Below are 57,671 nucleotides of genomic sequence, written 5' to 3' on the forward strand. Positions count from 1 at the left end.
CTCAATCAGTTGCTCGCTGAGTTTGTCCATGTCGCCCTGCGCAACCTGTCGTCCGCGGTCCAAAATACAAAATCGATCGCCCACTTTTCGTGCAAACGGCAGCTTTTGTTCAACCAACAATACGGTCAATCCCATTTTTTGGTTAAGCATTCGAATGATGTCGCCAATCTCCTGCACAATATTGGGCTGGATGCCCTCCGTGGGTTCATCAAGGATCAATAGCGACGGATTAACCACCAACGCCCGGCCGATCGCCAGTTGCTGCTGTTGGCCTCCGGACAAGTCTCCGCCCCGGCGATGAAGCATTTCTTGCAACACGGGAAACAGCTCGAAGATGAATGCCGGGATCTGGCGGTCTCCTTTAGCTCGTATCGGTAAGCCCACCTCCAGGTTTTCCTGAACCGTCAACATGGGAAAAATCTGCCGTCCCTGAGGCACATAACCAATCCCTAACCTGGGCCGGGTTTCAGCTTGTTGATTTATCAAGGACTGGCCGTTGAGCGTTATTTCGCCGCTGTGCACGTTGAGTAACCCCATAATGCATTGCAACAGCGTGGTTTTACCGACACCGTTTCGCCCCATCAATACCGTGCACTGGCCTTGTGGTATGTGCATATCAAGATCCCATAAGGTGTGGCTCTCACCATAAAACTGATTAAGCCCGTTTATCTGCAACATCCTTATTCCCCTAAATAGACTTGTTTGACTTGCGGATGAGCCTGAACCTGATCCATGCTGCCCTCTGCCAGCACATGTCCCTGGTGGAGCACAGTGACATGGCTGGCAATAGAGCGCACGAAATCCATGTCGTGTTCGACCACCACAACGGAATGCTTGCCTGCCAGCGAATTCAGCAGCTCGGAGGTTCGATCCATTTCCTGATGTGTCATGCCAGCCACGGGCTCATCAATGAGTAGCAGTTTGGGGCTTTGCATCAGCAACATGCCAATTTCTAGCCACTGTTTCTGGCCGTGTGATAGATTGCCCGATGACAAGCCAGAACAGTCCTGCAGATGGATCAGTTCGAGCACCGATTCCAGTTTGTCTTGTTGTTCTGCGCTCATACGCGCGCGGTATGTTCCCCACACACCACGTACTCCTGACATCGCAAGCTCGAGGTTTTGCCACACCGTCAGGCACTCAATGACCGTCGGTTTTTGAAACTTACGGCCGATCCCTGCGTTGGCAATCTGCGACTCGTTCATCTTCAGCAAATTGATATTTGAACCCAGCCACACCTGACCCGAATCAGGTTTGGTTTTACCGGTAATGATGTCCATCATGGTCGTTTTTCCGGCCCCGTTAGGGCCGATAATGCAGCGTAACTCACCTTCACGAATATAGAGATTGAGATCATTTATCGCCTTGAATCCATCAAAGCTTTTGTTTACACCCTCAACGTACAAAACGATGTTGTGCCGGGTATCGACTAACGGATGCTGATCGGATTTGAGGAATGAAAATACTTCGTCACGACGGGTAAACTCGGCCGCAGACTCCTTGAACAATATGGCTCGTTCGAATGTTGTCATACCGCGGCCTCCTTGGTTGAGTCAGCTTGCCGAGCGGGGGGACTCGGAGGTCGCCGCGCGGACACTGTATCAGCAACAAACCCCATTAACCCTTTCGGGAAGTACATGGTCGCCAGCACAAACATACCTCCCAGTGCGAACAGCCATACTTCAGGGAACTCCACCGTAAACCAGCTTTTGGCGTAGTTGATCACCAGTGCTCCGACAATGGCACCAAACAAGGTCGCCCGTCCGCCAAGCGCAACCCAGACCACAATTTCAATTGAGTTTAAAGGTGCAAATTCACCCGGATTAATAATGCCGACCTGAGGCACGTACAGCGCACCAGCAACTCCGGCGATCACCGCAGACAAGGCAAAAATCCACAATTTGATGCCGTCGACGTTATACCCCATAAAACGAGTCCGAGACTCGGTGTCACGAATCGCCAGTGCCACTCGTCCCAAACGACTGCTGACCACACTACGGCACAGCACATAACTGAACATCAACGCGATTGCCGTGACAATGAACAGCGCCAAACGAGTGCCGTCTGCCTGCAAACTGAACCCCAGAATATCTTTAAAATCCGTGAGGCCATTGTTGCCGCCAAATCCCATTTCATTGCGGAAAAATGCCAGCATCAGCGCATAAGTCAGCGCCTGAGTGATGATCGACAGGTAAACCCCTGAGACTCTGGAACGAAACGCCAGGTAGCCAAAGATGAACGCCAACACTCCCGGCACCAATACAATCATCAGACAGGCAAACCAGAACTGATCGACCCCCTGCCAGAACCAAGGCAACTCCTGCCAGTTAAGAAACACCATAAAATCGGGTAACACCGGATTTCCGTAGACGCCTCGGTCACCGATTTGGCGCATCAGGTACATCCCCATCACATAGCCGCCAAGCGCGAAAAACGCGCCATGTCCGAGACTCAAAATGCCCAGATATCCCCATACCAAATCGACAGCCAGCGCGAGCATGGCATAACTGAGGTACTTACCCAGTAGAGACACCGTAAATGTCTCCACATGCAAAGGGTGCCCGGCAGGTAGCAAAATATTTCCCAATGGCACCAGAATCACCGCCAGCAACAGAGCTAGCATGGTCAACTGCCCTCCTCTGTCACCTCGCATGGCCGACAGCACAAAAGATTTCGACTGCATTCGCTCTCCTTAGCTTTCTGCCGCACGCCCACGCTGTGGAAACAGGCCGCGCGGACGTTTTTGAATGAACAAGATGATGAAAACCAGCACCATAATTTTTGCCAGCACTGCACCAGCCCAAGGCTCAAGCACTTTATTGAACATGCCGAGGCTCAAACCAGCCACCAGCGTACCCCACAAATTACCGACGCCGCCGAAGACCACCACCATGAACGAGTCGATGATGTATGCCTGACCCATGTTGGGTCCGACATTGGTCAACTGTGATAACGCAACGCCCGCGATGCCCGCCACTCCGGAACCAAGGCCGAACGTTAACGCGTCCACACGCTGGGAACGAATGCCCATGGCGCGAGCCATCGAGCGGTTTTGTGAGACAGCGCGGACCTGTAATCCCAGCGGTGTTTTCTTCAGCACCATCACCAAACCGGCAAAGACCAATGCACAGAACAACACGATGTACAAACGGTTGTATGTCAGTGACAGCATCGGGTTGATTTCAAGCGCACCAGTCATCCAGTCTGGTGTGCTCACAGAGCGATTCAGCGGAGAGAAAATCGATCGTACCGCCTGTTGCAGGATCAGGCTGATGCCGAACGTCGCCAACAAGGTTTCCAGTGGACGACCATACAGGTGTCGAATCACACTGCGCTCAATCACGATACCGACAGCGCCAGACACAACAAACGCAACAGGAACAGAAAGGACCACGGCCAGGCCAATATGGCTCGGCAGTAATTCTTGCATCACGTACGTGGTGTAAGCGCCAATCATGATCAGCTCACCATGAGCCATGTTAATCACTCCCATCACTCCAAATGTGATAGCCAGACCAATGCCCGCCAACACCAAGACTGAACCGAGGCTGAGTCCGAAAAAGACCGTCTCAACGCCCGAGTAAAAACGTTGACTCTGCTTGTAATCGGCCAGGCCGCGCTCTGCTGCCGTCAACACATCAGCATCGGCATCAGAGGCAATAATCTGATTGAGCGTTTTCAGCACGACGGCGTGCTTGTACTCAGACAAACGTTGAATCGCTTCGATGCGTTGTGTGCCCTGCACATCCAAAGCCTGTGGGATAGTCAGTGCCAGTGTCAGCAGCGATTGAACCTGCGCATCACGTTCTTTGCTCTGACGCGCTTCCAGTTGCGTCAGTACTTGTGGCTCGCTCGTGCCAAGCAGTTCCGTGACGGCCGACGTGCGTACTTCCGCCAGAGGGCTGTTGAGCCTGAGTGTGGCCAATTCTGAGCGAATCGCACCACGCAGCTTATTATTGACCCTGAGCTTTGTTATCGTGTCCTGGCTGGGTAACGAAGCGCTCTCGCCACTCCAGGCAAGCATGGCTTGCTGCGCTGTCGTCGCACCATCCAAAATATACAAGGCGTCTGGCTTCGTCTTATCAACATACAAGTTGCCATTCAACCAAGCGGTCAAAATCGATTTGGCTGCCCGTTCAGGCTGGTGCTGTGCTAACCAAGCCATGGCACTCAGCTTAAGGCTGGTATCTCTGCCTTGCAGCGCTTGTGAAAACTGCACGCGGTTAAATTCAATCTCATCGTTCGTGTCAGCCAATGCAACGTTCAATCCCCACAAAAGAAGTAGCACCGTACTGAACGCTCTGGTTATCATTGTCATAAATGCGTCCTTTCGGTGGGCACCGGCTAATGCTAACTGGCGCCCGGCAATGAAAATACAGCACTTTGGGAACCCTTAATCCCAAGGTGCCAAAGTGTTTCTCAGTTAATGCCTGAGCACTTTTTGGTATCGACATTAAAGGCGCCGCATGAAAACGGTTTTGCCCAGCTGGAAAACAGCTTCGCAGATTCCGGAAGATAGTCAGACCAGGCATCGCCCGCGACTAACCCTTTGGTTTCCCAAACCACTTCAAACTGGCCATCGTCCTGAATTTCGCCGATCAAAACCGGTTTGGTAATATGGTGGTTGGGCATCATCGTGGAGTAGCCACCGGACAAATTCGGCACCGAAATACCAATCAAGGCATCCTGAACGGCTTCTGGTTCAGTGGTGCCGGCATTCGTGACCGCCTGAGCCCACATATTGAAACCGATATAGTGCGCTTCCATAGGATCATTGGTGACGCGTTTCTGGCTCTTGATAAACTTATGCCAGGCGTTAACAAACTCGGCGTTGTCGCTTGTATCCAGACTCATAAAGTAGTTCCAGGCCGCGAGATGACCCACCAATGCCGAGGTGTCCATCCCGGACAGTTCCTCTTCACCCACGGAGAACGCAACAACCGGGATATCTTCAGAGCTGACGCCCTGAGCACCAAGCTCTTTGTAGAAAGGCACATTGGCATCGCCATTGATGGTTGACACAACCGCGGTTTTCTTACCTTGCGAACCAAACTTTTTAATCTCTGACACGATCGATTGCCAATCTGAATGCCCAAATGGGGTGTAGTTGATCATGATGTCAGATTCACTCACGCCACGGTCTTTCAGGTAAGCGTCCAGAATCTTATTGGTGGTGCGCGGATACACGTAGTCGGTGCCAGCCAGAACCCAACGCTCAACGCCCAGTTCGTTCATCAGATAGTCAACCGCTGGAATCGCTTGTTGATTAGGCGCAGCTCCGGTGTAAAACACATTCTTCGACGACTCTTCGCCTTCATACTGAACCGGATAAAACAAAATCCCGTTAAGTTCTTCAAAAACGGGCAACATGGATTTACGCGACACAGATGTCCACCCACCAAACACCACATCAACCTTATCTTTTTCCAGAAGTTCTCGTGCTTTTTCTGCGAATAATGGCCAGTTAGATGCAGGATCGACCACTACAGCTTCCAGCTTTTTCCCCAGTAACCCGCCCTTTTTGTTCTGTTCGTCGACCAGCATTAAAATTGTATCTTTCAAGGTGGTTTCGCTGATCGCCATTGTCCCGGACAGGGAATGCAGAACGCCAACCTTAATCGTCTCGTCTGCCTGAACCTGAGTAGTGCTCACCATCAGTGATGCCCCGATCGCCGCAAGTTTTAATTTGAACATCATGTTCATGTTGGATATCTCCTTATTGTGAATAGTTATTCAAACTATCATCATCAAGAAAAATGCCAGAGCAGAACATTGGGAAGAAATTAAAATTACTTTATTAATTACATGAAGTTAGAAGTATCTCGTGAGCGCACAGAAAATCCAATGCATTGGGACACGCTGCATATTGGTGCAATTTTCTATGGGTTTTCACTATTTTAGAGAAGTGTGGCTAAGAACATGCCACAGCGCCCTCTTTTGGGTAACCATATGCATATAAAAGATTCACCACTCACCAAACTAGGGCAACGAGGCGATAGAAACAGGAAAGGTTGCCTGGAAGCGAGTCGCGTTAAGAAAATCGACAGACATAACCAGATGAGAGACGGGAGAAAAGACAGCGAAAACCTTTTTTCACTGCCTAAGGGAGATCAGCGTTTTTCCCATACCGTGCGGATCGTATCGGTCGAAAACCCGGCTTTGAAACAATTGTCAGCACTGACGGAGCCCGCAAGTACATCAGTCAATACCAGTTTAACGCCCAGTTGCTGCGCATCTTGGATTCTGGCACGCAGCAATGCCGTTTGACAGCCGCAAGCACGAAACGCTTCCTGCGTAAAAGCGTTGGCCAGAATGGCACACTCTTCCGCAATGAATGATGTGCCCCACGCACAAGGCGTCTCATCAATGAACGCGACGAAGCAACGGAACTGGTCTGAACAATACAGGTGCCGTTTTTGGGCCCAGACTTCCGGTTCACAACGTGCGCCAGAGGTTGTGAGCAAATCGAGAAATGCGTCGGCCTTTTCTGAACCCCAACGTTCAACTCGCAAGGATGGATTGTATGAAGGCGTCGGTTGCTCCAGAGACAAAGACAGGAACTGATGTGAAAAACTTGGTAAATAACCCCGCTCAAACAATGCGTTAGATAGTGTCATTGACACAGCTTGAGGCTCAACGATCACTTCTGGCGGGGTATCGGGCCCGTAACGTTCCAGAGCTTGCTGCAACTCAATCTCAGCCAGTGACGAGGATACAAAAACTTGGTTATCATAACGCCGGGTCGGGTCAATATAGGCGACATAGCCGGCTTCGCGAACCAAGCGCAATTCGCTGGCCACGGCTGTGGATAGGGTTCGAGCATTATTGAAGGAAAAGTAGGTGTCGTACGCACGCTGCGTGACATCCGTGTTTCGAGTTTGCGCCATCAGAACTCCATTGAGGCATTAATATGAAGCCGGAAGCGTATCCACTTTACATCATCTGGTCGAACTGCAACGCGGTTATTGTGACGGCACCAGTGTTATTTCAACCCGCTCTTTGCCTTTTCCGATGTTTTTACGCTTCAGCCGGATTCGTCCAACTTCAGAAGTCCGTTTAAGATGGGTGCCTCCACAAGGGACTTGAGCAAAGCCTTCAACACGCCAGTAGCGGCGTTGCTGTGCTTCATCTGAGAATGCACTCTGTATGGGCAAATCAGCATCAACCAGCCGCTGTGCTGCGGCCGTCATTTCGTCTAATAAGCTATTAATACTGGTAGGCCAGACAAAATCAATTCGGCTTTTATCCTGACCAATATGTGCACCTATTTTTTCTATGTGGGGAAACTTCTGACTGAACAACTCCAACACCAGCTCCGCGGCAAAGTGAAGCTTCATCAGCGCATAACGTCGAGTCCAGTTTACACAGATAGTGACACTGTCACCCAACACAAACGGTGGCGTATCTGACAGCGTGTAGATGATCGCCGTTCCGACCTTTTCCGCCCGTAATACGTCCAGCCCGCCAATCGTCCCCTGATCACTTTCCTGACCGCCCGATTCAGCGTAAAAAATGGTTTCAGCCAGTTGAATGGTATTGCCGTCGACGTTTGTCACGGTCGAGGTCAACTCTGTTTGGTAGGGATCATCCCAAAATACTTTTTTTGTCATCCTGACTTCCTAAGTCATTCCCTTTTCATCAGCCTACCCTGAAGTCAGAATATTCGGCAAGTGACTATTTAATCAATTTTAAAATCGTCTTGAATACTGGGTCCCGACAATCACCAACCAGTTCGTATAAGCACATTTCCAGGCTGCTGATCCCGATGCCAAGCGACAACATTTTATTCACACCGACCTGTTTATTGGCCGCCGTTCTGGACGAAACACAATCGCTGATTAACTCGACCCCAAAGCCCAGTGTTCGAAGGCTTTTCGCCGTCTGATAAACACAGATGTGCGTTTCAATTCCGCATACCAGCCAATAACGGATACCCGATTTTTTGACTTGTTTGAGAAAACGTTGTTCGCCGCAGCCATCGAAGGTAAATTTGCTGACTGGCTTGAGCCCGCCAAGCTCGTCACTGATGGGCTTGACCGTCGCTCCCAACTTCTCCGGATTCTGTTCCAACCAGACAATCGGCAGCTTGAGCGTTTTTGCACCTTTGACGAGCGTGGTGATATTCGCTACCACAGCGTCGCTGTCTTCCACCAACGTCGCCAGTTTACCCTGCACGTCCACCACAACAAGCCCAGTGTTCTCTCTGGTTAGCATGCGAGTCTCCCTTGTGTTTTTTGTTTGTTTTACTAAGCGTAGGACACGCTCAGAAAGTTAAACGTATCTGTCTGAAATTTGGTGACTTAACCGAGCGACCACAACACATCAAAGTGAAAACCACGGCAAGAATAAAAAAGCCAGCAAATTATGCTGGCTCATTGAGTCAAGGCTTGAGATACAAGTAGAAACCGAATCCCATCGTCTCCCTGCCATACAGGCGGTAATGTCGGTTCCATTCGCGCACGGAGGCAAGCTTTTGCTTTCTTTCACTGTTGCCTGGCTCTGCCAGAGCTTCTTGCTCGGCTTTGTAGCGGAAGCCCCACTCAAAACTGTCCCATTCATCCTGATGACTGCAACGAACGTACACAGGTATCAAACCCAGTGCTTCCGCAACCTGAATGTTCTGTTCATGTGAACGATAAACACCCACCGGCTCGCCAATGAAATCCAGATACTCTTTGGCCGGCGCCTGTTTCCAGTAGGGCTCACCGACAAGTATCAAACCATTTTCACCCACTAGGTCGGCCATGTTCGTCAGAGCATCCGGGTACGCCATTTCACCCTCACCAAACGCATGAGTCGATCCCAGACAAACCGCCAGCTTGTATGCTCCACTCTCAAGCTCGGCATACTTAACGTCCGTCGCCAGAAAACGAATCGCCGCATCTGGATGTTGGGCCACTTTATTATTGGCCACTGCAATTTCGTTTGGCTGTATATCTAACCCAAGGCAGTTGGCCTGGGTCTTCTGATGGATTTGAAAAAGAAACTCACCCTGGCCACAACCAATATCCACGACTCGATGCTGATATTCCAGTCCGAGATGGGCAATCAGCTCTTGGGCTTTTTCCGCGCTTAACGGGCAATTAAACATCATGTATTGCTGATTCCTTTTGTTATGACATCTGCATCATTACAGATGTTGCTCTACGTATTCCTTAAAACCATTCAATATATTCTGCCAACCGGTCTGCTGCTGCTCTGGAGTAAACGTCTGTTCAGCTTCAAATTCTTCGGTCACCTGAGTCTGTCCATTGAGTGATTCAAAACGCACCACCACCTTTCGTTTATCGTCCATTTCAAATTCAATTAAACGATTAAGTTCAACGACTTGATACGTTCCTGTAAAATCGAACCCCATACTGCCGTCTTTCGCTTCCATTCGGTGACGAAAACGGCCGCCAACTCGCAGGTCCACATCACTTTCCGTGGTGTGCCAGTCACTGGATGCCGCATTCCACTTCAAGATGCTTTCCGGCGTGTTCCAGGCTTTCCAGACCGTATCGACATCTTTCTCTATTAACGCACTGACAGTAATGATCATATCGCCTCCAAGAGTTGTTCAACCCGGTTTGGACATAGCAGAAATGTCCATACCATATACCGACTGGCTATTTTGAGCTGAACTATAATTAACAGCGCCAATTTCCTGATAACTCCAAAAAAGGATATCAGTATGAAACGCTACACTTATATCGCAACAGCGTTATTAATCCTAGCGGGTTCTTCTACGAACGCCAACGCCGCTGACGATACCGATATGCTCTTAAAAGATGCACTCAGTGCAGCTCCCCCTACGTTAAGAGATAAAGTGACGGTCGTCGACTGGAACAACAACGTATTGCAACAAGGCACCAGCAACTACACCTGTTTCCCAACGCCGCCTCAACTGTCCGGCACAGCACCCATGTGTATGGATGCAGCCTGGATGGACTGGGCTGACGCCTGGATGAACAAAAAGCCGTTTGAAGCCAAAACGATTGGGATTTCTTACATGCTTGCCGGTGATGGTGGTGCCAGCAATGTTGATCCGTATGCAGAGGGTATGACCGATGACAATCAATGGGTGGTCGAAGGCCCACATTTGATGATCATTACGCCGGATAAAGCGATGCTCGACGCTCTGCCAACCGATCCAAACAACGGTGGTCCTTACGTCATGTGGAAAGGTACACCTTACGCTCATATCATGGTGCCGGTGGGTGCCCGCCCTTAAAATAAAGGCATTCGGTGGTACCGAATGCCTTATCTTCAACTTAACTATTGCCTGACTTCCGGGCATTTAAGCGGCAACACTGCGACGGATACATGCCGAAATCAGCTCAAGGCGTTTCGCTTACAGCCCGCGCTCAAACGGATACAGCTGAGAGGGGCCGCCAGCCCTATCGCCCCAAGACTTCTTGCGAGATTAAATTAAAATGAACGTGTTATGTTGGAACAATTGATCAACGATCTCATGTGACGTTGCAGATGCACTTAATTCAAGGCCAGATACATCAAATTGTTCCAATTCAACCGATGTCGAGTTACCTCCCTCACCCGTAATAGTGAGATTTAGGTTACCGTGTGCGTCATCAAAGCTGGCGCTAACATGCGCTAGCAGAGCTTCCATGTCTGCCATATCATCCCCCGTCGGTGAAATAATATCGCTCAGGTCTAGTTTATCTTCATCTAACTGGAAATCTGTGATGACATCCTTCGCTGAAGTAGCGCTTAGAGACTCATTGTTAAAAGTAAAGGTGTCCATGCCCTCACCTCCCGTGAGGATATCGTCACCAAATCCACCAGTTAGGATGTCATTACCAAGGCCACCAACAAGAATATCGTCACCTGCAGCGCCATTTAAGGTATCTGCTCCGGCTTGCCCTAAGATAATATCTATGCCTTCACTTCCAACAAGCACATTAGACAGATCGTCACCGACTACAGCATGTCGTTCCGTTTCAGCAATATCTGTACTTAGTTCACTGAGGGTTAAAGTAAAGACATTATCGCTAACACCGCCCCTTCCATCTGACACTTTGAAGAGGAAGTTTAGGTCTGCCTGCTGATCGCCCTCAAGGGTAATGCTATCACTCTGTGTAAAACTGTAGCTTCCATTTGAAGCGACTTCCAGCGTACCAAACGCAGTCTCAACGTGCAGGCGACCATCCACTTGATGCGTAGAAGCGATCAGATCTTGCCCAACGGTGACGTTATGTAAATCAGCACTGAGTAGCGAGAAGTCCCCATCCGCTAAAGATACGGTCATGATATCACCATCCACATCGGCGCTTCCCGAAAGCAGCTCGCCCACAATGGGCTCCGGTGAAAAGTGATTCAAGAATTGGCCTAACTCTTCACCAGAGTCAATAAACACCACTCGATCACTCAACTGCTCTAGCGCCTGTGCGGCGCTTACATCGTCCGACGTTGCGATACCAATACCATAGACTTTTGCGTTATGTGTTTGCTTATAGTGTTCCCAACGCTCATCCAAATCGGGCGCTGCCACTTCCCCCTCTTTAGGATTCGGTGCGCCATCAGACAGGAAGAAGACCGTATTTTTGCTCTCTGTCGGTTGTTCCGGACCGAAGTAATCCCAACCATCTTGCCATGGATAAACAGCGTTGTTTGTATCACCAGATTCCATCACTGCTTCCAGTGCTTTGCTATAATCCGTATTCGTTCCATTAACCACATCACACCAGTTACGAACGTACTCTGCAACATCGTTTTGGTAGCTCAAATCATCAACCGCACGCCCATTCAACTCTGGCGGACGTGTCATCAGTTCTACTTCGTCAAGTGTCAGCCAACTATTTGTTGAAGTATCACCATCAAAACGAACTAAACGAATATAAGTGTTGGATTGGCCACCGTCTTCAATCATGTTTTCAATCATGGCGTGAAATGCTGCAGTCGCCTTGTACGCTCTCGATTCAGTCTTTGGCGCAGTGGCCTCGCTGCCAAAGGTATTTTGACCATCGAAAGTACGGGTCATACTGTTTGATTCGTCAAAGACCACCGTCACTTTGTTTATTGGCAAATCTTCCATCTCAGCAAATCCATGCACTGGTGCCGAAATCGGAGCATGATTCTCAGTGACATTCAGAGTCACCTGAGTCGTATCTTTATCAGTACCATCCGTAGCCGAAACTTCCAATTGATAGCTCTGCTGCAGCGAATGATCTAACTTTGCTTCTTCTTTAAGCCAAATTTCACCGCTATTTGAATCGACGCGGAACAGATCAGCATCCCCACCACTCAACTCATATTTGATGGTTGCATTTCCGTCAGGATCAAAAGCGCTTACCTGACCAATCAGTACCCCCGCCTCCTGTTCAGCAACATTGAAAGTGACGGTATCTTCTGTGGGCATACCATTCGAATCAGTACCATGAACTTGATCAGCGTCGCTGTTACTAATGAATTCAGGCGCTCGATCCAGGATGTCGATAGTCACTTCACTGGTTGTAGTATCACCATCCGCATCAACCACCGTTATTTCGAATTTTTCTTGCTGATGACCAGCAACATTCTTCGCCTTATAGTCATAACGGCCGTTATCAAAGTTAAGGGTAAGCGTGCCATGAGCAGTATCGATCTCTGCCAGTGAGTGAAGTGAAATCACAGAACCATCACTTGTACTTACTGTGCCTTCCGTCTTGTTGTAGTGGTAACTTTCACCATCAACGTTAATCTGGTCAATCCATTGAACATCCCCGCCAATATCTTCCAGAAGTTTACTTTGCAGCTGTCCTGATACCGTTTTGCTTAGCAGATTCTCTACTTGTAAGTCATCCGTCACGACTAGTGCTGAGCCTTTATCGGTTGCTACTGGCTCCAGGTATTTCATGTCCGCCCCGGCACCAATACCAATTGACCAGATATTTTCTAAAGTAACGCCACTCGTAGTAATGCTACGCGCCATAGCATTTTCAAGAATGATGCTCTGTTCAGCTTCTGTCGGATTATCCCAACCTTTGACCAGGTACTCATAACGCTGCTCGCTTTCGAAATCCTCAGCCGTCGACCACTTCATTAAACTCTCGCGTAAGCTCGAGTAAACAGGATCCGAAGTATTTGTCCATGAACCAAAGTCGCTCGGTACTCCATCCGAAATGAAATAGAGTTGATGACTACTGTTATCATCCGTTTCTTGGCTAAGCTCAGTCAAAGCCGCGTTCACCTGATCGATAGCTTGGCCGTATGGCGTCCAACCACCACGCCCGATAGAGTCCAAGTAAGCATCAATATCATCCACAGACTCCAACCATTCAGACGTTTTACCTTCCGGATAACCTGAATGTGTCGCAATCTTAAATCGGACGTCACCAAGATCGTCATACTTTTCAAACATGGTTTTAATGGCGCTACGAGCCAGATCCCAGCGCGTTACGTCTACACCATGTTCATTTTTAACCTTATCGGACCACATAGAATCAGATGCATCCAACGCAATGACTACGCTATTATTCTGTGGATTGATATCCATGATTTCATGGTGTTCTGAGTTAGCCGATGGTAAAGAATCGATGACACTAAGATGAAGTGTTGCATTATCGGTTCGGCCTCCAGCATCCACCTGGATATTAACAGGAATATCTAATGTATCCGCACCTTGTTCAGGGTGGTCAAGAGGTTCATATTGTTCAACACTGTAATGGCCAGTTCGACTATCAATACTCGCTTCAATTACTTTAACCTTATCCTCGCCAGTACCAACATAACCAGTTAGAGCACTTCGATCGTCACTCACTTCAAACACAACCGGCTTATTATCACTAGTAAAGTTATTGAGGAGCTGAGCTGAATCGAAATAGAAGGCAGCGCCTGAAGTCGAGCCCAGGTTTGCCACTAGGTCACCCTCAGCACGTGCACCTAACTCTGTACCAACCTGAGACTCATTGAGTGATGAATACTCATCACTCAATGACATAGGTTCACCCAACACGTGCACCGTTACTTCAGCTTCATCAGTCAAGCCATCTTCATCACGAATCGTGTATTTAAATGAATATTCTCTGCTCTCGCCCGTTTTTATCGAGCGCTGATCAGCAGGTAAAGATTCAAGATATTTAGCTGCATCAAAAACTAACTTGCCATCTAAAAGAGTCAAAAAGTCGGTGTCCGGATAATCGACAATTGTCAGGCTATCGCCATCTGGGTCGCTATCATTCGCCAATACATCTAGATCAAGCGTGCCTGAATCTGTGGTTTGATATTCTTCATCAAAGCGAGTCAAATCTGCCGAGACTTGTGTGATAAAGTACTCTGAACCTTGAGGATCAACGATTCCATCCTTGTAACCGATAGCCGACATTTCAATGCTATCAAAGTAGCGACCATCAGCGTCGATGTTAACAATCTGACTTCCACCACTAGTACCTTCAAACACACCACTCGCGATAACTTCGCCCTTGTAATAAGCTTTCCAGACACCACGCTCTACCCCTGGTTCCCAAGAGCTCCAAAGGTTTTTTATCTCAACTTCAGCATGATTCGCTACTTGCCCATTCGTAAATGAAAAACACATTGCCTCACTTTGTGATGTTGCGTCATCGAATCCAATTTGACCGTCTTTTACCTGATCCGAGTCACCATCCAGCGAAGAACTAACGCCAAACTTATGCTCACCACCATCACCTGTGTAATCTGACTTATCAGCAATCCCGGTTTTCTCTCCGGTGTTGGTATCAACGATGTAGTATTCCACACTGATGTCTGTACTATCGTCCCAATTGGTATCGTCTAGAGTCTTAGTGGCTATCTCTATGCTCTTGTCATCGACAGCGATCGGTGCCTCATTAATATCGTTTATCGTCACGTTGACGTGTGCAATGTCCTTATCACCTGACTGGTCTTCAACTTCGACTAACAGTTGATAGCGATCCAACGTTTCATAATCAAACGTCACTCCGTTTTTAACATTGATCTCGCCTGTAGTACTGTTGATTTCAAAGAGTTCAGTATGATTAGTGAGTAAGTAAGTGACTTTACTCCCCCCATCGACATCGAAAGCCTCCACTTTGCCGACGAATCCGGCTTGGCTATTTTCATCTATATTAAACTGATAACTATCTGCATCAGCCTGACCTTGTGCATCCAAACCATGGCTGTCATTTTGGCCACTGATAAACTCGGGAGCATCATTATTCCCAAATATACTGACTGAAATATTATGCTCTGTGCCATCGGCAGACGTGACCGTCAGAGTACGCACCACCGGATCGCTGTTTGCGTCCAGCGCCTGCACATCGGGGTGGCTATTGTTCAGTTGGTAAGTCCAGTGGCCATCTTCATCAATAGAGAACGTCCCCCAGTCGCCGTCCTGAACGTTCGTTTGAGGTTGGAAGACCGCTTCACCGGCATCAGGATCGTCAACGTTCAAGTGACCACTTGTGGTAAGCGTGACGTCTTCTTGAACCGCACCGACGTCGTCTCCCGGCAGCTCTGGGGTAATGATCGCTTTATCGTCTGAGCCAGAGATGGTAATGATGACGTTATGGGTTGTGCCATCGGCAGACGTGACCGTCAGGGTACGCACCACCGGATCGCTGTTTGCGTCCAGCGCCTGCACGTCAGGGTGGCTATTGTTCAGTTGGTAAGTCCAGTGGCCATCTTCATCAATAGAGAACGTCCCCCAGCCACCGTCCTGAACGTTCGTTTGAGCTTGGAAGACCGCTTCACCGGCATCAGGATCGTCAACGTTCAAGTAGCCACTTGTGGCGAGCGTAACGTCTTCTTGAACCGCGCCAGCGTCGTCACCAAGAATTAACGCTTGGGTACTATCCGATTGCAAGTATGGTAAGCGAGACAACTCAAGCAATGCTTCTTTCTGTTCGTTAGCTAACCCTAATGTTTCAAAAAAAGTACTTGCTAGAAGTTCAGCTCCTGAGCGCTCAATGGTTTCCGAAGTCGTTAGACTTGAGCCTAACAGCCCACCAACGGCGGTTGCGTATTCTTCACCCAACTTTAAGGGATCGTCACCTTGAGCTATAGCTTGAACAATTTCCTTAATTTCGTCGGAAACATCCGACGCTGTATTACTATCTACTGTTGATATGTATTGAGGCAGGGAGTCGCTTGTCAGCGTTTCCACGATAACCTCCCCTGGAAGCAAATCCTCCTTTGGTTCAACTACTCTAATATGACCATCCTTACCGATTACAACATACTTTTCCGTAGCTGAGCTTGATTTTCCAACCAAAGTTATTACCCCATTTAGCAGACGAAATAACCCCTAGCCCATAATGTCAATGCGCAATGAGAATTACTTCAGATAGTGATACATTCATTTGACAATGATATCATTAACCATTCAGCATAAAACATGAACTCTTCCCGAAATATTTTTCATGTTTTAAATTTGTTTTATTTCCCTTCAGAAAATCATATGTTACCGGCCTGTTTTAATATCTTCACCCTGACAATAAGCAGACTTTTAAACCACATAACTTAAATTTAATAATCCGAACTTTATACATATATTCTCTTTAGTTCATGCCTCACCTGGCTCCGTGAGATATGCATTTAAGATAATAACCGTTGTAATTTATTTGAGGAGACCTCCTTTGAAGATTAGTAGTATTATTACGTGTTGTTGTTTATTAATACCACTTCACTCTAGTGCACAAACGTTAGAACAAGCCGTAGCGCTCACATTTGCAACCAACCCCGAGATTAACGGTGCTTTCAATGAGTATATGAGTAAACGCTATATCATTGACCAGGCCCGTGGTGCTTATAAACCGAGTATCAATATAGATGCTGGCATCGGTTATGAAGGCATTGAACCAGCGAATTCTTCCGATAAAACTAATATGACTCGTAAAGACGCTGAAATTAATTTCACTCAGCTTATTTGGGATGGTTCTAAAACTTTATACGATATTGACCGAACATCAGCAGATGCTGAATCAGTACGCTATCAACTTCTGGCCGATGCACAAAATGTAGCTCTGAAAGTTATCAAAGCGTATTTAGATGTCATTGAAGCTCAGAAGGTTATTGAACTTTCTGAAAGCAATTTAAATACACATGAGCGTATTTACGCTGATATTAAAAAACGGACTACGTCAGGGATTGGTTCAGTTGCCGACCTAAATCAAGTTGAAGCCCGCCTAGCTAAAGCTCATAGCAATTTACTAGCAGCGCAAAATAACTATAAAGATGCGCAAACGTCATTCATTCGACTCGTGGGTAAAGCCCCCAAAGATCTAATCTTTCCACGTGCAGATCAAAACTTCATCTCTAAAACTTTAGCCGACGCTCAAACTCAAGCCTTTAAAAATCATCCAGTCATTAAGATAGCGCTGGCAGACGTTGACTCAGCAAAGTTCCAATACCAGCAAGCACATGCCAACCTCTACCCTGTTATTTCGATTGAAGCGGCACAAGCTTGGCACGATAACGCCGGCGGTATCAAAGGCAGCGGCTCTGAAACGACAGCGATGCTTCGTGTCCGCTATAACCTATACGACGGTGGCCGAGATTCAGCAAACGGTGACAGCATGGCCTACCAGCTTAACAAAGCTAAAGACTTACGTGAGCGTGCTTACCGAAGTGTTGAACAAGAGCTTGGACTGTCGTGGAATGCGCTCGAAATGACGGGAAAACAAAAGGCCTTCTTAGCTAAGCATGTTGACTCAATGTCAAGGACCGTCATTGCTTACCAAAAACAATACCGTATAGGTAAGCGCACTCTGCTTGATCTGTTAAACACCGAAAATGAGCTGTTCGAGTCACGTAAGGATTACCTTAAAACGAATTTTGCTCAGCAATATGCAAAATACCGAACCTTAACTTCCACCGGCACATTACTTGATGCCTTGCGCGTCAATATTCCACAAGAATGGACTCAATCCGTAGAGTACTAATTACCATGATAAACAATACTTTTATAGTTCTGGCTCTGACGACATTGAGCCTCAGCAGCGCATGGGCAACGGATAATATCGACTACATCCCTACCCCTAAGGCCATCCAAGTCGCTGACCTCCATGACTTAGATAGCGATGGCGTAATCAATGCTCGAGACCTATGTATGAGTACGCCAATCGGGGCAGAAGTCGATAATGATGGCTGCGAAACTTACCTGAATGAAGAAGAGCGGTATCAGCTTAAGATCTTGTTTGCCAATGACTCCGCTAACATTAATCAAGCGTTTAAACTAGCAATTAATGAGTTAGTAACGTTCCTTAAGAAGTACCCTACGACGTCCATCGAAATACAGGGGTATGCAAGTAAAGTGGGACGCGCAGACTATAACCTTGACTTGTCACGTCGACGCGCCAATAACGTACGCAACCAGTTAATAACCAAAGGCATTTCACGCGATCGACTCACCATCGTAGGCTTTGGTGACACCCATTTGGCCGAAATGGGCCTGGATGATGTCAGCCACGCCTTAAACCGTCGCGTAACAGCCACTATTGTGGGGTATAAAGGGATGGTTAAAGATGAGTGGACAATATTTACTGCCTTCCCAAAGGTAGAGTAACACCTACATAAACAGGTGCATTGAGTAAGGCCTGCAATCACTGAGTAATTGTATATCAGTGAGTAAGAGAGTTACCTCTTAGTTTCTTTGATTAAGATTCAGCACCTTAATCAAAGTGGGTAACTCTCACTTTTCAAGTTGAATTATCAAATCCAGTCCGGGCTAATACAATTTAATCAGACAAAACCAAGGTCTTTTTCAACAGCTCAGAATAGTTAATAGTATCATCGATACACTCTATCAGATAACGTGTTTCACTCTTTGATTCATCAAAAATACCGATGTATTTCTGCTTTGTATTGACCCACAGTCGGCCTAAGGGTTTTCGGATGCTCGACACTCTGCCAACCGCTCCAAACTACGGTGGTCCTTACGTCATGTGGAAAGGCAAACCTTACGCTCATATCATGGTGCCGGTGGGTACCCTTAAAGATAAGGCATTCGGTGGTAACCGAATGCCTTATCTTTAACTTAACTATTCGGGCATTTAAGCGGCAACACTGCGACGGATACATGCTGCAACCTGATCAAGGCATCTCACAGCCGATGGACTGACAGCCGCCAATTGATGAAAGCCATGTATAACGCCTAAATATCGTTCGCAACTCGCGCTCACGCCACTTTCCAGCAAACGCTTGTAGAGAGTTTCCCCTTCATCACGCAGTGGATCAAACTCAGCCGTCACAATATGCGTTGGCGGCAAACCTGCATAATCATTACGCTCAAGCGGATACAGTTCAGAGTAACCATCAACAGCCTCACAACCTTGAATGTATTGTTGAAAGCCTGACAACAGCATTTGAGCAGTAATAATATAGTCCTGACCATTGTCCGTATAACTTTGACTCTGTCCTTTAGGATCAAGCATGGGATACAACAGTACCTGCATCAAAGGGAGACTGGCGTGACTGTTTTTTAGCCTCAGGGAGGTCACCAAAGCCAGGTGCCCACCAGCACTGTCACCTACAAAGACCATTTTAGTCGTGTCAGCACCCAATCGACGTCCTTGAGATTGAATGGCCAGTACGCCACGGTAAACATCATCATGTGCCGCAGGATACGGATGCTCTGGTGCCAAACGATAACGGATACATATCACCAGCGTATTGGTTTGTCTGGCCAAATAACGAAGTTGCTGAGCATGGGTATCGGAACCGCCACTCACAAAACAGCCTCCATGAAAATAAACAGTTACTGGCAGTGAGGCATCAGCACTCGGCCGAAAGACTTTAACCGTAATGCCATCCAGCGTTTCTTCAAACTCCTCAAGCATTACTGGCCCTGCTCCTGCCAAGTTCACTGTCGACAAATAACCGACTCTGCGCTCTTCAACCGTCAACTTGGAAGCACATGGCCGCCCCGCTTGAATAAAACCATCCACCAACTCACGGATACCCGGCTCTAAATGCTTTAACACGTTACTTTTCCCAACTGTTTTCAAATCTCATAGTATAAAAACAAAAAATAAACCTGTATATAAATACAGGTTTATTTTTTTGAGAAACACTAACCACTTGAGTATTCTATTAAATCATTCTCCGTTCTGCCTAGTCACCAGTTGTCGATAAGAACGAAACTCACGCTCCTCATCGGTTAAACCAAACTGAGCAGCCAGAGACTGCAGTTCTGTTTTGTAATGCTCCAATGCACCTTCATCGTCGGTCATAATGGCAAACTCAGCAAAATCACCGATACCTTGCAGATGATCCAGAGTAAGGTGGTATTCACCGACAAAGTACACACTTCGGATTTTGCTCATGGTCATTACCGCTTGATAGCCAAGGTTTTTCAACATGCTTCTGGCACTGACCGCATCGGTAATATTTGTGGCTTCGCAGCGGTCCGGGCCTGGTCCTTTGACAATCCATAGTTTGATCCCTGAAGGCGCCAACTCCCGAATACACAAACTCTTATCTTGCTTAAATAAGTGTTTATCTGGCGTGTCAAAGTACACATCCGACTCGGTATTGTTCTCAAACATAACTTGATGCTCCAAAGCATGCAAAACATCCAGAAATGCGTGCTTAGAGGCTACCCGGTACTTAAATTCGACTTCAAAACGTCCTTTAAAGTGGTCATTGCTCACACTGTTCTCCTGCTTACAACGTCATTCTGTACTGAGCTTACCGAGCACTTTCTCGCATAGCTGCTTGAGTGTGTTCAGTTCATCGAGATCGAGATCAAAACGGCACAACATCGCTCCCGGTACTGCCTTGGCGGCTTGTTGCAGCGACATCCCTTGCTGAGTCAGTGTCAGCACTCTCACCCGCTCGTCTTGCTCACTGCGCTTGCGCTCAACCAGTCCTTTTGTTTCAAGGCGTTTCAATAATGGTGTCAACGTCCCGGAATCCAGATACAGCTTCGAACCCAACTCTTTGACACTGATACCATCGCTTTGCCATAGCACCATCATGACCAGATATTGTGAGTACGTCAGATCCAGTTTGTCCAATAGCGGCCGATAGGCACGAATAACAGCATTCGCCGCGCTGTAAAGTGGAAAGCAAACCTGATTTTCCAACAGTAGCATTTCTTCTTCCGACACAGCGGTTGTCGTTTTGCAGTGAACCATTGACGCCCCTCCCAAAATAAATTGTGCACAATATACTTGCATTCCAATCATTTTTCGATTTAATATTGCAAGAAATTAGATTGCGCGCAATCAAAAACCAAGGAGAATATGATGACAACACTTTACACAACAAAAGCAACAGCTCTGGCCGGACGCAATGGCCAAGTCGCGACTGATGATGGTCTACTGGATGTCGCACTGGCTTATCCAAAAGAAATGGGTGGCAATGGTACAGCAACAAACCCGGAACAACTCTTTGCAGCTGGCTACGCAGCGTGTTTTTCCAACGCGGTCCTGCATGTCGCACGTGAAGCAAAAGTGACTATAAAAGAAGCACCGGTAACCGCTGAAGTGGGTATCGGGCCGAATAACACTGGCGGTTTTGCTCTGACGGTCAGCTTAGCGGCCACTTTGGATCTACCTCAAGAACAAGCACTGACACTGGTTCGCACAGCTCACCAGGTTTGCCCATACTCTAACGCGACACGCGGTAATATTGATGTGGCCGTCACCGTAAACGGTGAAAGTATTTAAAGTTTAAAGGGCGTCGTTGGTACTGCTTGTGACGGTGACCGAGCTCAACAAACACCGGACAGCATAACCACGTCTCGCCTGTCATTGAAAAGCGGCTGGTGCAAAACACCAGCCGATTTTTTACTCAGGTTATGCCGTGGTCAACGGCTCTGGCTTGGAGGATTTTTCCAACTTAATGGCAATAAATTTTGAGGTCGGCGTGTACGTTTTGTCGCCATAGCTGTCGAGTGGAACCAGAGGGTTGGTTTCAGGATAATACGCGGCAGCCTGGCCTTGCGGAATATCGTAGGCGACCAGCGTGAACCCGGCCACACGACGCTCTTTTCCATCTTCCCACAATGACACCATGTCCACTTTGTCGCCCGGCTCAAAACCCAGCTTGCGAATATCCGCTTCATTGATGAATACCACTTCACGCATCCCAAACACACCGCGATAGCGGTCATTTAAGCCGTAAAGCGTGGTGTTGTACTGATCATGGGAACGCATGGTTTGCAAGATTAAATCCGGCGTATGCCCTTGATCCAATACCGCTTGATTCACCAACCGCTCAGGTAATTCGCTCGACGAAAATTGCGCCAGACCGGTTTCTGTATTCCAGCTACGCTCTGCCGCCGCATTCCCCAAATGGAAACCGCCAGGCTGAGTGAGCTTTTGGTTGAAATCACTGAACCCAGGGATGGTTTCTTCAATCAGATCGCGAATCCGCCCATAGTCGGCGATTACCCAGTCCCAGTCGATCGGATGATGACCTAAAGTCGCTTTTGCGATCCCGGCAATGATCGCCGGTTCCGAGCGAAGTGTCTGAGCTCGCGGCTTCAACTGACCATAGGAGATGTGCACCATACTAAAAGTATCTTCGACTGTGACACCCTGAGGCCCGCTCGCTTGCATATCGATTTCAGTACGCCCCAAACAAGGTAAAATCAGTGCGTCCCGGCCTGTCACCAGGTGGGAACGGTTTAGTTTGGTGGCAATATGCACGGTCAGATCACAATTGCGCATCGCAGCGTGCGTTCTAGGGGTATCCGGTGTCGCCTGAGCAAAGTTCCCCCCCAGACCAATAAACACTTTCGCACGCTGTTCTTCCATCGCTTTGATGGCCTGAACAGTGTTGTGTCCGTGTTCACGTGGCACCTGAAATTTAAAGCGGCGCTCAATGTTATCAAGCAATGCCTGAGGCGGCTTTTCATCAATTCCCATTGTCCGGTCACCTTGCACGTTGCTGTGCCCGCGAACCGGAGACAATCCTGCCCCGGGTTTACCAACATTACCTCGCAGCAGTTGCAGGTTGACCACCTCTTTGATGGTGGGAACCGAATGGCGATGTTGTGTCAGCCCCATTGCCCAGCACATCACAACGCGCTCTGCACGACGATACATGCTGGCCGCCAGCTCAATCTCGGCCAGACTGAGTCCGGACTGTTCGGTAATGTGCGTCCAACTGGTGGCGTCCACTTGCGCCAGATAGTCATCCAGCCCCGTAGTGTGCTCGCGAATAAATTCATGATCGAAAACGGGTTTGGTGCCGTTCGCCTGCGCTTCGCGCTCCCACTGCAACAGGAACTTCGCCATACCGCGCAAGACAGCCATGTCCCCGCCCAGCGCCGGGCGGAAATAAGCGGTGTTGGTCGGCTCAGAGCCGTTACTCAACATCTCTATTGGATGTTGAGGGTTTTGAAACCGCTCTAGACCACGTTCTTTCAGCGGGTTGAAACAGATCACCTGAGCACCACGTTTTACAGCTTCGCGCAAAGGCTCCAGCATGCGTGGGTGGTTGGTTCCGGGGTTTTGGCCGATAACAAATATAGCATCCGCTTGCTTTAAGTCTTCAAACACAACGGTGCCTTTGCCGACCCCTACGGTATCTTTCATACCAATACCACTGGCTTCGTGACACATGTTGGAACAATCAGGAAAGTTATTAGTGCCAAACGCGCGCACAAACAGTTGGTATAGAAATGCTGCTTCATTACTTGCACGACCCGAGGTATAAAATTCTGCCTGATCCGGCGACTCCAGTGCATTGAGGTGTTGGGCGATCAGTGCAAAAGCATCATCCCAGGAAACGGGGTCGTAGTGATCGGTTTGCGCGTTATAACGCATTGGATGGGTCAATCGTCCCTGGTATTCCAGCCAGTAATCGGTTTGAGTCGACAGTGACGATACACTGTGACTGGCAAAGAAATCCGGGTCAACGAGACGGTTAGTCGCTTCCCAGTTGACGGCTTTAGCGCCATTTTCACAGAAAGTGACTTTACCACCATGGGGATCTTCTCCCCAGGCACAACCAGGGCAGTCAAACCCGCCATTCTGGTTGGTCTTTAGCATAGTGCGGATATTTTTTACCGCATTTTCACTGCCCAGCCAGCTCTTGGTGACCGCTTTCAGCGCCCCCCAGCCCCCTGCCGGACCATTGTATTGTTTGATTTGTTCTTTTTGACTCACGACTTTACTCCTCTGCCAGGAACAACAGCAAACAGGAGTAACCGTGATAACCCACGCGTTATTCAGGAATATAACGTCAGCGAAAACGGAGGTGCTTTATAGTGTCAGAACTGAGTCCTGCTTACTGTCGGAGATGTTTTGCAACAAACGGAATGGGAAAGGATGCATATTGCTTTGATCTCAATCAAAGATTATTCATTTAAGCACACAACGTCCAATTGATAATACTGAACATGTGATTGACCTTGTCTATCAACAGAGGGTAACGCACGAAATAATGGACGCGCCCAGCCATGTTACTGCTGGCGATACTGTTAGACAAGCCCCCGTGTGAAGCGGGTTTTGCGCCAAACCACTCCTTCATAGATATCGCTTATTACCTTCAAAGGAAAATCGTCGGATTTTTCCTCTCGCTCTCCATCAGCCCTCTTCAGCAAAGGTTTAACTTGATAGATGTTATCTATTACCACATAGACAGTTTGTATTTGACCTCCTCAGAGAACAGGCGCAGTATTGATTCAGATCAAGTTTATATGCATTTTTCCTCTTGACTGACTCGCAGTGTGACGGACATCAACAAGGCCCTGCAACTAGCAAGAACAGAACTCAATAGCAAGACCAGGCAAGTAACACCATGATTGTTCATCCTAAGCCCGACATTTTCGATATTTTGTTGTCATTGAAGGGCTCTATCGCCAGAAGAATTGCTCTGCGCAGCGTAATGGTGACGGCACTGGCTTCACTGATCGTGATGGTGGAAAGTCTTTACCCTCACTGGTTTACCAAAGTGAACGCCACTCCATTTACCTTGTTGGGTATTTCGCTATCGATTTTTATGAGCTTTCGTAACAACGCCTGCTACTCACGTTGGTGGGAAGGCCGCAAAGCATGGGGACAAGTCATCACGGAATGTCGCACGTTCGCGCGCAACAGTGTCGCCATTCCGGAAAAATGTCTGCGAGCGAAATTGCTGTATGAGTTATGTGGTTACACCCATGCCGTAAACGCCAGATTGCGTGACGAAAATGAATGGCAAGCTGCGCAGCCCTGGTTAGTCAAACCGGCTGCGGTTTATGGGGTGCACGTAAGTGAAGGCATTTTGCGCAGTATCAGCAAAGACTGCTCCGAGCTGGCCTTATCCGGCTCATTGAATGAATGGCGCCATACGTTGCTGGCACAGCAGCTACAGAAATTGTCGGAAGCTCAGGCTACTTGCGAGCGCATCAAAAGCACACCATTGCCATTTCCGTACACCTTACTGTTGCACCGTACCATCTATATTTTCTGCGCTTTATTGCCTTTCGCAATGGCCGGCTCGCTTGGATGGTTGGCACCGCTTTTCACCACGATTGTTGCATATACCTTTTTTGGACTGGATGCAATTGGTGATGAACTGGAAGACCCGTTCGGCCGGGATGAAAACGACCTGCCGACCGACGCCATGGTCCGAATTATTGAGCGCGACATTTTGGATGCGTTAGGCGAAACCACATTGCCGCCAACACTGGAACCGGTGGATTACGTACTCAACTGAGTACCCCGGCTCCCTGAACTGAACACTACAAAACAGGCCAAGTATGGACATTAAACAGCTTAAGTATCTTATCGCACTGGATAAAACCCGGCATTTTGGCCAGGCTGCAGCGCTGTGTCACATCACTCAACCAACGCTTTCAATGCGGATTCGCAATCTGGAAGACGAGTTGGATCTTGAACTGGTCTCTCGAGGGCAAAGGTTTGAGGGTTTCACCGAAGCTGGTGAGCGTATTCTGGCCTGGGCAAAAACGGTGTTAGCCGCACACGACGGCTTGCAAGCCGAGGCCGCGAATTGCAGAGGTCAATTGGTCGGGAGTCTGCGCCTGGGTATGGTACCTCTTGCCAGCCAGAATCCTATGCAGTTGCTCAAACCGCTTGCACAAACTTATCCAGAGCTTCGCTTTCAGGTGACCTCCATGACGTCTGAGCAAATTATCGATCAACTCAACCGCAATCAACTCGACTTGGGCATCTGTTATCTTGATCAGATTGATACGGCTTATTTTGACGTTATTGAGTTAAGCTCCACCAGCATGGGGGTGTTGTATGATACCCGTCACTTCGCATTCGATGATGCTGCCATGAGTTGGGGACACCTTGATAGCATCCCTCTGGGGCTGCTTACCAAAGGAATGCATTACCGTCAGTCTATTGATCTCAATTTGGGCAGCCAGGGGATCACACCACAAACGGTGATTGAGAGTAACTCTACTTTTCATCTGATACAGGCCGTTAATGCGGGTGTCTGTTGTGCGATTATGCCTCTGAACTGCGGCCTGGAAGCCCTTAACGACAATCTGCGTATCATTCCGATTGAACAGGCGGTTGTCCATGCGCCGATAGGGTTGTTGAAGCGCAAAAAAGAGCCGCATTCGGCTCTGACGGATCAATGTTTTGACGAAGCGAAAACCATTTTCGCACCGGCTCTTTAATCATCCCCGGTTGTATCAATAAACCGGTCCTGCTGTAACAAGGTGATATCATGAGATGTACTGCTCCTAGCCCACTCACTGGCAATGATATGAATGCTGCGCCAGCGCAACCGGAAAGCTTTAGCTATCGTGAGTTGACCGGAGATCGCCCGGTGATTGAAAATCGCCTGCCGAGCGAATCTGCTTTGTCAATCAGCTACAATGGCATCAATCAGGCGGTCATGATGGTCACCCCCGGCAATCTGGAAGACTTTATCCGTGGATTCACACTCAGCACGGGCATCATTGAACATTTTCGTGAAGTGCATGATATTCGCATCCGCGCGCAGGGCGAGGCCTATTTTGCGGATGTCGATATCACCAACCGCGCCTTCTGGAATCTGAAAACCCAGCGTCGTCATCTGGCCGGAACCACAGGATGTGGTATCTGTGGTGTTGAAGCACTCGAACAAGCGTTGCCGGATCTCGAACCACTTCAACCATCACTACCACCGAGCGAAAACCTCTTTGCTGGATTGAGAATGCGTATTCAGGAAGCTCAACTGGCTGCAAAACAGAGCGGCGCGCTGCACGCTGCTTTGTATGTCGACCCCATCGGTGAAATCGCGTTATGTCGTGAGGACATTGGCCGTCACAATGCTCTGGATAAGCTGATCGGCGCCATGGCCGACCAACACTATGACCCACAACAGGGTTTTGTGGTGGTGACCAGTCGTTGCAGCCTGGAATTGATACACAAAGCTGTCCGGGCCAAAGTGGCGACTCTGGTCAGCCTCTCAGCGCCTACGGCATTAACCGTTCAGTGGGCCCGCCGTAACCACCTTAATCTGATCCACCTGCCGCAAAGCAATGTGCCTCGCCTATACAGCCCGGCACCCTAAACCCGTGACGCGTATTTTTGTGGCGGTATCGATGGTTCATCTGTCGGGGCTTTGGTAGTATCAAAGCTTCATTTGCCAACGGTAATCTATCCCACATGACCCTCGAAAAGTTTGCCTCAATATACCAACGAGCCGCTGAACGTAAAGGCGGCGAAGACAGCCTCGAAAAACTGGTTCGCAAACCACTGACACCAGAAGAAGTAGCGAATATTCCTGAAGATCGCTGGTTATCAGAATTTTCGATGAAAGTATTCCAGAGCGGAATCTCATGGGATGTCGTACGTAAAAAGTGGCCAAACTTTGAAGAGTTGTTTTTGGGCTTCAAGGTTGAACCTTTGCTGATGTGGTCAGATGAACTCTGGGAAGAAAAAGCCAAAGATCCACGCATTATCCGCCATTTGACGAAAGTGATGTCAATCCCGGCCAATGCTCGCATGATTTACGAAGCGCGAATTGAGCACGGCTCCTTCAGCAATATGGTGGCAAACTGGCCTCAGGAACAGATCACTGAGCTTTGGGAGTACCTGAAAAAGCACGGTAATCGTCTGGGTGGCAACACCGGGCCATATTCTCTGCGCACCATTGGAGCCGATACGTTTATTCTCTCTTCCGATGTCGAGTCTCATTTGCGGCATTGCGGCGTTATCGACAGCGGACGTACGACCAAACGTGCGCAAAAAGCAGCAAATGAAGCCTTCTGCCAGTGGCGGGATGAATCCGGCCGGACGTTCACAGAGATCAGCCAGATCATCGCCTTCAGTTGTGGCGATAACCGAATCTAACCTTAGCGAAACCAGCCCGGTACGCACACCGGGTTGCCCTGCCCTCAAGCGGTATCCCGGTGTACATATTTTCCTGGTGTAACCCCAAAATAGTGTTTGAAGGCCGTGATGTAACTGCTGGTATTCTCAAACCCACACGCCAGTGCCGTTTGTGTAACGCTCTCGTGTCGCGCCAGCCAGCGCAATGAACTCAGCACGCGAGCCAATTGACGCCATCGGGCAAAAGTCATCCCGGTTTGCTGCACAAACAAACGGCTCATATGCCTCGGGCTCAAACCAAAATGACACGCCAATTGCGGCTGATCGCGCCTGTCGTCTGGGCGGTTTAATAACGCATCAGCGATAAGTCGTAATCGTTTATCAGTGGGCATCGGCAATCGCATCACAGAATCATCGGCTGCATTGATCTCATCCATCAATACCCCAAGTAAACGTTGCTGAGGCTCCGTCACCTTCGTTGACCCCACGCTCTCCAGACGTCGAATGATTGCGTCACTCAAAGGGTTAAGTGCCACCAGCCTAGGGAAAGCCGAAGCATGAGGCAATTGCGCCGCCGGCAGCATCAAAATCATACCATCACATTCACTAACGACTTCGGTGCGATGCCTGACATCTGGCGGTACCCACCCCAAAGCTCCAGACGTAATCATCCACTGCTCCGAGCCCGCTTCAATACTAAGCACACCACGCGATATCCAAAACAACTGTCCTTGCGGGTGTTGATGCCAATCCGTGCTGCTGTTGTCCTTATGAATCAGATGATGACGCTGACATTTCATCATTTGGCTGTTTATCTATAAAAGTGGTCTGAATATACAAATTACGCCATTCGAATAATAAATACACTTGTTATCTCGTTGTTTAAGTTACCTTTGGAGATGACGCGATGTCACAATTATGTCCCAACGTGCAGTGGGTGCTCAACGCACTGACCGAGATTATTGAAGCCCCTGATTACGACGCGCACCTTATTACTCACTACTTTTCGCCCCAGTATCAACAAACGGTCGATGGGGTGCATCTCGATTTCAGCCAATTTTGTACACACATTGCAGCCTTGAAAAGTCAGACTCATAAGATGACAGTGACATTACTGGCAGCAGCCAGCCACAACAATCTGGTGTTTACCCGCCATCAGGTTGCGGTCACCAAACTCGACGGAAGCAAAAGTACGGTTATGGTGCTCGCCTGTTTCGAGTTGAGCGGAAATAAGATCACACGTTGTTATGAGTGCTCGATGGTGATGAGTGGGCCAAAGGAGGACAAAACACTGGCCTCAATTCGCTAGGATACGTAGAAGATGAAAAATCCGGATGCATTGCATCCGGATTCACGGCTTCAACTCAATCAGTTGAAGCTGAGTGTCGCGCTGTTAAGAATACCAGTATCGCGAGAATAGTTGTCGGCCACGACCAAGCGCCACTGACCTGTCACTTCTGCCGGATCAACCCCTTGCAGAGTGAAACGCACTTTGTATTGCGTGCCACGGTCATTCGAGTTGGCCTGCTTCAATACCCAACGGCTGTTGCCTGGTGAGTACAATTCAACCGAGATGTCACCAATGTATTGATGGTCGATATCCAGCTCAATCGTGGTCTGATTGATGTCACCATTGTAGGACACATCAAACGGTACCACGATCTGGTTCGCATCAGGGATCGCCAGCGGTGAACTCATGGTGTATACGTTCTGACCCGTTGCACCATCAGGTGTGGTGGTTCCGGTGTCACCATTGGCATTGCCGTTGTAGATGTTGGCAATTTTCGGTGCCGTCAGATTAATCGCACGCACCGCATTGGCATAGTCTTTCTTACCACACGCCTGACCTTGACAGGTTTTGTCCGGGTTTGAAAAAGTGTAAGAGCGACCGTTGACACCAAATAGGAAGCCATACGCCATCGTGGTCGCAAAAGAGTTCTGCACTCCATACCCGTAAGCGTCTTTTTCGGTTCCGTTATTGGTGTGTGGATACCCGTAATCTGGTGCACCCTGATATTGTTCATGCGCGTGGTTTAGACCAAAGTTATGGCCCAACTCATGAATGAAGGTGTCGGCACCACATTCGTTGATATACGAGTGGCTGTACATCAGGCGTTTCGCGTTCGACGGCGAGTATTGCCAGTCGTTTGCCGCGACCACCCAGGCCAGACCACAGCTGATTAACCCTTGTTGTGCGTCGTAGTCTGGCGTGTTGTTCAGATCCAGATTACGGAACATCGCAACCATGTCTGCGCCTACATCTTTGCGCACGGTCTCGATATCACTGAAAATACGATCCTGTTTTTGCCCGGGAGTAATTGCGTCTAACGCTTGTCCCTGAGATTTCTTATAACCAGGCGCTGAGTCAAAGTCATACTCACGCGCAGCAATGAGGTTAACTTTGATATCCAGACCACTCTCTTTCAGGATCTGGTTACCGACGTTAAAACGGTGCTGAATCTGGGCCATATGATCCTGATTGAACCACTCAGATGTTGCTTTGGTATACACCCCCAAAACATCGATATTCGTGGTTGCGTTTGCAGCAGGCATAGCGAATCCTGACGTTATCATCAACGCTAATAACGTTTTTTTCATTTTAATATCCTATTTTAATATTTTATGTTTTATTGTTATAAGCACAGACTTAATATTAATCAAAGCCGTGATTTGGTGGCACTTCATATATCCAAGCTGTGCTCCCTTTGCCTTCAACTTTAATTGCGCCTTTAGGATGACCAATAAAGCCTAAAATTGAAGACTTACCAAAGGTAAACGTTACCGGGTATTTTTCTCCTTCTAGTTCAAAATACCCTGACCAGGTACGTATACCTTCATTCTGAAATTCATTGGAGTCGATATTAATTGCAATATCTGTATTATCAGGAAGATTAATGGTAATCTTGTCACCTTGATTCAGTGCCTTAAATTGCGGCACATCTGCAAACTCAATCGCTTTGATGTTTTCCACGTAAGGGCTTTCTGGGCGTAGGGTTTCTATTTCATCCGTCGGGTTTATGTCAACCCATACTTCTTTGATTTCTCTTGGCGTACGCACTTTATTCTCGGCAGCGACCTTCTGCTTATCGACCACTCGAGTGGCTTCTTTCTCAACTGGAACAACAGAAGAAGATACGGTTTTATCCGGTTGGGACGGCGATTTTTCAACCATAACAGTGCGGTCTTCCTGCGTATTTTCTTTAGCACTTTCATCAGAATTCTGAATTAACGGTTGTGGTGTTTGCAACAACCACCAACCAATTCCTAGTGCGACTATCAGGCCAGCAACCAGTATTTTAATTTTCACTTATATACCTCACCAATAAACATTGAGGAATCCAATATAAGATTTTTTTAGATAAAGAAATAAAATCTGAGTGACATTGCTCCCAAAATAAAATCGATGATAATTTTGTAAACTTTATTTTAGGAACCAAGAGCACATTTTAATTATTATTAAAATATATATTTCATTCAACTGACATATAACATGAATTTTACATACAAATATATACGCCGTACGCTATAAATACATTTCTCTATCCTGTTCATTTCTTTCACTCAGCCCCTATATCGTACTAAGTTCCCTCACTTTGCCTAAACTGAAATAAACCGGGTGTGCTTCCGGTCTACTCTCTGCAGTTATCAAAACAGGAGGCCATATGCTCAACTGGCAAAATGTCGTTACCTACGCCAATCAAGGTAACCCGGCACCCGATCGAACTTTGCACCTGAGCGATGCGGAGTGGCAAACGCGCCTCAGCGATAAGCAATATTATGTGATGCGCCAACACGGGACTGAGCGTCCGTTTTCAGACCAGATGTGTGAATTGTTTGAACCCGGGCAATACCGTTGCGTTGGTTGTCAGACGATGTTGTTTGACTCGGGCAGTAAGTTTGATTCGCAAACCGGCTGGCCATCGTTTTCACAACCGTTTAAAACCAATGCGGTGTCTTATCATCTGGACCAAACGCTGGCTCAGATCCGCGTCGAAGTGCGCTGTAACTGTTGTGAAGCCCACTTAGGCCACGTGTTTCCTGACGGACCAAGACCCAGCGGGCTCAGATACTGCATCAACGCCGTCGCGATCGAGAAAGTAGAACAGGAGGCAGAATGAACCGACAAACAGCAACATTTGGTGGCGGTTGCTTCTGGTGTACAGAAGCCTTATTCAGTCAGGTTAAAGGTGTGTTGTCCGTCAGAAGCGGCTACAGTGGTGGCCATGTGAAAAATCCATGCTACCGTGAAGTGTGTAACGGCACGACGGGTCATGCTGAGGTGGTACAAATCGAGTATGACGCTGATGAGATCAACTATGCGCAGTTATTGTTGATTCACCTGACCACGCACAATCCGACCACACTTAATCAACAGGGGGCGGACCGGGGAACGCAATACCGCAGTATCATTCTGGCGCACGATGATGAGCAAGTGGAGGTTGCCAACGGGATCATTCAGGAGCTTACGCCCCATTTTGATGACCCGATCGTCACGGAAATCGTAATGTACAAGGCGTTCTACGAAGCGGAATCACATCATCAGAACTATTACGCAGATAACCCGGACAAACGCTACTGTGCAGTGGTCATCGAACCGAAGCTGATCAAGTTGCGTGAACGTTATCAGGATTTGCTCACTGGTTAATTCCAAGGCGCCCGAAAAGGCGCCTTTTCATTGCCTCATCAACAGACGAAATATACTCTGGCAGTCTTTAGGTGACATCAGTTTCGGCACCGGATAATTCCAATATGCCTCTTTTAAAGCTTGCGCTACCATCGCCGCGATGTCTTCTTCTTGGATCTCTTCAAGGTAGTGCGGTAAACCAATGGCAGCACATAACTGATGTATATAATCGATCAGGGCTTGTGCGGCTGATTCCGGGGTCGACTGCTCACTTGCCACTCCCCCAGCGACAGCCAGCGCTTTCATTTTTGCTGCGGCGTGGCTTTTACTGAACTGCATGACATGTGGCAATGCCAGCGCATTCGCTAACCCGTGCGGGATTTGATACTGGCTGCCCAACGTGTGAGCAATTGCGTGCACATACCCCAGGCTGGCTTTGGTGAACGCCAGACCGGCATAATACGCCGCGAGCGACATGTTCAGCCTGACAGCGCGATTGCTTCCTACTTTGACGGCGCTTTCGAGGTTGTCCGTTATCAGCCGGAAGGCCGCCAGTGCATGGCGATCCGTCTCCGGTGTGGCATTTCGGGACAGGTACGCTTCAATGGCGTGCGTCAATGCGTCTATGCCCGTTTGCGCTGTGATATGTGCAGGTAAACCCATCATCAGATCAGGGTCCAGCGCTGCTACCAATGGCATCAGTTTCGGATCCATTAATGGTGTTTTTTGATGAGACTGTGGATTGGACACCACCGCCGCGACCGTCACCTCGGAGCCTGTTCCGGCAGTGGTTGGAATGACAAATAAAGGGGCTGGCGGCTGACGTACCTTAAGTAAGCCAGATAATTGCTTCACAGAACGTTTGTTGGTGGCCAGCGCGGCAATCACCTTAGCACAATCCATTGGCGAGCCGCCCCCTAAAGCAACCACGGCGTCACACTGTTGTTGCTGGTACCGCATATGGCCACGTTGTGCCTCGGTATAAGTGGGATCAGGAACCACATCCGCAAACAGCGTACTGTCGACGCCGTAGCTTTCGAGCTTTGTTTGCAATTGCGCAGCAAAACCCAGCTCAACCATGCCGGAATCAGTAACCACCAGAACCCGGCGACATCCCATCAGACCGACCGAATGGCAGAGTTGACTGACAGCACCGTGGCCGATAAACATGGTCGGTTTAGTGATCGGTAAATACCTGGCCGCCAGTTTCAGACCAGCCATATAAAGGTGATGAAACCAAACTGGATACGTCATTCTCTTCCCTGTTTTGAGCATTTACTCAGATTTTTAGATTAGGAAAAAGTGTAGCTCTTGACCAGAGGGGCGAATAAAAAGTGTGGGGCTGAAATCCCCTCAAACAACAAGGTAACGGCACAGCCGGTTTCGTCCCTGTTCTTTTGCTTTGTACAGCGCAATATCAGCTTCTTTGATCGCCGTGCTGATGTCACCACCTGGCTCGATAATGCTGGTACCGATACTCATTGAAACCTTAACCCGGCCATGTTCCACCGGAATTGAGGTCGCTTCAACGACCAAACGCAGTGCGTCGAGTTTATGATAAGCCATCGCTTGCGTATTGATTGGCAACATCACCACAAACTCTTCTCCGCCATATCGCGCCACCAAATCTTCGTCTGCAAAATGCTTCTGAAATATTTGACTTAAATACTGCAAGACTTTGTCACCACTTTCGTGGCCAAACGAGTCATTGATGTCCTTAAAATGGTCGAGGTCAAGCATCGCCAGTAAGTGCGGTTTGGACTGTTTAGCCACCTTCTGGCTGGCTTTATCGATGAAATAACGCCGGTTAAACATCCCGGTCAAACTGTCTTTGATCGCACGTTGATAGTGCCAGTCAATTTCATCATAGAAAAACAGTGACAATACCGCCCCCAATGAAGAGATCACCAAAATGCTCTGAACAAACGCAGACAAACTGTGGTAAACAATAGTGGCATCATACTGGGTCATCGCGATATAAGGCAGATATAAAAGCGCTGTACTGAACGCGATGCTGAACGTCAGAATTTTTTCACCCAGACGCCCGCTTTGCGTAAATTTAGCCGCTGCCAACGCCGCCACACCAAAGACAGCGGAGTGATTCAGCGCAGCCAGCATCACTCGTAACTCCAATGAATCCGGAATCGTCATCGTCAGGCAAATCTGTAAGCTGGTATAGGCGATGATATGCGCTAAGCCAAGCAGAGAAAGCCAGCGAGGTACCGCACGCCCATACCAGTTCAGCACGCCGAACAACAAAGCATAGCTGGCAGCTTGGTAAAAGGCATTATTGGTGGCAACTGAGTAGATCAGCTCCACCCAGGCTCGGGCAATACTGGTCAGATAACCCAGCCCCAGCAGGATAAAAAACAGCGTGAACCAGCTGGCGGCCACTGATTTACTGTGGGTCAGTTTGTTGCGCACCAGAATAACGAACAACCCTGCAATACCACTACTGGCAATGTTATTCAGGATGGTGGCAGATTTAAGTACATCCAAATCGGTCAACGTCATCAGCTACAACAATCAGCTTACTTATAGTTTTGTAGTTTCTATGTACCACAATAATAACTGTTTACCAAAATATTCACCCTAAAAGGCTCCCTAACAGGGAGCTAAATAGCCTTTTATTGTTCTTGCAATTAAAAACGGATAAAAAAACAGCAGGCCTGAGCCTGCTGTTTTAGACAGAAATGGCAGTTAAAGCATGCCTTGCCACAACATCCCAACCGCCACAACCGCGACCAGAGTTAATGCACACGCACCAAGACGCTCTTTACCCTGAAACGGATATGTTGATTGCTGACGCTTCGCTTTAATGTAGAAATATAAGCCGGGCACATACAACACTGCCGACATCAACAGGTAGTTCAGGCCGGAAGCGTATAAGAGCCACACCCCATATAAGGTGGAACACAGGCCCACAATCAACAAAGCGCCACGATCGCGCTTTTCTAATGCCAGTTTCAGTGTAAACGCACCAACCAGAAAATACGGTACCAGGATCATCTCTGACGCAATCACCAACAGTGTGTCATAGGTACTGCCCGCGTACATAACCAACACCAGAGATACCTGGATACATATATTTGTCAGGGTCAGCGCTTTGACCGGACTCCCTGCGGCATTTTGTTGTGCATACTCGGCTGGAAACATGTTGTCGCGAGCGCACAAATAAGGCGCTTCGGAAGCCAGTACTGTCCAACTAAGGAAAGCACCGCACACGGACACAATTAATCCAGCGCCGATAATGTACTGCCCCCAAGGTCCCAAAATCGTGGTGAGCACTTTCGCCATGGACGGGTTCTGGAATTCCGCCAGTTCAACCGGCTTGATGACCCCCATCGACAACAGGGTCACCAGCACATAGATGGTCAATGCCGTCAGCAGGCCCAAAATAGTTGCCCGGCCAATGTCCTTGCGGTGACGAGCCCGGCTCGAAACCACCACGGCCCCTTCAATACCGATAAATACCCAAACCGTAATCAGCATGGTGGCCTTTACCTGAGCCATCAAATCGTGCTCGGCGCCAAAGTGCAGACCGGAGAAATCAACCGTGAACGTTTCCCAATTAAACGCGACCATCGCACAGACAATAAACAGCACCAACGGGATCATTTTTGCAAACGTGGTGATCAAATTGATAAATGCTGCGGTTTGAACACCACGCAACACCAATGCATGCACCAGCCATAATAGTACCGACGCACCTGCCACTGATATCCAGGTGTTACCCGCCCCAAATATCACTTGATCTGGCGTATCAAAAACCAATCCCAGCGTACTGAAAACAATCACCAAATAGGAAACATTGGCAACCATCGCGCTGAACCAGTACCCCCATGCCGAGCAAAAGCCAGCAAAGTCGCCAAAGCCTTCACGGGCAAAGCCGAAAACGCCGCTGTCTATATGAGGTTTATGATTGGAAAGTTGCTGGAAGGAAAGTGCGAGGAAAATCATGCCGACGCCGGTGATTCCCCACCCGATCATCACCGCTAGCGGACTGGCAACGGCAGCCATATTCTGAGGCAAGCTGAAAACACCTGCACCGATCATCGAACCGACAACCAATGCGGTCAAAGAACCAAGCCCGAGTTTATTATCCATGGTAAAAGTCCGGTATATCTCTGTCATGCGGAGGCGCTATTTTAGAGCGAAATCTGCCTGGCTACAGGCTTGTCGTGATCTGTGTCACTGAGATAGTGCAAAAATATACCTATTCATTGCCAACGATCAAAAAGCTGCGTGATTTTCGCTGAAAACTTCGCCACCTTAAAAGTATAAGGCTCCACATATTACACACTTTTAAGTACAGATAAATAAAATATTCCGTTATAAATGAATATTAATCTATTCAATATCATTATTATGGTTATTTATGTGGTCAGCAGGAAAATAACTATTCAAGCCATGAACGGACGATGCGATCCCTGCCAAGCTTTTATCAGCTTAGTCACTGAATCTGGCAACTTACTGACATTTATATGATGAAAAGCAATATTAATTGGCTAAACTACTGATAAAAGAGTGATCTTAAGATTGAAAACGATGGATATTTACACACTTTAGACTGGTCAACGTCACTCAGGTCAGTGTAGAATCCCGCCTTACTTCAGAGTACACCGTTCATCACACACGTTGCGCGGTGATAACAATAATCTTCATAGCGACAAGCTCGACATACTCTGACGTCTTTGGCTAACAAGTTAGAACAAATTTTCATTTGAAACACGTTTACTCACTTAAACCACTACCTGAATAATTTCGGTTACTTTGTAAGTCAATGGATCAAGATAAATTTACCAACGTATATCGACTACCTGGTTCGATCCAGGTGCGTATCGCCAAATGGCAGAAAACGTTTAAAGGCACGTCCGATATCGTGCTGCACAAAGCGCTCATGGCGCGGAATAAGCAATTTCAAAAGCCAGACTTCTTACCTAAGGGCTGGTGCGTTACGCTGTTTGACGAACAGGATTTTTCTATTACCGAACACGGTAAGTATATCCAGACCGCCATGCGGACTCTCATCGATCGTAAAGTGTCTTATAAGCGCGTTTATTTGTCACGGGTCCCGCTTGAGAAAGCCAAACCCGCTCTGGAGCGCTATAAAGCGGAATGGGTTCAAAAACACAACCGCGTGGCAAAAAAATATAATCAGATCAAAAAGAAAGAGCTGATCAATCTGGCGAAAGAAGAATCCGAAACACTCTATCCTTCAATCCCGAAAGGTGAATTTGATCGACACCTCTGGAATCGTCTGGTGCGTTCAATGTTCGGGCCAGATAAAAAATATACCAACCCCTACTTTGTCAAAAAAGCCGATTTTTAAGGCTGTATCTAAAAACGAAAAAGAAGCGCCACACATGGCGCTTCTTTTGCCTTTTACCGATTCCCTGACCTGCACTGTGAACCTACACTCTCGCCACTTTGGCTTGCTTCTACCAAAAGGGATTTCATGCTGAAACAAGCGTTAGTTTCGCGCAGACACGCCAAAGCAGATACGTCAGCGGCGCGCTGACCAAGCCATCCACGGCATAATGCCAACCCAATGCAAAGGAGCCAATGTAAATAACCGCAGCAAATAGCCAGAATAAGGCGCCAACCCAGCGGTTCACTGACGACATACCCAACGCCATCAGCACCGCAATTGATACGTGCATGCTCGGCATCGCGGAAATACCACTTCCCAACATCTCCTTCTTGTTCAGGTACGTGTCCCACAAATCATTCTGTACATTAAGAGCCCAAAGTTCATAGTCGCTATTCACTTTCAGCCACTCACTCTGCTGAGTCAGTAGCGCCATCAACTCTGTATAGTGCTGGTTGCCCGCATCCAGCCTCATTGTAAAAGCGGGGCCGGCAGAGGACATCAATAGAGCCAGAATCGAGCCCAGTAATGCCCAACAAAGAAGAAAACTGGCTACATAGTGAATTCGTTGGTTGCTGTTGGCAAATATTAAGAAGTAGAGCAGCACTCCCCACAATAATAAAAACCAGACGTGATAAAAGACATTCAGAATAAGTGTTATGTAAGGTGAATTGACGCTGTGATGAAACCATTTCCAAGGTTCATTCCCCGAAAATAACCACCGATCTGCGTGGTAAAATAACTCATCATATTTAAATGATTCAACCAGAGGGATCAACGACTTCAGTGTACTGTAACTCGACATAAAGTAACTGAACACGAGCATGAATATCAAAACAGAAATGAGTTTGGCTCGATGTCCAAACAACACCTCCAGCTTGTTCCTACAACAGGTTACCGGGTGTTTTTCCCTACGAATCAACAATAAAATCCCGTATCCCAATACGAACACACCAACCGTTGCGGCCACAATCACCTGAAGAATATCGACATAGGACAAGGTCAATGAAATATCCTTTTCATAACCATAGTGATGAGAAAAAAGATAAGTAAATAAAGTAAAGATTAATATAATCACATAAAGAATGATGTCTTGTTTAAGGTATATACACACTGCTGAGCATTCTTTTATCAAATTCTGCTTAATCGATACATTATTCGGCTTATTCGCAATCAGCATAGCCAAAGATTTTATTTCTTTTGTAAACATCACATCATGTCATCGAGAAATACATCACAGATTATGGAAAGTGTCTCTTTATTGCCAATTAACTATTTTAATTTCGGTATAAATACTCGTTATAGTCGGTTTTTCTCAGAGCATTTCCGTCAGCTACTCTTGGCCAACAGCTCCGGTGTTCAACGCAAATTTGATTTGCCCTACGCTGAAAATGTGTGTTAGCTTGCAGATATGAAACCGATCCAATCCCTTCGTACACAAACCATGTTCTGGTGGCGCTCTCTCTGAGCGGCACTGAATTTCTACGTTCATTCGCCGCCGGAAGGTAGCGAATGATCTCAGGCATAGCGACTCTCCGGCGGCAGCAATTACAGGAGATATTGATATGCAAAACGAACGAAAAACCATCCTGACCGGAGACCGGGCCACTGGCCAACTGCACCTCGGTCATTATGTTGGTTCACTGAAACAGCGTATTGATCTGCAACATCAGCATGATCAAACCATTCTGGTGGCGGATATGCAGGGGCTGACTGACAATGGGCACACCCCGGACAAAGTCGCATCAAACATCCTTAATGTGGTCGCCGATTACCTGGCAGTTGGCATTGATCCGGCCAAAACCACTATTTGCTTACAGTCGCACATTCCGGCTTTGGCCGAGTTGACGATGTTCTACAGTAACCTGGTCACCATTTCGCGTCTCGAGCGCAACCCGACGGTGAAAAATGAAATCCAGTCCAAACAATTCGGGCGCTCCATCCCGGCCGGCTTTCTGACCTACCCGATCTCGCAAGCCGCAGACATTACGGCTTTTCATGCCACCCAAGTCCCTGTCGGAGACGATCAATTGCCGATGCTTGAACAGACCAATGAAATTGTCCGTAAGATCAACAATCTGGCAAATGAGTCTGTACTCGTTGAGTGTACGCCGATGCTGAGCCATACACCGAGATTACCCAGCACCGACGGCAAAAATAAAATGTCCAAGTCACTGGGCAATGCCATTAACCTCGGGGCAACGGAAAAAGACATTCGTGCGGCGGTCCATTCAATGTATACCGACCCTAATCACCTGCGTATCGAAGATCCCGGCCAGGTGGAAGGCAACATCGTATTTACCTACCTTGATGCTTTTCATCCGGACACCGCCCACGTGGAAGCTCTGAAAGCCCACTATCAGGAAGGTGGGCTCGGTGACGGGAAAGTCAAAGCTGAACTTGAGGCTTGTCTGCAAGCGCTACTGGCGCCGATCCGGGCCCAACGGAATGAATTGCTCGCCGACCGCGCTTATCTGTGTGACGTGTTACGCGCTGGTACCGAGCGCGCCAACCGTCAGGCAACCCAAGTCGCTGACGCTGTGAAACGCGTTTTCGGCCTGAACCTATTTTGAGACAAGCATGTTGCGCACTGGTCATTAACTAGAATCCGTCCGTCTGCTGGCGGATACCAGCCGCTTAAAAAAGCACAACGCCCCACTTCAGTGAGGCGTTGCGCTGTTAACAGCGAATCTGTCAGGTCAGTCGATGTCGCAACTGATGCTGGATATCGGCGTCTCTGAGGTTGTAAAACAAACGTAGGCCGTTGCAGGTAGATTGGGACCGACACGGATTTTACTAACACTCAGATCGTCTTGTTTAAAGTTCACTTCATGTGAACGGCGTGTCGAGCCATCAAAATAGGTGGCCTCAAAGCGCTCGCGCAACCAGTCGACTTGTCGCCCGCGGGTCACCGCCGTGGTAAACGTCACATTGGCGCATCGCATCGGCGGCTTGCTGACGATCATCGCCTGCTCAGAGTCACGGTCAAACTGAACGGCTTTGACTGTGGGCTCAATATCGATGGGTTGAAAGCTCTCGACCTGACACTGGCTGGCAGCTTGCGCAATCGGTGATAAGGCGAGCAAAACAATTCCGGTCCACTTCATAAACCTGACTCCTTATATCGGTACGGCTGACAGGATAGTTATTCTCAATGACCGACATTTAACTACATCCTGATGCGTCACACCAGCGTCATGCTTTAAAGCTATTGATTTCATTGGTATTACTAAGCTGCCTTATCCATTCAGTGAAATACCGTTTTGTATGCTTCCGCAATGCCATCAATCAACATCTGAGTACCAATGACGGCCAGAATGAGGCCCATCATTTTCGTGATCACATTTAGAGCGCTTGGGCCAATCGCTTTCACCAAACGTTCGCCAGATAAGAACAATACGTACGTCAGTATGCACAACAATCCAAACGACACGACCGTCACTACCGTTTCAATCACACCGCCGGTTGTTGCGAAGTTCATTGCGCTGGCAATGGTCCCCGGACCTGCCAGGATCGGAGTGGCTAAGGGCGAGACGGCAATACTCAGCACCGCATCACTTTTCTGCGGAGAGTACGCCTTTTCTTTGGTTTTGCTGTGTGTGCTATCGCCTTGCAGCATATGAAAGCCGATCAGAAACACCAGAATGCCACCGGTAATACGCAGGGCATACAAAGTGATCCCGAATAAATCAAAAATGACTTTGCCGGACACCGCAAAGGTGGTCACGATAATAAAAGCAATCAGAACAGAACGAAATGCAACCGACTTGACCATCGAGCGCTCGGCATCGGCAGTCAGGCTTAGAAAAATAGGGGTATTGGCAATGGGGTTCATTATCGCAAACAGCCCCATAAATACCGTCACGATATGGATGATCAGTTCTTTCATACCTTTCCTTTCGAAATATCAATCAATTACGTCAGGTTAGTATAGGCATGATTCCGGTTGGCGCGCTATGGTGGCGCGATTTCTTACCAGAGCATGGGTCAATCGACTGCGCTGACCCGGTTGGTCACACTCCCGACACCTTTAATGGACACTTCTATCTCATCCCCGTCGCGCAGCGCCTCAGTTCGTCCAGGCGTGCCCATAAAAATCAAATCCCCGGGTCGTAAAACAAAGTACTGACTCAGATACGCAATCACCTTGGCGGGTTTATGGATCATCGTACGCATCGTTTCTTGCTGAACAACTTTGTTGTTGAGCCGAGTGACCACTTCAAGATCACGAAAATCTACTCCTCGGGTGATCCGGGCACTCACCGGCCCAAACCCGTCACTGGATTTCGCTCGTATCCACTGTAAATCCTGAGCCTGCCACGTCCGCTCGGTCAGATCATTGCCAACCAGATAACCGAACACCGCGCTCATTGCATCGGCTTCACTGATATTTTGCGTGGTTTTGCCAATCACAACCACCAGCTCACCTTCAAAGTGCAGATTCTTTGCACCAGCGGGTAACACGACCTGCTGCCCTGACGGGATAAGGGAACTGTAAAGTTTAACGAACATCGGTGGATCAGCTCGTGCGGACGACGCCATGTGGCTGGCGAAATTCAGCCCAACCGCGTACACATTGCCGGGAGCCACCGGCAGGAGAACCGTCACCTCAGACAATGACAGGCTCTGCTCAGACAGTTGAAACGTATCGAACAAATTACCGACAACTGGTTGAATTCTGGTGCCCTGAATCAAGCCATATTGGACCGTGCCACCGTGCAAATACCTCACATACTGCTCTACCTCTGCGGCCGATGAACACGACCACAACAACACCAACAACAGATACACTCGCTTCACGATTCCCTCCGCACAGCGCACTAAACCAAACGTCGTATTATGAAGATAGTCCAAAAGTCTGAATTCGGTCAGAGCAGATAACCACTCCTGCCCCACCAAGGTGACGCCGTCACTAAATATTAATGATATGAAAGGATCAAACCTGACGAAGCGAATGCAATACCTTTTCCCACTCAGCTTGGAGTATCGCGTGTAATGCCTGAGCGGCGGCTTGATGGGCCGAGCCATTGGATAACTGCTGTTGATAAGCTGTCAGAATGGTTAATTGCACATGAAGGTCGTTCAATTCCCCTAACTTTGTCTGCCATTGTTTCCATGCATTCTGTGTACTCGATGTTAGCCAAACTTGATAAAACTCACCGCTGTAACGCAGCAACTTGGCTCGGATACGCAGCCGATGAAGCTGCTCGGCATTCAGGCTTCCTATCTTTTGCAAGCGCTGTCCAAGCTGGCGGTGTTTCTTTTGATAGCGCCTACATACCCAAGCACTGTAGTCTCGATGTTTGAGCTTAGCTACGTGCCTGAGCAAAGTGTCGGTCATATGATGGAAGAGAGGCTCCAGAATCATCGGCGTCAACCGGGCGATCAGATGCTGGCGCGTGCGGGCTCGCTGCTCAGTCAACCACAAGCGAAAATGCGCCTGAGCGTTAGTCTCAGCGACATCCAGGGTATCGAGTTTATTGATCAATACATCCAGATCGCGACAATCACCACTGCCGGACAATATGGTTTGTAATCTCTGGTTTAACGTCAGATAGGGCTGCCCAATCAGTGTCTTATTGAATGTTAAAATACTGCGAACCCGGCGCAACGAGACCCGAAACTGATGCAAAGCTTCATCGCTGTGTGTCTCACGGTACAAGATGGCGTTCATACGGGCAATTGCAAACAACGCCAACAAACCACTGACTACAGGCGCAAGATTGTCGGCCCGCACCTGGCTGTCGACTTGGATTGAAGAACTGGGGACAAAATGCATTCTGCTGCCTCATGGTTTTCTTTCAGTATAGAAAGACGCAGTAAGATGAAAGCCGATCAGAATGTCATAAGCCGTCAGAGGTTGATGAGAGGCGCCCTTTTCAGCATGGTGAGATCCCGGCTGCCCGTGCCAAAACAGGTCAACATCAGTTCAAAGCGTAGCTGCTCAAAGTGTTCAATCACCGCTTCGGTACTCAGGCTGGCCGCCCGGATCACAGCCCCCGCCTGACCGACAATATCGGCCCCAAGACGAATGGCTTTGGCTGCATCGAGGCCGTTTTGAATTCCACCCGATGCAATCAGGTCCACTTCCGGGTGGGCGTCGCGAATACTGCGGAGACAATAGGCCGTAGGATTGCCCCAGTCCCGAAAAAGCTCCGCCGCTTTAGCCATTTTGAGGTCACGGTGACAGTAGCCCTCTACCGCAGCCCAACTGGTTCCACCTGCGCCCGCAACATCAATGGCCTGTGCGCCTGCGCTTATCAGTTGCCCGGCCACCGACTCACTGATACCGAATCCGACCTCTTTGACGATCACCGGCACTTTGACGGCCTGCACCACGGTTTCAATTGCGTCTAAAATACCGCACCAATTGCGATCGCCGCCGGCTTGCAACGCTTCCTGCATTGGGTTGACGTGAATAAACAGGCCATCAGCTTCGATATTTTCTACCGCGCGGTGCGCTACCTCAACCGCGTTTTCATGACGCAGCTGCGCTGCACCGATATTGGAATACAGCGGTACCCCTTGCGCCAGACGGCGAATCTTCGCCCCTAATCCGGTGTGGTTTGACTCTTCCAGACTGATGCGCTGCGACCCGACTCCCATTGCGATCTTCAGTTCGGCAGCCGCTTCTGCGAGGTTAGCGTTGATGTGTTCGGCATGTTTCGCCCCACCAGTCATGGAGCTAATCAAAAAAGGCATGGCCAAAGAGTGCCCCAAAAAGGTCGTCTGGAGATCAATCTCATCCAAATGACACTCTGGTAATGCACAATGCTCGAAGTCGACACTTTCCAGGCCATTGGTCTTCGTGTGCATGCGCATATCGTGCTCCAGCACAGCTTCAAGATGAAGGTCTTTGCGGTTTTTGGCCTGGCTCATAACAACTCCTCGAGCAAAATGGGGGCGCAGTATCTCTGTCCGCCGATAGTGAGTCAATCATACCCGGTATGGTCTGGTGAAATCATCACCAGGATTAATTCATCAAAGCGCCACTCATGGTTAATTGTTGTCAATTAAATCAGTAAACACCCAGGTCAGAATTTGGTCAATTTGTACGAAGTTTTTGTCTCACTCGCAAGCAGAACAACAAAGCCATTGCCTGAGCAACAAGCATGAATAACCGCACATTTTCCCACCTCCAGCTGTGTTGCAATCCCTGTTCTGCAATCAAAAAACCGAACGAGAGCATGATGGAACTGAACGGTGAATGGCGGCTCAGCTCGCCGCAATACCCCCACATTAACACGGCGATGCAATTACCCGGTGACCATTATTCTGCCCTGCTCGCGGGAGAGTTCATCCCCGATCCTTACTACGCAAGCAATGAAGCAGACGTTCAATGGCCGGCCTATTGCGACTGGCATCTGAGCAAAACGTTGCGCCTGGATATTTTACCTCAGTGCCGAAAGCTGACACTGACGCTGAATAAAGTCGACACTTTTGCCAGTCTGTACATCAACAACCAGCTTGTGGTTCGTTGCAGCAACGCGTTCCAACAATATCAGATCAATATCCTTCCGTTTCTCAACGTGGGTGACAATCACTTTGAATGGCGCTTTCAGTCAGCAGCCAAACAAGCCCATAAGCACGCCGCAGCTCTGCCGTTTCCGGTGCCTTGGGCAGAAGGCAATAACCAGATCCCACACATGAACACGATACGTAAGCCGCAATGTCACAGCGGCTGGGATTGGGGGATTTGTTTGCCCGTCTGCGGCGTATTCACCCCAATACAGCTGGTCGAGATCAACGAACAAGAAATGTATCACGTCGATGTCGAGCAGCAGTGGCACGACCTGACACAGGTGTCGGTGGTCGTCACGATAACGCACCGCCCAGCGCCACCGGCAACCGTTCAGGTTGAGTTTGCTTCTCAGCGACTGGCGGTCACAACTGACGCTTACAGCCGGAAGACACGTGTCGTGGTTGACGTCAACAATCCTATTTTGTGGTGGCCAAACGGCTATGGTGACGCACACTTGTATCCCTTACAAATCACGCTAGACCAGCAACGTATTCAAAAACAGATCGGGCTGAGGCAACTGGTACTGCGCACTCGTCCAGACCAAAACGGCAATGAGATGGTGTTTGTGGTTAACGGTATCGATATCACCGCCAAAGGCGCCAACTGGATTCCGGTGGACGCGATGCCCGGACGTATCACCCCAGCTCGCTACCACAACTTATTGGAGGCGGCAAAAGAGGCCAATATGAATATGATCCGGGTGTGGGGCGGCGGCGACTACGAACAGGATATTTTCTATCAGCTGTGTGATCAGCTCGGCTTGTTGGTTTGGCAGGATCTGATGTTCGCTTGCGCCCAATATCCGTCAACTGCGGAATTTCTTGTTGAAGTGGAACAGGAAGTTGAGCATCAGGTCAGTCGTCTGAAACATCACGCCTGCCTCGCGCTCTGGTGTGGCGATAACGAAGTGATCGGCTCGCTCAACTGGTATCCGGAGTCACGCCACAACCGGGAGAAATACCTGATTAATTATGATCGTCTCAACCGGATGCTGGAAGAGACCGTCACTCGTTGTGACCCTTCCCGGCGATTCTGGGCCAGTTCTCCATGCAATGGTGAGCTCGACTTTGGCGATGCCTGGCACGATGACAACAAAGGCGACATGCATTTCTGGGACGTCTGGCACTCAGGTAAATCCTTTTCCGCCTACCGTGAAGTCTCGCCCAGATTCTGTTCTGAATTTGGATACCAGTCGTGGCCCTCTCTACCTGAAGTGAAACAATTCCTTCCGGATGAGGCTCATAACATCACAGCCCAAGCGTTTGAACATCATCAGAAAAACGCTCGCGGAACCAGTATTATCACCGAAATGTTTACCCGCTATTTTCGTTTCCCGGATTGTTTTGAGCAGATGCTGTATCTGAGTCAGGTGCAACAAGCGATGGCCATCAGCACCGCAGTCGAGTCCTGGCGCGCCAAATCACCGCATTGCCGGGGAATGCTCTATTGGCAACTGAACGACAACTGGCCCGTCAGCTCCTGGTCGAGCATTGAATATTCAGGGCGCTGGAAGCAATTGCATTATCACGCAGTGCGCTTCTATCAGCCATTGCTGGCCTGTTTTTCAGAGCAATCCGAGCAAGTGTGCCTGCACGCGATCAATGACTCAAGAGACGCCAAGGCGTTATGCGGAGAAGTGTTGTGGTTAAGTTGGGAGGGAGAACTTCGGGAGCGCTGGGTAATCGATGAAATCATCCCCAGCGACCGTAATCAAGTGGTGTGGCGACGCGAGAAACGCTCGTTTCAGGCCGAGTCGGGCGCGTTGTATTTTGTCTCGCAATCAGAGCCAACACGCAATACCTTCTGGCTGCCTGCTGAACCAAAACGTTTACCGCTCCAGCATGCGGTCATCAGCGTACAAATGGATGGCCAACGTGTGCGGCTACAAAGCGATCTGCCCGTGTTGTACGTCCACCTGGAACACAGTGGCGTCACACGTTTCTCTGATTCGAGTTTTTTCTTATTGCCGGGGATGGCACGTACGATTGAGATCGTGGAAGGCGCTTTGAACGAGGATGAAGAACTGAGGGTATATCAGCTTATCTGAGATAGAAAAGCCGTGACAACCCTACTTTGTCACGGCTTTATTTCACGGTCTAACGTCTAAGCGCTGACCGCCTGCTTGTGCTTGTCGGTATTCGCGAGGAGGGAGTCAACAACCTCTTGGGAACGCACCGCCAGCACAGACAGAAGCGTGTCACTCAGCCCATGGGATGTTTCGCAGCAACCTTGCAGGAAAACATTCACCTGGCAATTCTCTTTCATCGGCAAACGGTAGCGACGTTCTACCTGTTTGTCTGCCTTCATCGGTTCAAGCTTATTAAGCATCTGATTGAACATATCATAACGATAGCCAGTCGCTAATACAACCGCATCGTACTCTTGCCACATCTGGGTACGGTGAATACGATCGTGATAACGCAGTGACACTTTGCTGTCTTTCAGACCGACTTCCTGAATATCATGGCAGCGTAAATGCTGATGAGAACCTTCTCCGGTCACCTGCTGCATATACAAACGCTCGTAGATCGCATTTAGCTCTTCGGTGTCCACCACGGAATAGTTGGTGCCAGCAAACCGTGCCAGAATGTGCTTGCGTTCGTCCTGATTACTGTCGTAAACGTGATCCGTGAATTCCGGGTTAAATATCTCATTGACAAAGGCACTGTCATCCGCCGGATGTAACGCAAAGTTACGGTTCACCAGGTGCACTTCACCCGCTTCGTGGCGGTTGGTCAGATCGACAAAGATTTCTGCCGCACTCTGACCTGCGCCCACCACGGCAATTTTTGGCGCTCTGCCCTGGGTGTCAAACTGATCGCGCCAGACTTTATAGCGCGAAGAGTGCACCACTTTATCGTCTTCAAAACCGGCGAACAGTTCCGGAATTTTTGGCATCCCACCCATACTGATGATCAGATTTTTAGCAATACGTACGGTCTGGTTGCCATGAATGTCACTCGAAACCACACGTACTTTTTCAATTTGGCCCTGTTCTTCAATGGGTTCAATATCAATCACGCGCTGACCGTACTGAGCGACGGCATCAAACTGTTTCGCCACCCAGGTCAGGTAGTCGTTAAACTCGACGCGCGATGGTGTCAGGCTGCCGAGGTTAATGAATGAGTTCAACCGACCATGGGCATGGAGATAGTTAATAAACGAATACGGGCTGGTCGGGTTGCGCTGTGTTACCAGGTCTTTTAAGCAGGAGATCTGCATGCGGGTCCCATCGAGTAGCATGCCGCCATGCCATTCGAACTGCGGTTTCTGCTCCAGGAAGCAGTAACTTAAATCATGAGCCTGCGCCTGCTCTTCAAGCGCAATGGCGATAGAAAGGTTTGCCGGGCCGAAACCCACACCTAGCACGTCGTATTCCTTTATCTGGTCTGTCATTCTAAACCTCGTTATTTTTTCTGGACACTATCCATGAGATACCATCAAAAATGGTCGCTGAAGAAGGTATCTCTCAACTGACACATCAACGCTGCCCTCTTATGAGGGAAGTCGAATTCTTTTACTTTGGCGAAACCGTGTTTTTGCAGATAACCGATCATTTTGCCGTTGTCAGCACGTGGTTCACTGACAATTTTCTCTGTCCGTGGGTCGGACAGGTACAGGAAGTGGCACACCGACGGCAGCCAAGCCGCAACCTTATGCGCGCCACGGTGATGTTCTTCGCCCACCAGCATGTGAATGCCACGGTCATAGTCACCGGCGTGGTAATACGGACCGATGCGATCTTCTTTGGTCCAATAGGCTTCAATGTAGGCAAACGGTTCGTTATTCAGGCAAACAACCAACAATTGATTTTTGTTGTTGGTAACCTGTTCTTGCAGGTAAGTTTTATGCTCTTCAAGGGTACCGGTCTGCTCCCAAAACGCCGCAACACGCTCACGGTTCTGCCAACGATGGAAGAACGGAAGGTGCGTTTCAACATCAAGCCCCACCAGAGTCAACGTCTGTTCAAGTTGCGGGATATAACGTCGGTACACTTCGCCCTGTTTTGCTTTGGCACGCATCGGATGATAGCCGGCTTTGGTCAGCACCTGCTTGTGCGGGTAAGGTTGAACATCCGCCTGCTTGAGCCACAACTGAGGTTGCTGCATCAAGGCTTCACGCCACAGTAGGCGCAGCCCCTGCTCACTCACGTAAAGTAACGGCTCCAATTCTGGGACGGTCACATCGCCAACGTCCAGACAACGGATCTCTGCCGTGTGCTCAAAAGCCAAAGCCAGCGCACGCAAGGTATCTTCTCCGGCCACACTCAACTGCTTAACCTGCCAGAATCCGTCCACTTCCTTGCTGACCAGCAGTTTGCCCAGCCCCAATTCCACACAGCACATATCGCCTTGCTGTGACACACTCTGCCCTGCGGGCAGAGTGTTCAGGCTTTGAGTCGCGTTACCAGTCATAACTGATGCTCGCGATGATGTTGCGACGATCGCCGTACCAACAGTAGTAGTTACAAGTCGCAACGTACTCTTTGTCGAAGATATTCTTCGCGGCGACCTGGAACTTGTAGTCATCGAAACGGTAGCTGATGGTCGCGTCATACAAGGTATAAGACGGAACTTTGTTCTGCTCGTAGTTGTCACCGTATGTGTCACCGATGTAACGAGCACCACCGCCAATGGCCAGGCCATCCAACGTACCACCGATAAAGCGGTAGTGGGCCCATGCTGACGCCAGTTTGTCAGCTACCTGAGCCGGACGTTTGCCGACTTTCGCTGCATCGGTGTCTTCGGTGATTTCCGAGTCGATGAAAGACAGATTACCAATCAGCGTCAGAGACGGTGTGACGTTGGCAACGGCTTCGAACTCAATACCGCGGTTGCGCACTTCGCCCACTTGGCTGACGTCATTTCCTGCCACTTGCAGCAGGTTCTCTTTGGTCACTTGGTAAGCGGCTACGTTAAAGTAACCATCGAAGCTGCGAGGCTGATACTTCAGACCGGCTTCATAGCTCTCACCACGTTCTGGTTTCGACGGCTGTTCTGCCAGACGCGTATCCAGAATCGGTTCGAACGACTGCGCGTAGCTGACATAAGGCGTCAGGCCAATATCACTGACGTATGCACCGCCCAGACTGGTGGTCCACTCTTCGTAATCGGCTTTCCATTTGTCACCCGTTGAGGTGTTGTGCTGCTTATTGGTCGCATCGTCATAACGAACGCCCGCTTGCACCACCCAGCGGTTAGCAATACGCAGTTGATCCTGCAGGTACAGACCCAATTGGCGGTTTTCGATCTTGCGTGTTTCGCGATCGGCATCCGTCAACGGCTGGAAGGTTGATGAGTCAACCAGCACAATGTTGTTGGTGTAGCTTGGCTGATACACATTGAAGTTCGGATTTGGTAGCACACCAAGTGGCGTGTTGAGTAGATCATTACCATCTGCGACCAAAGGATCCGCCGCAAAATCTTTACTCTTGATCTTGATTTGCTGGTAATCGATCCCAGCCAGCAGCGTATGGTCTACCATGCCAGTGTTGAACGCGTAGACAATACGGTTATCCATGTTGAAAGCGTCCGAATGACCTTCTTCGGTCGACGCGCCGCGCAACACAGTTTGACGCTCGCCCGTCGGATCCAACAATGGTCCCAGACCAGCGGTATCCGCCGAGTAATTTAATGAGTAGATCTGACGCAGATCGATGTCCATTCGACTGTATCGAGCCGCCTGGAAGAAAGACAGATCACTGTTGAACGCATGTTCAAACTCATAGCCCAGTGACAATTGTTCACGTTCGAACTTTTCCCAATCCGGGTTACCAATCGCGGTGCTGTCAGAGATTTTGCCATTCGGATTGTCCGTCAGCGTGCCTTCCATCGGCAGGAACTGAAGATACGGATCAGAGTCGTCTTTCTGATAGCTGGTCAATACCGTCAGTTTGGTGTCGTCGCTGATTTTCCAGGCCAGTGATGGTGCCAGGAACAGTCGCTCGGCTTCTACGTTATCGACGCGAGTGCCGTTTTTACGACCCAGAGCCAGCAATCGGAACGCCAGCTCATCGTTGATCTCGCTGTTCACATCCAGGCTAATCTGCTTACGGTCAAAAGAGCCGTACTCAACGGCAACCTGGCCTGAGCCACCATTAAATTGTGGTCGTTTGCTGACCACGTTGATCACACCGCCCGGTGGGTTTTGTCCATACAGGACCGAAGCCGGGCCACGCAAAATTTCAACTCGTTCCAGACCGAACGGGTCGATCTGCCAGCTGTAAAAGCCGGCCGAATAAAGACGCGTACCGTCCTGATACAAGCCTGCGCCCGCTTGCTGGAAACCACGAATAACAAACCAGTCCTGCTTGTTATCTTCACCGTAATAGTTGGTTTGGATGCTTGGCGTGTATTGCAACGCATCCGAGATGCTGACCGATGCGCGGTCATCCATCTGTTCACGAGTCACCACGGATACCGCTCGAGGGGTTTCACTGATGGGTAAATCGGTTTTGGTTGCAGTACGACTACTGATACCAAGGTAGCTGAAATCAGGGCCAACAGAGCTGTCTTCCTGTTGACCAACCACCACTACTGTCTCTTCTTCTGCTGCTTGTACCGCACCAGCCGTCAAAGCTAGTACCACTGCGAGCGACGTCTGACTAAGCATAAAGTGCCGACTCATGTCTTTCTCCTTGTATTCGGCGCCAATAAATAATTCAACTAATAGTTATGATAATTATTATCATTAGCATTAAATTGCTAACGGAGTGTAACGAGTTTTCGTTAGAAATGGAACCCGTTAATTAATAAACACCGTTCTATAAACTTTTGATAACAAGCGCTTGCTTAAGTTGGGCGATCACCGCATCGTGCTGAACGATGCCAAGGTGGTCGGTATCAAACACCTGACTGTCGGCCAGTGTGTTGATGGCTCTTAGCTCATCACACAACCAGGTATGACGCTGTGCAGGCTCTCCCGCCCAATACGCCGTCAGTGGCGTGCTCACTGATGGCAAACAATACTCATGACACAAAGCGCGCATGTGCTGCTCAACCGCCCAGCTGTACAGCATCTGCTGCGCACTCTGCGCCATGTAAGGGTCAAACTGATGGCTGGCCAGCCAATGATTGAAAACCATCGGCCACTGGTCGGCGCTGGTTGCATCAAACGCCGCCAGACACGTCTCTTTTTGCTCTGCCGACAATTCCCCTAACAGCATTTCCAGATGATGGATCAGTTTGGCTTTGGCCTGTGGCGACTGCCATTGATCTTCGGCGATCTCCGTTCCCGGTACGTAGCAATCGAGCAAACCGACGAAGTCGACCGCTTCACCCAGGCGTTCAAGTCGCGCGGTGATTTCCTGGCACAGAGCGCCCCCTAGCGACCAACCCACCAGGGTATATGGCCCTTGTGGCTGTATCTCACGAATCGTGGCGCAGTACGTGTCTGCCATCTCACGAAAAGACACATCAAATTTGTCCGGGTAAACAAAACTTTGTGACTGAATGCCATACACCGTCCGTTGTCCGTTAAGCGCTTGCGCGAGTTTTTGATAGCCAACCACACGCCCTGTCACCGGATGAACGCAGAACACAGGCCGCGCTTCCGGCTGGTATGAGTTGAGCGTTTCTGCCAGTTGGCGATCCGCTCGCACTGGCGTATTCTCCTCCTGAACAGTAAGCTCCTTGAGCACCTCCAGCCACTGATGGGCAAACGTCTGAATCTGCGGCTGCGTATAATGACTGGTCGCAAACTCCCAGCCCGCCGAAAGTTTGCCGTCCACCACCTGCACATTGATCATCAGTGGCGTTAACATGGTGTTATCACCTGATTGGTCCGCCGACCCGGATACCACCGGCTGACACCAGTGAGAAAACTGATTGGCGCTGTACTGTCCTAAATAGTTAAACGTCACGTCAGCGGGCACCTCCTGGTGTGAGTCGTCGAGATATCGGCTGCCGAAACTGATGCCACCATCCACGCGAACCTTCTCCAGATGTTCGGTGATCGCCGCTGCGTCGTCATTTTTCGAGACCCTCAGCGGATACAGGCTGGTCATCCAGCCAACCATGCGGCTGAGATCCAGTTCGCCAAAAACTGACTCCTCGCGGCCGTGACCTTCCAGGTTGATGGTCAGGCTCGTGCCATCATCCTGCAACAGTACCCGACTCAAGGCTTCAATCAGACGTGCATTGAGCCGTTCGCTTTGTAATAGTGCTGATGTCGGTTTCGCATCCATTGCCACATTGACGACCGTTCGGTCACGATAGAAAGCGGGCACAGGTGCGTCATCCGATGATGTACTAAGGTGTGCATCCCAGTAGGCGCTTTGCTGACTGAATGTCTCACTCTCTCGCCATTTAGCCAGTTGCGTCACTGCACGATCCAGACTTGCATAGTTGGCTGGCAACGACACAGTTTGACCAGCCAACTGCTGCTGATACGCCCGCCATAGATCATCCATCAATACGCGCCACGACACACCATCAACCGCCAGGTGATGAATGACGATCATCAAACGGCTTAACTGTCCGTTAATGCGCGCATAGCCAGCCTGAATCAGACGTCCTGCCTGGATATCCAGACTGGTTTGCAGCTCGTGGGCGAACGCCTCAAATTCTTGTACATCCTCAAGGTCACTCTGCCACAACACCTCGTGTGATACTGCTGTTTGATAGCTTTGCTGCCAGCCTTCAGAGGTTTGACTAAACGCCAGACGCAGTGAAGGGTGATGCGACACCAGCGCACCGAGCGCTCCTTGCAATGCCGCCAAGTCCATTTCCTGTTTCAGCTCCAGGCACACATGCTGATTCCAGTGATTGGGTTCGGCAAAATTTTGCGCCAGAAAATGCGCCTGGATGGGCATCAGGCCAAACGGTTCCGTCGGTAAAGCACGCTCCTGCTCTTCACGAGCCGCTTGCAAGCTGGCCGCCAACTGTTTTAGCACTGGTGCTGCAAAAATCTGTTTCGGTGTGATGCTGTATCCAGCCAGCTTCAGCTTGCTCACCAGTTGCAGACACAATATCGAATCGCCCCCCAGCGCAAAGAAACTGTCGTCACGATTGACGTCATTGAGACCCAACAGATCTTGCCATAACGTGGCGATAAGCTGCTCTTTGTCTCCCTGTGGCGGTACCGTATGGCTGGAGTGATTCTCCAGTTCCGGCAACGGCAGTGCGTTGCGGTCAATCTTGCCTGCCGGTGTCAGCGGCAGCGAGTCAAGCACCACGAGTTGAGACGGCACCATGTAGTCCGGAAGTGTCTCCGCCAGTTGTGACAATACCAGCTTCTGGTCACATTCCTTCGCGCCGTGCCCGTACAAATACCCCACCAGTTGGCTGAGGCTGCCTCTCTGATACGCTGCAACCACACAGGTCTTCACGCCAGAGATTTGTTGCAATAACGACTCAATCTCACCCAATTCAATTCGGAAACCACGGATTTTGACCTGCTGATCGACGCGGCCTAAGTACTCCATCACGCCATCATCACGCCAGCGCACCAAATCTCCGGTGCGGTACATACGTTGTCCCTCTCGGTGGAACGGGTCCGGAACGAAGCGTTCTGCGGTCAGATCCGGACGTGCCAGATAACCTCGGGCTAAGCCGACTTCATCACCGATGTATAACTCTCCTACCTCTCCAGGCGCCACCAGGCTCAACTGATTATCGAGGACGTACAAACGTCGCTGACCGACAGGCTGACCGATGGGTGCATAGGCACTTTGTAACGTATCATGTGGATATGCGCGCCAGATCATGGGCGTCACTACCGTTTCGGTCGGCCCATAACCGTTAATAATGCGCGGCGGCTTCACCACACGCTGCAATCGGTCATAGGTCTCGCGGGTAAAGGCTTCGCCCCCTAAAGTCCACGAGCGGACTTGTAACTCCGGCTGCGTTTGTTCTATCCAGTCCAGTAATGGGCCAACATAACTTGGCGGGAAACAGGCGATGGTCACCGACTCATCTTGTAGTACCTGACAGGTTTGCTCTGCGCTCCATAATGTCTGATCGCGGATCACCAAACGCGAACCAAAGGCCAGTGGCACGGTCCAGCGCTCTACTGCGCCATCGAAGCTGATGGAGGCAAAGTGCAGCTCGACGTCCTGTGGTGTCATTCCGTATTGATGACCAATCGTCTGCACGTGCATGCTGATACCATCGTGCGCAATCGCAACGCCTTTCGGCTTGCCCGTCGAACCGGAGGTATAAATGATGTACGCCAACTGGTCAGGCAGAATCTCAGGCAGTACCGATACCGACGCAGCGTCATCCAGTTTGTCGGTCCATAGCGGCTCGACCTGATGCTGTTGAAGCTGAGCGGAAATGTCCTCCCAACGCGAGTTCAGGTGAGACTGACTCAGCAAACAATGCGCACCCGCATCATCTAGCATATACGCCAGACGCTGGGTCGGATAATCTGGGTCCAACGGCAGGAAAGCCCCGCCGGCTTTCATCACCGCGATCATCGCGACGATCATGTCACCGCCACGCTCGTACAACACACCCACAGCCTGATCCCGTACGACACCATGACGCATCAATTCTGCGGCAAGCATATCCGAGCGCTGTTTCAATTCGGCAAAGGTGACCGCCTGCTCGCCTTGTTTCAATGCGATGGCGTGGGGGCGCAACGTCGCATGCTGATCAATCAGTGTGGGAACAGATTGATAGCGCCATTGCCCTTCCGGCTGCGCCAACTGCTGCAATTGTTCGCGTTGTGGCTGGCTGAGCACATTTAAACGAGCCAGGGTCTGATTGAGGTTTTGCGCTAGGTTGTTGGTCAGCGTTATCAAACCTGCCGCCAGCGCCTTCATCTGCCCGTCACGGATTCTGTCTTTGGCATACGTCAGCGTCAACGAGACACCGTGTTCGGTTTCCAGCACGTCCAAAGCCACATCGAACAGAGCAAACTGTCCCTGACCACTAAGCGGAGTGGCATGCAATCCAGGTGCAAACTGAACGCTGCCCACCGCACTGACCTGATGATTAAACAGTACCTGAAACAGCGGTGTTTCCCCGGCGATGCGCTCCTGAACCAGGTGCTCTACCACCTGATCAAACGGCAACAGTTGATGTTGCTGCGCCTCTAAAACTTTGGCATGCGTGCTCATTGCCACATGCTTGAGCGTCTGACTCGGTTCCATTTGCTGAGCAATAACCATGGTATTGACAAAAAAGCCAATGAGTTCAGACACTTCACCACGTTCACGGTTGGCCATCGGCATGCCAACAGACACATCACTGCGGCCAGTCTGTTTGTGCAACGCCGTTTGCCACAACGCCAGCCATAAACTGGATGGCGTTACGTTCAGTTGTCTGGCCATCTGACTGACGGCATCGCGTTCAGCAATATCCAACTGATGATGTATTTGAGCGGCTTCACGGCGCTGATTCGGTACCACTTGTCCTTGCCAGGCAAACAGTTTCTCCGGTTGCGTGGCACCGGTTTCCCGGCGCCAATAGTCCAGATCCTGCTCCCCTTTTCCGGCACGCAGCAACGCTGATTGCCACAACGAGAAATCACGATATTGGACATCCGGTGCGGTCAGAGTCGCGCCCTGATAAGCCGCAACCAGATCACGCATAAACACGCCGATAGACCAACCATCCGATACCAGGTGGTGCATAACAATGTGCAGATGTGCAGATTGCGCCCCAACCTGGATACACTGCATTCTGACCGGCAGCTCGTGGGCGAGATCAAACGGCTGGCGGATAAATTCCGCCGCCAGTTGCGCCAGCTCCTGAGTCGTCAGATGCTGGCCGTTAACCTGCTGAACATGCGCAATGGGCTGACGCTCTATGTGTTGAACCATCTCCCCTGCCTCATCTTCGATAAAACGGGTACGCAGCGCGTGCTGTTTATCCATCACCTGATGCAGCGCCTGTTCAAGACGCGCAATATCCAGTTCACCTTTGAGTTCAAAGCCACCACTGATGTGGTACGCACTGTTGCCAGCATCTAGCTGATAGATATTCCATAGCCGACGTTGCGCTGGCGAGAGTGGCGCCGTGCGCTGAGCGTCTGCGGCAACGATCGGCAACTTCTCAAAGTTCA

The 57,671-nt window shown here is 49.3% G+C and carries 46 protein-coding genes (2 of these 46 cut by a window edge); 15 read left to right on the plus strand and 31 right to left on the minus strand.

Annotated features, from left to right (window positions below):
- The 10 genes from urtE to VPR01S_RS01600 form a co-directional block, all read right to left on the minus strand.
- On the minus strand, positions 1-678 hold the 5' portion of the coding sequence (gene urtE, locus VPR01S_RS01555) for an urea ABC transporter ATP-binding subunit UrtE (RefSeq protein ID WP_021703532.1). Its footprint begins 18 nt before the window's first position; only the first 678 of its 696 coding nucleotides appear in the window; it begins with the start codon at positions 676-678; its stop codon lies off the left edge, out of view.
- 2 nt (positions 679-680) lie between these two features.
- Positions 681-1,532, minus strand: coding sequence for an urea ABC transporter ATP-binding protein UrtD (gene urtD / locus VPR01S_RS01560; RefSeq protein ID WP_021703533.1), 852 nt, complete (start codon positions 1,530-1,532; stop codon positions 681-683).
- Positions 1,529-2,683: an urea ABC transporter permease subunit UrtC gene (urtC, locus tag VPR01S_RS01565; protein WP_021703534.1), complete on the minus strand. Its 1,155-nt coding sequence runs from the start codon at positions 2,681-2,683 to the stop codon at positions 1,529-1,531. Before urtC ends, urtD begins: the two co-directional genes overlap by 4 nt.
- A gap of 9 nt (positions 2,684-2,692) precedes the next feature.
- Positions 2,693-4,318 carry an urea ABC transporter permease subunit UrtB gene (gene urtB / locus VPR01S_RS01570; RefSeq protein ID WP_021703535.1) on the minus strand — a complete coding sequence of 542 codons (1,626 nt, stop codon included), beginning with the start codon at positions 4,316-4,318 and terminating at the stop codon, positions 2,693-2,695.
- Between the two features lie 101 nt (positions 4,319-4,419).
- On the minus strand, positions 4,420-5,703 hold the full coding sequence (urtA, locus tag VPR01S_RS01575) for an urea ABC transporter substrate-binding protein (RefSeq protein WP_021703536.1): 1,284 nt from the start codon (positions 5,701-5,703) through the stop codon (positions 4,420-4,422).
- 407 nt (positions 5,704-6,110) lie between these two features.
- Complete coding sequence (locus tag VPR01S_RS01580) at positions 6,111-6,887, minus strand: GNAT family N-acetyltransferase (RefSeq protein ID WP_021703537.1); 777 nt, start codon at positions 6,885-6,887, stop codon at positions 6,111-6,113.
- Between the two features lie 75 nt (positions 6,888-6,962).
- A complete protein-coding gene (locus VPR01S_RS01585) occupies positions 6,963-7,610 on the minus strand; it encodes an alanyl-tRNA editing protein (protein ID WP_021703538.1) in 648 nt (215 codons plus the stop codon).
- 64 nt (positions 7,611-7,674) lie between these two features.
- Positions 7,675-8,214, minus strand: a complete 540-nt coding sequence (locus VPR01S_RS01590; protein WP_021703539.1) for an isochorismatase family protein — start codon at positions 8,212-8,214, stop codon at positions 7,675-7,677.
- A 166-nt stretch (positions 8,215-8,380) separates the two neighbouring features.
- Complete coding sequence (locus VPR01S_RS21920) at positions 8,381-9,094, minus strand: SAM-dependent methyltransferase (protein ID WP_021703540.1); 714 nt, start codon at positions 9,092-9,094, stop codon at positions 8,381-8,383.
- 36 nt (positions 9,095-9,130) lie between these two features.
- Positions 9,131-9,541, minus strand: coding sequence for an SRPBCC domain-containing protein (locus VPR01S_RS01600; RefSeq protein WP_021703541.1), 411 nt, complete (start codon positions 9,539-9,541; stop codon positions 9,131-9,133).
- Positions 9,542-9,673: 132 nt separating this feature from the next.
- On the opposite strand from VPR01S_RS01600, the gene VPR01S_RS01605 reads away from it, so the two are divergent.
- Positions 9,674-10,213 (plus strand): hypothetical protein, encoded by a 540-nt coding sequence (locus VPR01S_RS01605; RefSeq protein ID WP_021703542.1) that lies wholly within the window; start codon positions 9,674-9,676, stop codon positions 10,211-10,213.
- Between the two features lie 192 nt (positions 10,214-10,405).
- Here the strand turns inward: VPR01S_RS01605 and VPR01S_RS01610 are convergent, their stop codons facing one another.
- Complete coding sequence (locus VPR01S_RS01610) at positions 10,406-16,081, minus strand: VCBS domain-containing protein (RefSeq protein WP_245580770.1); 5,676 nt, start codon at positions 16,079-16,081, stop codon at positions 10,406-10,408.
- A 472-nt stretch (positions 16,082-16,553) separates the two neighbouring features.
- Between VPR01S_RS01610 and VPR01S_RS01615 the strand changes: the two genes are divergently transcribed.
- From VPR01S_RS01615 to VPR01S_RS22770, 3 genes are all read left to right on the plus strand, one after another.
- Entirely contained in the window at positions 16,554-17,858 is a 1,305-nt protein-coding gene (locus tag VPR01S_RS01615) for a TolC family outer membrane protein (RefSeq protein WP_021703544.1), read from the plus strand.
- A gap of 5 nt (positions 17,859-17,863) precedes the next feature.
- Positions 17,864-18,481 (plus strand): OmpA family protein, encoded by a 618-nt coding sequence (locus VPR01S_RS01620; RefSeq protein ID WP_021703545.1) that lies wholly within the window; start codon positions 17,864-17,866, stop codon positions 18,479-18,481.
- Positions 18,482-18,810: 329 nt separating this feature from the next.
- Positions 18,811-18,951, plus strand: coding sequence for a hypothetical protein (locus VPR01S_RS22770; protein ID WP_021703547.1), 141 nt, complete (start codon positions 18,811-18,813; stop codon positions 18,949-18,951).
- A gap of 17 nt (positions 18,952-18,968) precedes the next feature.
- Here VPR01S_RS22770 and VPR01S_RS01625 read toward each other — a convergent pair whose 3' ends face one another.
- The 3 genes from VPR01S_RS01625 to ohrR all read right to left on the minus strand — a co-directional run bounded on the left by VPR01S_RS01625 (position 18,969) and on the right by ohrR (position 21,053).
- Positions 18,969-19,898 carry an alpha/beta hydrolase gene (locus VPR01S_RS01625; protein ID WP_021703548.1) on the minus strand — a complete coding sequence of 310 codons (930 nt, stop codon included), beginning with the start codon at positions 19,896-19,898 and terminating at the stop codon, positions 18,969-18,971.
- A gap of 114 nt (positions 19,899-20,012) precedes the next feature.
- Entirely contained in the window at positions 20,013-20,567 is a 555-nt protein-coding gene (cyaB, locus tag VPR01S_RS01630) for a class IV adenylate cyclase (RefSeq protein ID WP_021703549.1), read from the minus strand.
- Between the two features lie 21 nt (positions 20,568-20,588).
- Entirely contained in the window at positions 20,589-21,053 is a 465-nt protein-coding gene (gene ohrR, locus VPR01S_RS01635) for a transcriptional regulator OhrR (protein WP_021703550.1), read from the minus strand.
- 111 nt (positions 21,054-21,164) lie between these two features.
- Between ohrR and ohr the strand changes: the two genes are divergently transcribed.
- Positions 21,165-21,587 (plus strand): organic hydroperoxide reductase Ohr, encoded by a 423-nt coding sequence (gene ohr, locus VPR01S_RS01640; RefSeq protein ID WP_021703551.1) that lies wholly within the window; start codon positions 21,165-21,167, stop codon positions 21,585-21,587.
- A gap of 129 nt (positions 21,588-21,716) precedes the next feature.
- Here the strand turns inward: ohr and VPR01S_RS01645 are convergent, their stop codons facing one another.
- Positions 21,717-24,035 (minus strand): FdhF/YdeP family oxidoreductase, encoded by a 2,319-nt coding sequence (locus VPR01S_RS01645; RefSeq protein ID WP_021703552.1) that lies wholly within the window; start codon positions 24,033-24,035, stop codon positions 21,717-21,719.
- Between the two features lie 634 nt (positions 24,036-24,669).
- Here VPR01S_RS01645 and VPR01S_RS01655 point away from each other — a divergent pair.
- The 4 genes from VPR01S_RS01655 (at position 24,670) to VPR01S_RS01670 (ending at position 28,166) form a co-directional block, all read left to right on the plus strand.
- On the plus strand, positions 24,670-25,569 hold the full coding sequence (locus VPR01S_RS01655) for a bestrophin family protein (protein WP_021703553.1): 900 nt from the start codon (positions 24,670-24,672) through the stop codon (positions 25,567-25,569).
- 43 nt (positions 25,570-25,612) lie between these two features.
- Positions 25,613-26,503: a LysR family transcriptional regulator gene (locus tag VPR01S_RS01660; protein WP_021703554.1), complete on the plus strand. Its 891-nt coding sequence runs from the start codon at positions 25,613-25,615 to the stop codon at positions 26,501-26,503.
- 50 nt (positions 26,504-26,553) lie between these two features.
- Complete coding sequence (gene fdhD / locus VPR01S_RS01665) at positions 26,554-27,384, plus strand: formate dehydrogenase accessory sulfurtransferase FdhD (protein WP_021703555.1); 831 nt, start codon at positions 26,554-26,556, stop codon at positions 27,382-27,384.
- Between the two features lie 95 nt (positions 27,385-27,479).
- Positions 27,480-28,166 carry a DNA-3-methyladenine glycosylase I gene (locus VPR01S_RS01670; protein WP_021703556.1) on the plus strand — a complete coding sequence of 229 codons (687 nt, stop codon included), beginning with the start codon at positions 27,480-27,482 and terminating at the stop codon, positions 28,164-28,166.
- A gap of 44 nt (positions 28,167-28,210) precedes the next feature.
- Here VPR01S_RS01670 and VPR01S_RS01675 read toward each other — a convergent pair whose 3' ends face one another.
- A complete protein-coding gene (locus tag VPR01S_RS01675; RefSeq protein ID WP_021703557.1) occupies positions 28,211-28,948 on the minus strand; it encodes a helix-turn-helix transcriptional regulator in 738 nt (245 codons plus the stop codon).
- 104 nt (positions 28,949-29,052) lie between these two features.
- Between VPR01S_RS01675 and VPR01S_RS01680 the strand changes: the two genes are divergently transcribed.
- A complete protein-coding gene (locus VPR01S_RS01680; protein WP_021703558.1) occupies positions 29,053-29,454 on the plus strand; it encodes a hypothetical protein in 402 nt (133 codons plus the stop codon).
- 59 nt (positions 29,455-29,513) lie between these two features.
- Here the strand turns inward: VPR01S_RS01680 and VPR01S_RS01685 are convergent, their stop codons facing one another.
- Together VPR01S_RS01685 and VPR01S_RS01690 are read right to left on the minus strand one after the other, a co-directional pair.
- Positions 29,514-30,743, minus strand: coding sequence for a zinc-dependent metalloprotease family protein (locus VPR01S_RS01685; protein WP_021703559.1), 1,230 nt, complete (start codon positions 30,741-30,743; stop codon positions 29,514-29,516).
- A gap of 55 nt (positions 30,744-30,798) precedes the next feature.
- On the minus strand, positions 30,799-31,452 hold the full coding sequence (locus tag VPR01S_RS01690) for a protease inhibitor BamI-like protein (protein WP_021703560.1): 654 nt from the start codon (positions 31,450-31,452) through the stop codon (positions 30,799-30,801).
- 355 nt (positions 31,453-31,807) lie between these two features.
- On the opposite strand from VPR01S_RS01690, the gene msrB reads away from it, so the two are divergent.
- Together msrB and msrA are read left to right on the plus strand one after the other, a co-directional pair.
- The gene (gene msrB, locus VPR01S_RS01695) at positions 31,808-32,263 is read left to right on the plus strand and encodes a peptide-methionine (R)-S-oxide reductase MsrB (RefSeq protein WP_021703561.1); all 456 of its coding nucleotides are present in this window, start codon (positions 31,808-31,810) and stop codon (positions 32,261-32,263) included.
- Entirely contained in the window at positions 32,260-32,790 is a 531-nt protein-coding gene (msrA, locus tag VPR01S_RS01700) for a peptide-methionine (S)-S-oxide reductase MsrA (protein ID WP_021703562.1), read from the plus strand. The genes msrB and msrA overlap by 4 nt, the downstream gene beginning before the upstream one ends.
- A 27-nt stretch (positions 32,791-32,817) precedes the next feature.
- On the opposite strand, the gene VPR01S_RS01705 is transcribed toward msrA, so the two are convergent.
- From VPR01S_RS01705 to VPR01S_RS01715, 3 genes are all read right to left on the minus strand, one after another.
- Positions 32,818-34,023: an iron-containing alcohol dehydrogenase gene (locus VPR01S_RS01705; RefSeq protein WP_040902123.1), complete on the minus strand. Its 1,206-nt coding sequence runs from the start codon at positions 34,021-34,023 to the stop codon at positions 32,818-32,820.
- Positions 34,024-34,122: 99 nt separating this feature from the next.
- Positions 34,123-35,283 carry a GGDEF domain-containing protein gene (locus VPR01S_RS01710; protein ID WP_021703564.1) on the minus strand — a complete coding sequence of 387 codons (1,161 nt, stop codon included), beginning with the start codon at positions 35,281-35,283 and terminating at the stop codon, positions 34,123-34,125.
- Between the two features lie 186 nt (positions 35,284-35,469).
- Positions 35,470-36,876, minus strand: coding sequence for a basic amino acid/polyamine antiporter (locus VPR01S_RS01715; RefSeq protein ID WP_021703565.1), 1,407 nt, complete (start codon positions 36,874-36,876; stop codon positions 35,470-35,472).
- 676 nt (positions 36,877-37,552) lie between these two features.
- Between VPR01S_RS01715 and VPR01S_RS01720 the strand changes: the two genes are divergently transcribed.
- Positions 37,553-38,101, plus strand: coding sequence for an MSHA operon transcriptional regulator (locus VPR01S_RS01720; RefSeq protein WP_021703566.1), 549 nt, complete (start codon positions 37,553-37,555; stop codon positions 38,099-38,101).
- A gap of 124 nt (positions 38,102-38,225) precedes the next feature.
- Here the strand turns inward: VPR01S_RS01720 and VPR01S_RS01725 are convergent, their stop codons facing one another.
- Entirely contained in the window at positions 38,226-39,350 is a 1,125-nt protein-coding gene (locus VPR01S_RS01725; protein ID WP_245580773.1) for a phosphatase PAP2 family protein, read from the minus strand.
- A 355-nt stretch (positions 39,351-39,705) separates the two neighbouring features.
- Between VPR01S_RS01725 and trpS the strand changes: the two genes are divergently transcribed.
- Positions 39,706-40,713 (plus strand): tryptophan--tRNA ligase, encoded by a 1,008-nt coding sequence (trpS, locus tag VPR01S_RS01730; RefSeq protein ID WP_021703568.1) that lies wholly within the window; start codon positions 39,706-39,708, stop codon positions 40,711-40,713.
- Positions 40,714-40,839: 126 nt separating this feature from the next.
- Here trpS and VPR01S_RS01735 read toward each other — a convergent pair whose 3' ends face one another.
- From VPR01S_RS01735 to fni, 5 genes are all read right to left on the minus strand, one after another.
- Positions 40,840-41,247, minus strand: a complete 408-nt coding sequence (locus tag VPR01S_RS01735) for a hypothetical protein (protein WP_021703569.1) — start codon at positions 41,245-41,247, stop codon at positions 40,840-40,842.
- 140 nt (positions 41,248-41,387) lie between these two features.
- Complete coding sequence (locus VPR01S_RS01740) at positions 41,388-42,029, minus strand: MarC family protein (RefSeq protein WP_021703570.1); 642 nt, start codon at positions 42,027-42,029, stop codon at positions 41,388-41,390.
- A gap of 98 nt (positions 42,030-42,127) precedes the next feature.
- Positions 42,128-42,940 (minus strand): fumarylacetoacetate hydrolase family protein, encoded by an 813-nt coding sequence (locus VPR01S_RS01745; protein WP_052035722.1) that lies wholly within the window; start codon positions 42,938-42,940, stop codon positions 42,128-42,130.
- Between the two features lie 136 nt (positions 42,941-43,076).
- Positions 43,077-43,919: a CHAD domain-containing protein gene (locus tag VPR01S_RS01750; RefSeq protein ID WP_021703572.1), complete on the minus strand. Its 843-nt coding sequence runs from the start codon at positions 43,917-43,919 to the stop codon at positions 43,077-43,079.
- Between the two features lie 74 nt (positions 43,920-43,993).
- The gene (gene fni, locus VPR01S_RS01755) at positions 43,994-45,019 is read right to left on the minus strand and encodes a type 2 isopentenyl-diphosphate Delta-isomerase (RefSeq protein WP_021703573.1); all 1,026 of its coding nucleotides are present in this window, start codon (positions 45,017-45,019) and stop codon (positions 43,994-43,996) included.
- 308 nt (positions 45,020-45,327) lie between these two features.
- Here fni and VPR01S_RS01760 point away from each other — a divergent pair, with 308 nt between their 5' ends.
- On the plus strand, positions 45,328-47,709 hold the full coding sequence (locus VPR01S_RS01760; protein WP_040902124.1) for a glycoside hydrolase family 2 protein: 2,382 nt from the start codon (positions 45,328-45,330) through the stop codon (positions 47,707-47,709).
- 56 nt (positions 47,710-47,765) lie between these two features.
- Here the strand turns inward: VPR01S_RS01760 and VPR01S_RS01765 are convergent, their stop codons facing one another.
- The 4 genes from VPR01S_RS01765 to VPR01S_RS01780 form a co-directional block, all read right to left on the minus strand.
- A complete protein-coding gene (locus VPR01S_RS01765) occupies positions 47,766-49,058 on the minus strand; it encodes a lysine N(6)-hydroxylase/L-ornithine N(5)-oxygenase family protein (RefSeq protein ID WP_021703575.1) in 1,293 nt (430 codons plus the stop codon).
- Positions 49,059-49,102: 44 nt separating this feature from the next.
- Complete coding sequence (locus VPR01S_RS01770; RefSeq protein WP_021703576.1) at positions 49,103-50,077, minus strand: GNAT family N-acetyltransferase; 975 nt, start codon at positions 50,075-50,077, stop codon at positions 49,103-49,105.
- On the minus strand, positions 50,067-52,289 hold the full coding sequence (locus VPR01S_RS01775; protein WP_021703577.1) for a TonB-dependent siderophore receptor: 2,223 nt from the start codon (positions 52,287-52,289) through the stop codon (positions 50,067-50,069). The genes VPR01S_RS01770 and VPR01S_RS01775 overlap by 11 nt, the downstream gene beginning before the upstream one ends.
- A gap of 136 nt (positions 52,290-52,425) precedes the next feature.
- Positions 52,426-57,671: the 3' portion of a non-ribosomal peptide synthetase gene (locus VPR01S_RS01780; RefSeq protein WP_021703578.1), read on the minus strand. Its footprint extends 100 nt past the window's final position; 5,246 of the gene's 5,346 nt are visible here — the last part of the coding sequence; the start codon falls outside the window, past its right edge; the stop codon is at positions 52,426-52,428.

This window comes from Vibrio proteolyticus NBRC 13287 (assembly GCF_000467125.1).
Classification (GTDB): Bacteria; Pseudomonadota; Gammaproteobacteria; order Enterobacterales; family Vibrionaceae; genus Vibrio; species Vibrio proteolyticus.

What these genes read in the sequence shown, in the direction of transcription:
- urtD (WP_021703533.1), bottom strand. Translation starts at nt 1,532, where the DNA reads ATGACAACATTCGAACGAGCCATATTGTTCAAGGAGTCTGCGGCCGAG.
- urtC (WP_021703534.1), bottom strand. Translation starts at nt 2,683, where the DNA reads ATGCAGTCGAAATCTTTTGTGCTGTCGGCCATGCGAGGTGACAGAGGA.
- urtB (WP_021703535.1), bottom strand. Translation starts at nt 4,318, where the DNA reads ATGACAATGATAACCAGAGCGTTCAGTACGGTGCTACTTCTTTTGTGG.
- urtA (WP_021703536.1), bottom strand. Translation starts at nt 5,703, where the DNA reads ATGAACATGATGTTCAAATTAAAACTTGCGGCGATCGGGGCATCACTG.
- VPR01S_RS01580 (WP_021703537.1), bottom strand. Translation starts at nt 6,887, where the DNA reads ATGGCGCAAACTCGAAACACGGATGTCACGCAGCGTGCGTACGACACC.
- VPR01S_RS01585 (WP_021703538.1), bottom strand. Translation starts at nt 7,610, where the DNA reads ATGACAAAAAAAGTATTTTGGGATGATCCCTACCAAACAGAGTTGACC.
- VPR01S_RS01590 (WP_021703539.1), bottom strand. Translation starts at nt 8,214, where the DNA reads ATGCTAACCAGAGAGAACACTGGGCTTGTTGTGGTGGACGTGCAGGGT.
- VPR01S_RS21920 (WP_021703540.1), bottom strand. Translation starts at nt 9,094, where the DNA reads ATGATGTTTAATTGCCCGTTAAGCGCGGAAAAAGCCCAAGAGCTGATT.
- VPR01S_RS01600 (WP_021703541.1), bottom strand. Translation starts at nt 9,541, where the DNA reads ATGATCATTACTGTCAGTGCGTTAATAGAGAAAGATGTCGATACGGTC.
- VPR01S_RS01605 (WP_021703542.1), top strand. Translation starts at nt 9,674, where the DNA reads ATGAAACGCTACACTTATATCGCAACAGCGTTATTAATCCTAGCGGGT.
- VPR01S_RS01620 (WP_021703545.1), top strand. Translation starts at nt 17,864, where the DNA reads ATGATAAACAATACTTTTATAGTTCTGGCTCTGACGACATTGAGCCTC.
- VPR01S_RS22770 (WP_021703547.1), top strand. Translation starts at nt 18,811, where the DNA reads ATGCTCGACACTCTGCCAACCGCTCCAAACTACGGTGGTCCTTACGTC.
- ohrR (WP_021703550.1), bottom strand. Translation starts at nt 21,053, where the DNA reads ATGGTTCACTGCAAAACGACAACCGCTGTGTCGGAAGAAGAAATGCTA.
- ohr (WP_021703551.1), top strand. Translation starts at nt 21,165, where the DNA reads ATGACAACACTTTACACAACAAAAGCAACAGCTCTGGCCGGACGCAAT.
- VPR01S_RS01655 (WP_021703553.1), top strand. Translation starts at nt 24,670, where the DNA reads ATGATTGTTCATCCTAAGCCCGACATTTTCGATATTTTGTTGTCATTG.
- VPR01S_RS01660 (WP_021703554.1), top strand. Translation starts at nt 25,613, where the DNA reads ATGGACATTAAACAGCTTAAGTATCTTATCGCACTGGATAAAACCCGG.
- fdhD (WP_021703555.1), top strand. Translation starts at nt 26,554, where the DNA reads ATGAGATGTACTGCTCCTAGCCCACTCACTGGCAATGATATGAATGCT.
- VPR01S_RS01670 (WP_021703556.1), top strand. Translation starts at nt 27,480, where the DNA reads ATGACCCTCGAAAAGTTTGCCTCAATATACCAACGAGCCGCTGAACGT.
- VPR01S_RS01675 (WP_021703557.1), bottom strand. Translation starts at nt 28,948, where the DNA reads ATGATGAAATGTCAGCGTCATCATCTGATTCATAAGGACAACAGCAGC.
- VPR01S_RS01680 (WP_021703558.1), top strand. Translation starts at nt 29,053, where the DNA reads ATGTCACAATTATGTCCCAACGTGCAGTGGGTGCTCAACGCACTGACC.
- VPR01S_RS01685 (WP_021703559.1), bottom strand. Translation starts at nt 30,743, where the DNA reads ATGAAAAAAACGTTATTAGCGTTGATGATAACGTCAGGATTCGCTATG.
- msrB (WP_021703561.1), top strand. Translation starts at nt 31,808, where the DNA reads ATGCTCAACTGGCAAAATGTCGTTACCTACGCCAATCAAGGTAACCCG.
- msrA (WP_021703562.1), top strand. Translation starts at nt 32,260, where the DNA reads ATGAACCGACAAACAGCAACATTTGGTGGCGGTTGCTTCTGGTGTACA.
- VPR01S_RS01705 (WP_040902123.1), bottom strand. Translation starts at nt 34,023, where the DNA reads ATGACGTATCCAGTTTGGTTTCATCACCTTTATATGGCTGGTCTGAAA.
- VPR01S_RS01710 (WP_021703564.1), bottom strand. Translation starts at nt 35,283, where the DNA reads ATGACGTTGACCGATTTGGATGTACTTAAATCTGCCACCATCCTGAAT.
- VPR01S_RS01715 (WP_021703565.1), bottom strand. Translation starts at nt 36,876, where the DNA reads ATGGATAATAAACTCGGGCTTGGTTCTTTGACCGCATTGGTTGTCGGT.
- VPR01S_RS01720 (WP_021703566.1), top strand. Translation starts at nt 37,553, where the DNA reads ATGGATCAAGATAAATTTACCAACGTATATCGACTACCTGGTTCGATC.
- VPR01S_RS01725 (WP_245580773.1), bottom strand. Translation starts at nt 39,350, where the DNA reads ATGTTTACAAAAGAAATAAAATCTTTGGCTATGCTGATTGCGAATAAG.
- trpS (WP_021703568.1), top strand. Translation starts at nt 39,706, where the DNA reads ATGCAAAACGAACGAAAAACCATCCTGACCGGAGACCGGGCCACTGGC.
- VPR01S_RS01735 (WP_021703569.1), bottom strand. Translation starts at nt 41,247, where the DNA reads ATGAAGTGGACCGGAATTGTTTTGCTCGCCTTATCACCGATTGCGCAA.
- VPR01S_RS01740 (WP_021703570.1), bottom strand. Translation starts at nt 42,029, where the DNA reads ATGAAAGAACTGATCATCCATATCGTGACGGTATTTATGGGGCTGTTT.
- VPR01S_RS01750 (WP_021703572.1), bottom strand. Translation starts at nt 43,919, where the DNA reads ATGCATTTTGTCCCCAGTTCTTCAATCCAAGTCGACAGCCAGGTGCGG.
- fni (WP_021703573.1), bottom strand. Translation starts at nt 45,019, where the DNA reads ATGAGCCAGGCCAAAAACCGCAAAGACCTTCATCTTGAAGCTGTGCTG.
- VPR01S_RS01760 (WP_040902124.1), top strand. Translation starts at nt 45,328, where the DNA reads ATGATGGAACTGAACGGTGAATGGCGGCTCAGCTCGCCGCAATACCCC.
- VPR01S_RS01765 (WP_021703575.1), bottom strand. Translation starts at nt 49,058, where the DNA reads ATGACAGACCAGATAAAGGAATACGACGTGCTAGGTGTGGGTTTCGGC.
- VPR01S_RS01770 (WP_021703576.1), bottom strand. Translation starts at nt 50,077, where the DNA reads ATGACTGGTAACGCGACTCAAAGCCTGAACACTCTGCCCGCAGGGCAG.
- VPR01S_RS01775 (WP_021703577.1), bottom strand. Translation starts at nt 52,289, where the DNA reads ATGAGTCGGCACTTTATGCTTAGTCAGACGTCGCTCGCAGTGGTACTA.